55 protein-coding genes (1 of these 55 only partly in view) are annotated in these 57,671 nt (G+C 56.0%); 37 read left to right on the top strand and 18 right to left on the bottom strand.

Annotation, left to right across the window (positions count from 1 at the left end; genetic code table 11):
- Positions 1-345: 345 nt before the first annotated feature.
- From cysC to KP814_RS15880, 25 genes are all read left to right on the top strand, one after another.
- Positions 346-1,008, top strand: coding sequence for an adenylyl-sulfate kinase (gene cysC / locus KP814_RS16000; RefSeq protein ID WP_216737705.1), 663 nt, complete (start codon positions 346-348; stop codon positions 1,006-1,008).
- Positions 1,009-1,084: 76 nt separating this feature from the next.
- Positions 1,085-2,149: a GHMP kinase gene (locus KP814_RS15995; protein ID WP_216737704.1), complete on the top strand. Its 1,065-nt coding sequence runs from the start codon at positions 1,085-1,087 to the stop codon at positions 2,147-2,149.
- A gap of 60 nt (positions 2,150-2,209) precedes the next feature.
- Positions 2,210-3,019: a glycosyltransferase family 2 protein gene (locus KP814_RS15990; RefSeq protein ID WP_216737703.1), complete on the top strand. Its 810-nt coding sequence runs from the start codon at positions 2,210-2,212 to the stop codon at positions 3,017-3,019.
- A 17-nt stretch (positions 3,020-3,036) separates the two neighbouring features.
- Entirely contained in the window at positions 3,037-4,476 is a 1,440-nt protein-coding gene (locus KP814_RS15985) for a class I adenylate-forming enzyme family protein (protein WP_216737702.1), read from the top strand.
- 29 nt (positions 4,477-4,505) lie between these two features.
- Positions 4,506-5,087 carry a chorismate lyase gene (locus KP814_RS15980; RefSeq protein ID WP_216737701.1) on the top strand — a complete coding sequence of 194 codons (582 nt, stop codon included), beginning with the start codon at positions 4,506-4,508 and terminating at the stop codon, positions 5,085-5,087.
- Positions 5,088-5,161: 74 nt separating this feature from the next.
- A complete protein-coding gene (locus KP814_RS15975) occupies positions 5,162-5,413 on the top strand; it encodes an acyl carrier protein (protein WP_011399865.1) in 252 nt (83 codons plus the stop codon).
- Positions 5,414-5,435: 22 nt separating this feature from the next.
- A complete protein-coding gene (locus tag KP814_RS15970; protein WP_253938417.1) occupies positions 5,436-6,035 on the top strand; it encodes a serine O-acetyltransferase in 600 nt (199 codons plus the stop codon).
- Between the two features lie 9 nt (positions 6,036-6,044).
- Positions 6,045-6,626, top strand: a complete 582-nt coding sequence (locus KP814_RS15965) for a serine acetyltransferase (RefSeq protein ID WP_216737700.1) — start codon at positions 6,045-6,047, stop codon at positions 6,624-6,626.
- On the top strand, positions 6,619-7,464 hold the full coding sequence (locus KP814_RS15960) for a sulfotransferase (RefSeq protein ID WP_216737699.1): 846 nt from the start codon (positions 6,619-6,621) through the stop codon (positions 7,462-7,464). Before KP814_RS15965 ends, KP814_RS15960 begins: the two co-directional genes overlap by 8 nt.
- Before the next feature lie 407 nt (positions 7,465-7,871).
- A complete protein-coding gene (locus KP814_RS15955) occupies positions 7,872-8,801 on the top strand; it encodes a hypothetical protein (RefSeq protein WP_216737698.1) in 930 nt (309 codons plus the stop codon).
- Positions 8,801-9,490 (top strand): hypothetical protein, encoded by a 690-nt coding sequence (locus KP814_RS15950; RefSeq protein ID WP_216737697.1) that lies wholly within the window; start codon positions 8,801-8,803, stop codon positions 9,488-9,490. The genes KP814_RS15955 and KP814_RS15950 overlap by 1 nt, the downstream gene beginning before the upstream one ends.
- A complete protein-coding gene (locus KP814_RS15945) occupies positions 9,487-10,125 on the top strand; it encodes a type II secretion system protein M (RefSeq protein ID WP_216737696.1) in 639 nt (212 codons plus the stop codon). The genes KP814_RS15950 and KP814_RS15945 overlap by 4 nt, the downstream gene beginning before the upstream one ends.
- The gene (locus KP814_RS15940; protein WP_371824064.1) at positions 10,118-10,489 is read left to right on the top strand and encodes a general secretion pathway protein GspB; all 372 of its coding nucleotides are present in this window, start codon (positions 10,118-10,120) and stop codon (positions 10,487-10,489) included. The genes KP814_RS15945 and KP814_RS15940 overlap by 8 nt, the downstream gene beginning before the upstream one ends.
- Before the next feature lie 2 nt (positions 10,490-10,491).
- Entirely contained in the window at positions 10,492-12,177 is a 1,686-nt protein-coding gene (gene mshL, locus KP814_RS15935) for a pilus (MSHA type) biogenesis protein MshL (RefSeq protein ID WP_216737694.1), read from the top strand.
- A gap of 18 nt (positions 12,178-12,195) precedes the next feature.
- Positions 12,196-13,044 (top strand): ExeA family protein, encoded by an 849-nt coding sequence (locus KP814_RS15930; RefSeq protein WP_216737693.1) that lies wholly within the window; start codon positions 12,196-12,198, stop codon positions 13,042-13,044.
- Positions 13,041-14,360 carry a tetratricopeptide repeat protein gene (locus tag KP814_RS33425; protein ID WP_216737692.1) on the top strand — a complete coding sequence of 440 codons (1,320 nt, stop codon included), beginning with the start codon at positions 13,041-13,043 and terminating at the stop codon, positions 14,358-14,360. Before KP814_RS15930 ends, KP814_RS33425 begins: the two co-directional genes overlap by 4 nt.
- Positions 14,361-14,394: 34 nt before the next feature.
- A complete protein-coding gene (locus KP814_RS15920; RefSeq protein ID WP_216737691.1) occupies positions 14,395-16,131 on the top strand; it encodes a GspE/PulE family protein in 1,737 nt (578 codons plus the stop codon).
- A gap of 1 nt (position 16,132) precedes the next feature.
- The gene (locus KP814_RS15915) at positions 16,133-17,362 is read left to right on the top strand and encodes a type II secretion system F family protein (RefSeq protein ID WP_216737690.1); all 1,230 of its coding nucleotides are present in this window, start codon (positions 16,133-16,135) and stop codon (positions 17,360-17,362) included.
- Positions 17,363-17,364: 2 nt separating this feature from the next.
- Entirely contained in the window at positions 17,365-17,934 is a 570-nt protein-coding gene (locus KP814_RS15910; RefSeq protein ID WP_216737689.1) for a hypothetical protein, read from the top strand.
- 84 nt (positions 17,935-18,018) lie between these two features.
- Positions 18,019-18,477, top strand: a complete 459-nt coding sequence (locus KP814_RS33250) for a type II secretion system protein (protein WP_216737688.1) — start codon at positions 18,019-18,021, stop codon at positions 18,475-18,477.
- Positions 18,478-18,507: 30 nt separating this feature from the next.
- Positions 18,508-19,029 (top strand): prepilin-type N-terminal cleavage/methylation domain-containing protein, encoded by a 522-nt coding sequence (locus KP814_RS15900; protein ID WP_216737687.1) that lies wholly within the window; start codon positions 18,508-18,510, stop codon positions 19,027-19,029.
- Complete coding sequence (locus tag KP814_RS15895; protein ID WP_216737686.1) at positions 19,007-19,510, top strand: prepilin-type N-terminal cleavage/methylation domain-containing protein; 504 nt, start codon at positions 19,007-19,009, stop codon at positions 19,508-19,510. Before KP814_RS15900 ends, KP814_RS15895 begins: the two co-directional genes overlap by 23 nt.
- Positions 19,511-19,518: 8 nt before the next feature.
- A complete protein-coding gene (locus KP814_RS15890) occupies positions 19,519-20,301 on the top strand; it encodes a type II secretion system protein J (RefSeq protein ID WP_216737685.1) in 783 nt (260 codons plus the stop codon).
- Positions 20,291-20,716, top strand: a complete 426-nt coding sequence (locus tag KP814_RS15885; protein WP_216737684.1) for a hypothetical protein — start codon at positions 20,291-20,293, stop codon at positions 20,714-20,716. Before KP814_RS15890 ends, KP814_RS15885 begins: the two co-directional genes overlap by 11 nt.
- A 17-nt stretch (positions 20,717-20,733) precedes the next feature.
- A complete protein-coding gene (locus tag KP814_RS15880) occupies positions 20,734-25,755 on the top strand; it encodes a LamG domain-containing protein (protein WP_216737683.1) in 5,022 nt (1,673 codons plus the stop codon).
- A 697-nt stretch (positions 25,756-26,452) separates the two neighbouring features.
- Here the strand turns inward: KP814_RS15880 and KP814_RS15875 are convergent.
- Positions 26,453-27,940 carry an AAA family ATPase gene (locus KP814_RS15875; RefSeq protein WP_216737682.1) on the bottom strand — a complete coding sequence of 496 codons (1,488 nt, stop codon included), beginning with the start codon at positions 27,938-27,940 and terminating at the stop codon, positions 26,453-26,455.
- Between the two features lie 168 nt (positions 27,941-28,108).
- Between KP814_RS15875 and KP814_RS15870 the strand changes: the two genes are divergently transcribed.
- Positions 28,109-28,972: a phosphoribulokinase gene (locus tag KP814_RS15870; protein WP_216737681.1), complete on the top strand. Its 864-nt coding sequence runs from the start codon at positions 28,109-28,111 to the stop codon at positions 28,970-28,972.
- A 30-nt stretch (positions 28,973-29,002) separates the two neighbouring features.
- Here KP814_RS15870 and rrtA read toward each other — a convergent pair whose 3' ends face one another.
- From rrtA to KP814_RS15855, 3 genes are all read right to left on the bottom strand, one after another.
- Positions 29,003-29,593, bottom strand: a complete 591-nt coding sequence (gene rrtA, locus KP814_RS15865) for a rhombosortase (RefSeq protein WP_216737680.1) — start codon at positions 29,591-29,593, stop codon at positions 29,003-29,005.
- A gap of 45 nt (positions 29,594-29,638) precedes the next feature.
- Entirely contained in the window at positions 29,639-30,433 is a 795-nt protein-coding gene (gene speD, locus KP814_RS15860) for an adenosylmethionine decarboxylase (RefSeq protein ID WP_216737679.1), read from the bottom strand.
- Between the two features lie 358 nt (positions 30,434-30,791).
- Positions 30,792-31,223 carry an OsmC family protein gene (locus KP814_RS15855; protein WP_216737678.1) on the bottom strand — a complete coding sequence of 144 codons (432 nt, stop codon included), beginning with the start codon at positions 31,221-31,223 and terminating at the stop codon, positions 30,792-30,794.
- Positions 31,224-31,760: 537 nt separating this feature from the next.
- Between KP814_RS15855 and crp the strand changes: the two genes are divergently transcribed.
- On the top strand, positions 31,761-32,408 hold the full coding sequence (crp, locus tag KP814_RS15850; RefSeq protein WP_011399839.1) for a cAMP-activated global transcriptional regulator CRP: 648 nt from the start codon (positions 31,761-31,763) through the stop codon (positions 32,406-32,408).
- Positions 32,409-32,479: 71 nt separating this feature from the next.
- Here crp and KP814_RS15845 read toward each other — a convergent pair whose 3' ends face one another.
- Both KP814_RS15845 and KP814_RS15840 read right to left on the bottom strand, forming a co-directional pair.
- Positions 32,480-33,232 carry a hypothetical protein gene (locus KP814_RS15845; RefSeq protein WP_216737677.1) on the bottom strand — a complete coding sequence of 251 codons (753 nt, stop codon included), beginning with the start codon at positions 33,230-33,232 and terminating at the stop codon, positions 32,480-32,482.
- A 319-nt stretch (positions 33,233-33,551) separates the two neighbouring features.
- The gene (locus KP814_RS15840) at positions 33,552-33,761 is read right to left on the bottom strand and encodes a DUF1127 domain-containing protein (RefSeq protein WP_216737676.1); all 210 of its coding nucleotides are present in this window, start codon (positions 33,759-33,761) and stop codon (positions 33,552-33,554) included.
- 86 nt (positions 33,762-33,847) lie between these two features.
- Between KP814_RS15840 and KP814_RS15835 the strand changes: the two genes are divergently transcribed.
- On the top strand, positions 33,848-34,738 hold the full coding sequence (locus KP814_RS15835) for a LysR substrate-binding domain-containing protein (protein ID WP_253938415.1): 891 nt from the start codon (positions 33,848-33,850) through the stop codon (positions 34,736-34,738).
- A gap of 38 nt (positions 34,739-34,776) precedes the next feature.
- Here KP814_RS15835 and trpC read toward each other — a convergent pair whose 3' ends face one another.
- The 7 genes from trpC to KP814_RS15800 form a co-directional block, all read right to left on the bottom strand.
- Positions 34,777-35,574: an indole-3-glycerol phosphate synthase TrpC gene (gene trpC, locus KP814_RS15830; RefSeq protein WP_216737675.1), complete on the bottom strand. Its 798-nt coding sequence runs from the start codon at positions 35,572-35,574 to the stop codon at positions 34,777-34,779.
- Positions 35,575-35,584: 10 nt separating this feature from the next.
- The gene (gene trpD / locus KP814_RS15825; RefSeq protein WP_216737674.1) at positions 35,585-36,625 is read right to left on the bottom strand and encodes an anthranilate phosphoribosyltransferase; all 1,041 of its coding nucleotides are present in this window, start codon (positions 36,623-36,625) and stop codon (positions 35,585-35,587) included.
- An 89-nt stretch (positions 36,626-36,714) separates the two neighbouring features.
- Positions 36,715-37,305, bottom strand: coding sequence for an aminodeoxychorismate/anthranilate synthase component II (locus KP814_RS15820; RefSeq protein ID WP_216737673.1), 591 nt, complete (start codon positions 37,303-37,305; stop codon positions 36,715-36,717).
- Between the two features lie 52 nt (positions 37,306-37,357).
- Entirely contained in the window at positions 37,358-38,833 is a 1,476-nt protein-coding gene (gene trpE, locus KP814_RS15815; protein WP_216737672.1) for an anthranilate synthase component I, read from the bottom strand.
- A gap of 255 nt (positions 38,834-39,088) precedes the next feature.
- The gene (locus KP814_RS15810; protein WP_216737671.1) at positions 39,089-40,132 is read right to left on the bottom strand and encodes an ACP S-malonyltransferase; all 1,044 of its coding nucleotides are present in this window, start codon (positions 40,130-40,132) and stop codon (positions 39,089-39,091) included.
- Between the two features lie 54 nt (positions 40,133-40,186).
- Positions 40,187-42,424: a thiamine pyrophosphate-dependent enzyme gene (locus KP814_RS15805; RefSeq protein ID WP_216737670.1), complete on the bottom strand. Its 2,238-nt coding sequence runs from the start codon at positions 42,422-42,424 to the stop codon at positions 40,187-40,189.
- Between the two features lie 69 nt (positions 42,425-42,493).
- On the bottom strand, positions 42,494-43,681 hold the full coding sequence (locus KP814_RS15800) for an acyl-CoA dehydrogenase (RefSeq protein ID WP_216737669.1): 1,188 nt from the start codon (positions 43,679-43,681) through the stop codon (positions 42,494-42,496).
- 142 nt (positions 43,682-43,823) lie between these two features.
- On the opposite strand from KP814_RS15800, the gene KP814_RS15795 reads away from it, so the two are divergent.
- From KP814_RS15795 to KP814_RS15760, 8 genes are all read left to right on the top strand, one after another.
- The gene (locus KP814_RS15795; protein ID WP_216737668.1) at positions 43,824-44,693 is read left to right on the top strand and encodes a LysR family transcriptional regulator; all 870 of its coding nucleotides are present in this window, start codon (positions 43,824-43,826) and stop codon (positions 44,691-44,693) included.
- Positions 44,694-44,862: 169 nt separating this feature from the next.
- Complete coding sequence (locus tag KP814_RS15790) at positions 44,863-45,444, top strand: zinc ribbon domain-containing protein (protein ID WP_216737667.1); 582 nt, start codon at positions 44,863-44,865, stop codon at positions 45,442-45,444.
- A 108-nt stretch (positions 45,445-45,552) separates the two neighbouring features.
- Positions 45,553-48,927, top strand: coding sequence for a zinc ribbon domain-containing protein (locus KP814_RS15785; RefSeq protein WP_216737666.1), 3,375 nt, complete (start codon positions 45,553-45,555; stop codon positions 48,925-48,927).
- The gene (locus KP814_RS15780; protein ID WP_216737665.1) at positions 48,924-50,108 is read left to right on the top strand and encodes a DUF1266 domain-containing protein; all 1,185 of its coding nucleotides are present in this window, start codon (positions 48,924-48,926) and stop codon (positions 50,106-50,108) included. The genes KP814_RS15785 and KP814_RS15780 overlap by 4 nt, the downstream gene beginning before the upstream one ends.
- A gap of 212 nt (positions 50,109-50,320) precedes the next feature.
- Positions 50,321-50,521, top strand: a complete 201-nt coding sequence (locus tag KP814_RS15775) for a cysteine peptidase family C39 domain-containing protein (protein ID WP_253938414.1) — start codon at positions 50,321-50,323, stop codon at positions 50,519-50,521.
- The gene (locus tag KP814_RS15770) at positions 50,514-51,203 is read left to right on the top strand and encodes an HlyD family type I secretion periplasmic adaptor subunit (RefSeq protein WP_216737731.1); all 690 of its coding nucleotides are present in this window, start codon (positions 50,514-50,516) and stop codon (positions 51,201-51,203) included. The genes KP814_RS15775 and KP814_RS15770 overlap by 8 nt, the downstream gene beginning before the upstream one ends.
- A 198-nt stretch (positions 51,204-51,401) precedes the next feature.
- Positions 51,402-51,932: a hypothetical protein gene (locus tag KP814_RS15765; protein WP_216737663.1), complete on the top strand. Its 531-nt coding sequence runs from the start codon at positions 51,402-51,404 to the stop codon at positions 51,930-51,932.
- A gap of 145 nt (positions 51,933-52,077) precedes the next feature.
- Positions 52,078-52,605 carry a hypothetical protein gene (locus KP814_RS15760; protein WP_216737662.1) on the top strand — a complete coding sequence of 176 codons (528 nt, stop codon included), beginning with the start codon at positions 52,078-52,080 and terminating at the stop codon, positions 52,603-52,605.
- Positions 52,606-52,857: 252 nt separating this feature from the next.
- Here KP814_RS15760 and KP814_RS15755 read toward each other — a convergent pair whose 3' ends face one another.
- Positions 52,858-53,553 carry a phosphoglycolate phosphatase gene (locus tag KP814_RS15755; RefSeq protein ID WP_216737661.1) on the bottom strand — a complete coding sequence of 232 codons (696 nt, stop codon included), beginning with the start codon at positions 53,551-53,553 and terminating at the stop codon, positions 52,858-52,860.
- 29 nt (positions 53,554-53,582) lie between these two features.
- The gene (rpe, locus tag KP814_RS15750) at positions 53,583-54,260 is read right to left on the bottom strand and encodes a ribulose-phosphate 3-epimerase (protein ID WP_216737660.1); all 678 of its coding nucleotides are present in this window, start codon (positions 54,258-54,260) and stop codon (positions 53,583-53,585) included.
- Positions 54,261-54,417: 157 nt separating this feature from the next.
- Between rpe and KP814_RS15745 the strand changes: the two genes are divergently transcribed.
- Positions 54,418-55,527: a DUF3530 family protein gene (locus KP814_RS15745; protein WP_216737659.1), complete on the top strand. Its 1,110-nt coding sequence runs from the start codon at positions 54,418-54,420 to the stop codon at positions 55,525-55,527.
- Here KP814_RS15745 and djlA read toward each other — a convergent pair.
- From djlA to KP814_RS15730, 3 genes are all read right to left on the bottom strand, one after another.
- Positions 55,514-56,302, bottom strand: coding sequence for a co-chaperone DjlA (gene djlA / locus KP814_RS15740; RefSeq protein WP_216737658.1), 789 nt, complete (start codon positions 56,300-56,302; stop codon positions 55,514-55,516). The genes KP814_RS15745 and djlA overlap by 14 nt on opposite strands.
- Before the next feature lie 84 nt (positions 56,303-56,386).
- Positions 56,387-57,076: an N-acetylmuramate alpha-1-phosphate uridylyltransferase MurU gene (murU, locus tag KP814_RS15735; RefSeq protein WP_216737657.1), complete on the bottom strand. Its 690-nt coding sequence runs from the start codon at positions 57,074-57,076 to the stop codon at positions 56,387-56,389.
- Positions 57,064-57,671, bottom strand: the 3' portion of a protein-coding gene (locus KP814_RS15730; RefSeq protein ID WP_216737656.1) for an aminoglycoside phosphotransferase family protein. The gene runs 427 nt beyond the window's last position; the window shows 608 of its 1,035 coding nt (coding positions 428-1,035); its start codon lies beyond the right edge, outside the window; the stop codon is at positions 57,064-57,066. The genes murU and KP814_RS15730 overlap by 13 nt, the downstream gene beginning before the upstream one ends.

The raw sequence follows: 57,671 nt of genomic DNA, 5'->3' as shown, positions 1-57,671 counted from the left end.
AAAAAATTCATTTTTTTTCGGTGTTTTATACGGAGGCGGAGGCTCAAAGTCGTGATCTCCTATCTCGACTTCTTCCCGCGTAGACCATCGTTAAACCGGTCTTAAGTGGAAGATAAAACAGCTCTTTATTTGCTCAGGTCGTAACCGGCGCCCGTCGGCTTCGCGATTTCCTCTGACTGTCATATAAGCGTCATCTGCGTTTTTTCCCTGTTTTGCGCCTTGCTCGGGCATGCTTTTTGCCTCGCTGAGGACATTGGGCTGCTGCTTTACTCTGCTGAGATTGCTCCCACGGATAAGGAAATGAACGCGGATTTGCGTTTCGCACATGGCTTCAGGAGTACGACGGTGGCTAAGGAATATACAATAAAGTCTGGGAATGACGTCTGCGCCGACATTGTCTGGCATCAGCATAAAATCAGTAAATCCCAGCGTGCGTCCATCAAGACGCAAAAGCCTTGTCTACTGTGGTTCACCGGCCTTAGCGGAGCAGGCAAATCCACGATCGCCAATGCAGTGGAGGCGCAGTTGTTTGACTTGCAGCGCCACACCTATCTGTTGGACGGTGACAACGTCCGTTATGGGCTGAACAAAGACCTGGGTTTCTCCGACGAATCCCGGGTCGAGAACATCCGCCGAATAGGCGAAGTCGCCAAGCTGTTTGTCGACAGCGGCATGATCGTTCTGAGCGCTTTCATCTCCCCCTTCCGCGAAGATAGAAAAATGGTGCGTCAAATGCTGGAGCCCGGCGAATTTGTCGAGGTCCATGTTTCGACGCCTCTCAACGTTTGTGAACATCGCGACCCCAAAGGCTTGTACAAGAAAGCCCGCGCGGGTCGTCTCGAAAAGTTCACCGGCGTTGATTCTCCTTATGAACCGCCAGTCAATCCGGAATTGACTCTGAATACTGATGCAGTATCCCTGTCCGAATGCGTGGAGAGGGTTATCGGTTATCTCATTGCACAGCAATTTATTGTTGAAAGGGACGCAACACTGTATCGCGCTTCTTGAGCGCAAGGACTGCAGTTTGTTGTAACTGGACGTATTCAAGATGATTAGGTTACAAAACTAGGGAAAGGACTACTTTATGTTTTACCGATCAAAAGCTCCGCTAAGGATCAGCTTCGCCGGAGGCGGCACCGATATCGCCAGCTACTCCGACATATATGGCGGCAATGTTCTGAATGTCACCATAAACAAATACGCATACACCCATCTGGAGTTGCGGGAAGTTCCGCAAATAGAAATCTACTCGCAGGATTTCGAAAGCATCACTCGCATCAAAGCCAACAAGGACCTTCAATTCAATGGCGAGAGCGATCTGGCCAAAGGCGTGATCAAGCGCTTTTACGAAGGTTCCGCCGGTTTACGCATCGTCACCCACAATGACGCCCCGCCAGGGTCCGGTCTGGGCTCTTCGTCAGCCATGGTGGTGTCGTTGATCGGGGCTTTCCGGGAACTCAAAAACCTGGCGTTAAGCCCTTACGACATCGCCCGACGCGCCTGCGAAATCGAGCGCGGCGATCTGGGGATTCTGGGGGGCATGCAGGATCAGTACGCGAGTGCTTTCGGCGGCTTCAACTTCATGGAGTTCCAGAAAGACCATGTCATCGTCAACTCGCTGCGCATCGACCCCTGGGTTATTCATGAACTCGAATACAACCTGATTCTGGCGTACACCAGAAAGAACCGGTTGTCTTCGCGCATCATCGAGTCTCAGGTCAAGAACGTAGAGCGCAACGACCAGGCGAGCCTGAACGCCATGCACAACCTCAAGGCGCATGCAGTGGAAATGAAAAAAGCGCTGCTGACCGGTCGCCCGGATGAATTCGGCAAGCTGCTGGATTACGCATGGCAAGAGAAGAAGAAAATGGCGGCGACCATTTCCAACGGTCAACTCGACCAGATTTATGAAGACGCGATTAAAGCCGGCGCCCTGGGCGGTAAAGTCAGCGGCGCGGGCGGCGGCGGCTTCATGATGTTCTATTGTGAGTCCACCCGTAAACGTCGGGTGATGGAAGCGCTGGTGAAAGCCGGCGTGGAAGTGATGTCTTTCAACTTTGAACTATCTGGCGTGCAGTCCTGGCGCAGTTCCCGTGAGCTGCGAACGCCGCAAACGGTGTTCACTAAGGACAAATTTCTGGCTGCGTGATTTACGGGTGGTTAAGCAAACGCCGGAATGGAATAACCCAGCGAAACAAAGGACAGTTCAATGGAAGCGGACATCATATTACGTAAGGTGGATAAGGCGCCCACAGAGGATGCCCAGACGGAAGCTTCGGTTTCCGCGCAAAATAAAAAATTATCTAGCGTATCTGTCGTATTCCCCGCCTATAACGAAGAAACGAATATAGAAATGACGGTCCTGAAGGCGATAGGAGCGTTTAAAAGGCATTTTGAAACCGTAGAGATCATTGTCGTCAACGACGGCAGCTCCGACGGCACGCGGGATATCCTCGAACGCCTGCGTCAGGAGCATGAGGAAGTGCGCCCCATTCACCATGTGCAGAACAAGGGATATGGCGGCGCGGTCAGGACCGGTCTGAAGTCGGGGCGAGGGGATTTTATTTTCTTCTCGGATTCCGATGGCCAGTTCGACCTGGAGGAAGTCGACCTGCTGCTGCGGCACATCAACGATTACGACATCGTGGTGGGTTACCGGGCGCAGCGCGCCGATCCCTGGCATCGCAAGCTGAACGCTTACTGTTGGGGAACCCTGGTGCGCTATCTGTTCGGTATTCGGGTGCGGGATATTGATTGCGCCTTCAAGATTTTCCGGCGCGATTTTATCCAGAGCATTCGGATTGAGGCGGAAGGCGCCATGATCAACACGGAGATTCTGGCTCAGGCGGGCATGATGCACTGTACGATCAAGCAAGTGCCCGTGAGTCACTATCCCAGGTTGTCAGGCTCCGCCACCGGCGCCAATCCGTTAGTTATCTTCAAGGCGTTTGTGGAGCTGTTCAATCTCTACGGCAAATTGAAGGCCACCGGCTATAAAGAGCTGCAAACCAAAGCATAGAGTGAAGTCGTAAGCATATGTTATTTGCACGTTTTGTTGAGCAGGCGCAACGGTTTCCCGAAAAGGAAGCCGTTGTCTGGCGCGAGACTTCCTACAGTTATCGCGAAATGATCAGCGCCGCCGTCGGATACGCCCGCGAACTGCGGGCGGCCGGCGTCGGTCCCGGCGAGGCGGTGGCGGCGCTGGTTCCCAACTCGATTTACTTTGTGGCGACCTCGCTGGCGGTCTGGGCCAACGGCGGCGTACTGTTACCGTTAAACGTGGCTTACACGCAGGAGGAAACTGCGTTGTACCTCGACAACGCCCGAGTGCGCTTCGCCTTTGTCGTTCCTGACGCGGAAGCGAAGCTGCCCGCTGAGATGGCCCGTTGCGTGATTGGCTTGGATGACGGGTTGCCAGTGACGGATGAGGCCGCCCCGGAAGTCCGTTATCCAGGAGCGGCGGACGCCGTCATTATGTTCTCGTCCGGCTCCACCGGCGCGCCCAAGCAGGTAGTGCGCACGCAGGCGCAGGTGTTGGCGGAAGTGGAGGGCTCCGCCGTGACGCTGAGAATCACCCATGAAGACGTCATCGCCTGCAGCGTGCCGCTGTTTCACGCTCATGGCTTTGGCAACTGTTTCCTGGCGGCGTTGATGAATGGCGGAACCTTGTTGATTCATCACGGCGAGTTCAATGCGCGAAAAATGATGCGGCTGGTGTCGGAATATCAGGCGACCTTGCTGCCTTCCGTGCCGTTTATGTGCAAAATGATGGCGATGACGCCATTCAGGCAGGCGCCGGATTTGAGCCGATTGCGTTTGGCGTATACGGCTGGAGCGCCGCTGGAGGAAGACATATTCACCGGCTTCCGCGAGGCCTTCGGTATTCCTCTGGGGCAGTTATATGGCTCTACGGAAACTGGCGCCGCGGCGGTGAATGCGCATGTTTCGGCCGCTAACTTTCGCTCCGTCGGCAAGCCGGTGTCTGGCTCCGTTATCCGTTTGATTGACGATGAGGGAGCGCCTGTGGCCGCAGGCCAGGAAGGCGAAGTGGTGATCGACTCCCCAGCCATGACCTATGAGTACCGGGGGCTGCCGGAATTAAGTGCGGAAACCTTCCGCAAAGACGGTTACCATACGGGAGACCTGGGGCGGCTGGATGAGGAAGGCAATCTGGTCATCGTTGGACGCAAAAAACTGATGATCAATGTGGCCGGTCACAAAGTCGATCCCGCGGATGTCGAGGAAGTGATCCGGCGTATTCCCGGCGTGTTGGAAGTGGTGGCTTTGGGCAAACCCGACGGGATGTACGGCGAGATGGTCAAGGTGGCGGTGAAGGCCGGCGTCGGCGTCACCAGGGAGATGGTGGCGGCCTGCTGCGCGGAGCGTCTGGCGGCCTACAAAACACCGAAAATTATCGAATTCGTAGACGAAATTCCAAAGAGTCCTCTGGGCAAAGTGCTCAGGAAGTATCTTTAATCCGCAAAGTTAAGTACAAGGTGGAGAGCATGTTAGATTGTTTTAAAGCAAAGGGATATATTGCTGGCGGCATCATTACCAACAAGCGCGATGAGAGTCTCGACATCGCTGCGATGCCGCCGATTTTGCGGACGCTTCTGGTCACCGACGGCACTGTGACCAAAACACTGGAAGCCTATTATTGGGAGCCGTTGATGGTCGAGCAACTCGGCCAGAGCGAACAGGCGTTGGAAGACGATCTGGAGGAAATGTCCTGCTACAAGGGCGACACCGTATTGCGACGCAACGTCTGCATTCGCGGCGTGGACAGCGGCGACATATACGCCTACGCCACCTCAATCATCAAAACCCAAGACCTTCCCGAGCAAATCAGCGATCAATTACTTCAGGGTAAAATCGGTATTGGCGAGCTGCTGCGGGAAATGGGTCTGGAAACCTATCGTCAGGTCGCGGACATCTACCGCGAAATCAAACAGGAAGTGGTCCCGGGCAGCTCCAGCTACTACTGCGGAGAACTGATCTGCCGCACCTACTATATCTATGTAGGTCACAACCCGGTGATCCAGGTGACGGAGAAATTCCCCTACCGCCTGTATATCAAAAAGGGCTGACGCTTCACCGCGCAGTCCGCAGAAAGGGTTACGGAAACAAAGGCTTAAACGGAAGTGAACATGGAGAAAATAATATGAGCCAATCGGATACGCTAGAACGCTTGAAGTCAGTCGTAGGTGGCGTCACCCGCGTCGATTATGAAGGAGTGGGTCTCGACGAACCCCTGAATCTGGATTCCATTCAGCGCATTTCACTGATTGTGGCGTTGGAGGGAGAGTTCGATATCGAGATCGACAGCGAAAGTCTGGAGCCGGAAACGTTTGACACCTTCGGCGCCATGGCGACCTATGTGGCGGGATGCGTAGCGGAATCCGCCGGCGTCTGAGCAACGGACAGCAAAAGGACTTATGCATAAGATGGGACTTTTCAGCCTGATCAAGGCGGACGTCAAATTCAAGCAGCAATGGTTTCTCAGCCAGAAAAGCTGGTTTACCCGTAACGTGCGGGTCTTTCTGGAGCCGGGCACCATCGCCGTCATCGTCTATCGTTACGGGAGCTGGGCGCGCACCATCAAGCCCGCTCTGTTGCGCATTCCTCTGTATATTCCCTACGCCCTCGGCAAGGTTCTGGTGGTGCTGGGGTTCGGCATCTACGTTCCCTCCAAGGCCAAAATCGGCCCGGGCTTCGTCATTCACAACTTTTCCAACATCTTCATCAGCGAAGGCGAAATCGGCAGCAACTGCATCGTGTTCCAGGGCGTGACTACAGGTCACCTGCGTGAACAGCCGGAGCCGCCGAAGCTGGGGAACAATGTGTTTCTCGGCGCCGGCGCCAAGGTGTTGGGCAGTGTGAAGATCGGCGATAACGTCGTGGTCGGCGCCAACTCGGTGGTGATCTCCGACGTGCCGGACAACTGCACGGTGATGGGAAACCCCGCCCGCATTATCTCCCGGGAAACCAACTGGATGGCGGAGAAGCGGGAAGGCAAGAAGGTGGTTAATTACTGAAGACGGAACATGATAACGAACATTAAACAGGATGTGAGGCGCAAGGCGGAGCTGCTATACGGCGACGCCTCCACCGCCAATTGTCTGCGCGCATTGCCGCACAGAGGGACGCTCGCGGGGATGGTGTATCGCTTCGGAAGACAGGCGGGCGCCGTCAAATTCAAACCCTTGTCGTTGCTGCTGAAAGTAGCGTACTTCGTTTTGTTTTATCTGGTGCAAATGTTCACCGGCATCAGCATCCAGAGCTACGCGAGGATCGGTAAGGGCATGGTGGTGTGCAATTTTTCCGGCATCTTTGTATTGGCGGAGGAGATCGGCGAGAACTTCACCGTGTATGAAGGCGTGACCGTCGGCAATATTCGCGGCAAACCGCGTCTGGCGATCATTGGCGATAACGTCACTCTGGAACCCGGATGCAAAGTGCTGGGTGACGTCACTATCGGCGATAACGTGGTGGTGCGCGCGAACAGTCTGGTGATCACGGACGTGCCCGCCAACTCGATCGCCATTGGCAACCCCGCGCGCATCGTTCCCATGAAGACTGAGGAAAAAGTGGAAGAGCCCAAGGAGAGGATGGCGCAACATGGCTAAACCATTCAACGTCGACTTTATCGGCATCGGTTCAGGAAAATGCGGGTCCACCTGGTTTTTCGAAAATCTGGTGCAACACCCGGAAATATTCGACGGCAACCCGAAAGAAATTAACTATTTCAGTGACCTGTACGATCAGCATGAATTCGCCTGGTATGAGTCGCAGTTCAAAGGCAGCGATGACCACCTGTTGAAGGGAGAATTCTCGGTGACGTACATGTATCGGCCGGGAACGGCGGAGCGCATACGCCGCCATTTTCCAGAGGCCAAGATCATCGCGATTGTGCGCGATCCGGTGCAGCGCACGTTTTCCGACTACCTACATGCTATCCGCAAAGGCGATATCGCCGGCAGCACCTCATTCGCGGAGTTTATCCGCAATGAAGAGCACCTGAAGTTCGGCTGCTACACCCAGTACCTGGAGCCTTTTTTTGCGAGCTTCCCCAAGGAACAGATCAAAATCATCGTGCTGGAGGATTTCAACAAGGATTACGCCAGAGGCTTTCGCGAAGTCTACGAATTCCTCGGCTGCCAGGATGTGAACTTCCTGCCCGAAGGCGTGGAGCAGCGCAGAAATCAGGCGCGTTCCTACCGTTTTCTGTTTCTGGAAAACATTATGGTGCGCACCTATCGAATGCTGGCCAAATCCGGCTACACCCGTCTGACGGAAGTTATCAAGCGCACCGGCGTGCCTGAGCTGCTGAGGCGTTTGAATGTGAGTTCCAAACCGCTGCCGAAAATCGACCCGGACAGCCGGGAAGTGCTCAGCAGCTACTACTCCGGCGAGAAGAAATTCGTCGCCGAATTGACCGGCAGTAATCTGTCGGCCTGGCAGTAAGAACTCTTGTTTGCATCTTCGCCCGTAAGGGCTTTCAAGGGGCGCGGCGGCGCCCCTTTTTTGTTGCGGCTCCGGTGCGCAGGCCTTCGTGGCCGTCTGCATGCCGCCGGCGAAGCCTAACGTTCTGTGGATAGCGCGCGGTGAAACGGCCATCGCAAGGTGGGTTCAAAACGCGCATTCTTCACCTGGCTGAAAGCCCTTAAATGACGTCGCATTTCACGGTTCGTGACGCCCGGAAAGCGCCGTTTTTGTCAAATCCTTTTTTACACTTTTACATTTGCAACAATAAGTTAGTGGTCTAAGCTGAAGTTATGTAAAAACTAGGATCAGTGTGCCCGTTGTAAGGATACCGGCCGTTAAATATCACTCTGTGATGCGGCTGTTGGCGCTTAAAACGAGGTATTAGATTGCTTTCATGGCTTTCCTTTTCCAAAGGCAAAAAAGGGCTGGTCGGCATTGAAGTAAGGCCGGACGGAATGGCTATCGCCGTCTCGGAGCCGGCCGGCGGGCAATCACAAATCCGCGTCATCGACTATCTGGACGCCCGCGCAGCGCAGCGGGCGGCCGCGCTCAAGGCTTTCGTGAGCGAGCGCAAACTGGAAAAAATGGCCTGCAATCTGGTGTTGCCGCCGGAAATGTACGCCCTGCATCAAATCGAACGTCCCAGCGTTGAGGAAAGCGAACTGCGGGAAGCGGTGCGCTGGAAGGTGAAAGACCTGCTGGATTACGCCATCGACGACGCCATTATCGATGTTTTCGAATATCCCAGCGACGCCTTGCGCGGCAGACCCGCCCAAATCAACGTGGTGACCGCCCGTAAATCCCTGCTGAAAGAACTTATCCGCGTCATCAACGACAGCGGTCTGGTGTTGTCCTCCATCGATATCACGGAGCTGGCGCTGCGCAATCTGGCGCAGCCTTTCGAAGAAGACGGCAAATCCCTTGGTCTGATGATGATGCGGGAAAACACCGGCCTTATGCTGTTAATCAAAAACGGCTCTGTCTACCTGTCCCGTCGTCTCGATGCGGACATGGAAGCGCTGGCCGACCCTGAGCGTAAATCCTGGGTGGGTCAGCAACTGGCGTTGGAAGTGCAGCGCTCCTTTGACTATTTCGAAAGCCAGATGGGCCAGGCGCCCCCCCGCCGACTGATGGCGGGCTCCGTGGTGAATGAGGCGGAGCTTTTGTCGCAGTTGGATGAAGCGCTCGGACTGACCGTGCAGACCTTGCAGGAGGACAAAGTCGGACTGCCGGACGATCAACTCGCGTCGGCCATTCACTGGGTGGCCTGCGGCGGCGCCATGCGCAAAGCCGGCGGGGGAAGGAAAAGCGTCTGATGCAGCAGGTCAACTTATACGTAGATGAGTTTCGCCCGCGGCGAGATCCGCTCTCCATCCCTGTGATGATCGCCGCTGTAGTGGCGGTGATGGTGTTATGCGGCTGTTACACCGGCTATCTGGTATGGCGCAGCGCCGACGTGACCATGAGCCAGTTAACCGCCGAATCCCGCAAGCAGGCGTTGGGGGGGGAAATAGACAGCATGCGCAAGCAACTCGAAGCTCGCGCCAGAGATACCCGGCTGCAGTCGGACAATGACCGTCTGCGTCTGCAAATGCAGAACACGGAGGCGCTGCTGGCGGCGCTGGAGTCCGGCCTGAAAGCGGACGGCGGGGCCATGTCTTACAGTGAACTGATGATCGCTCTGGCGCGGCATCGCCAGGAACCTTTGTGGTTGCAGCGCATTCGGATTCAACAAGGAGGCGAACGTCTGATTTTCAGCGGGACCACCGTGCAACCGGACTTACTTCCCGCCTATCTGCAGGCGCTGGGAGATGAGCCGGCGTTACGCGGTCGCGCCTTCAATATGCTGACCTTGAAGCCGGAACAGGAAAGCGCCAGCGCCCGGTTATTCGAAGTGGACACCTATGTGGAGACGCCTGAGCCGGAAGCGCAGGCGTCCCGTCCTGCGGCGGGCGGCCGTGCGCTGAATCAACCCGTGGTCAGCGCGGGAGGCAAACAGCCATGATGAAGAAATGGATCTTCCGGGTGAACCGCTTCAGCTTGCGGGAAAGAGCCATCCTGCTGGCGACAGTCATTGTCGCGCTGATATTGCTGTACGCCCAGTTCGCCTGGGACCCGCTGTGGCGCAGCAATCGCTCGGCGGAGCAGGCGATAGCCGCCGCCAATCTGGAGCTGCTGGACCTTAGCGCTCAGGCGGACGTGCTGCGCAAGCAATTGGCGCAAGATCCGGACGCCGCGCTGCGTAAAGAGAACGAGCGTTTGCGCAACCAGCTCAATGCCCGCCAGGAACGATTAAAGCAAAGCCTTTCCCGTCTGGTGGCCCCGGAAGAAATGCCTGAGTTACTGATGGAGCTGTTGCGCAAGCACCCCGGTTTGCAAGTGGTCGCCGTCGCCAAGCTGCCGCCGCGGAAAATTCAGCATGGCGAAGGCGAGGCCGCCGCGGTGTTGTTCAGTCACCGGGTGAAAGTAGTGCTCACCGGCGGCTACTTCGACACCCTGCAATACATTCAAAAGATTGAGCGCAATGAATCCCGTCTACGCATTGTGGACATGGATTACAAGGTGGACGCCTATCCCAGGGCGGAAGTGACGCTGGAATTCGAGACTCTGGGGCTGGATGAGAGGTGGCTGGGTGTTTGACGTAAAAAAATGGTCGCTGGGTCTATTGCTGTTGGGCGTTGCGATGTTTGGCCGCGCAGAGAGCTTCCGGCTGCCGGATGGCGAAGTGCTGGCGGACCCCACCCGGCCCATGGGATGGCGCGCGGATGGCGTGATGGTCAGCGGGGCGCCCAGTCGTCCGGCGATCAGTGTGGATTCGATCCTGTATTCCTCCTCCCGCAAGGTGGCGACGATTAACGGCGTGGCCCTGGCGGAAGGACAACAAACCGGCTCCGTGCGCGTGGTGAAAATCGAAGCGCGCAGGGTGTTATTGGACTGGCGCGGTCAGCGCTGGTACGAAAGTGTGCAAGGCGCGTCCCAGGATGCGCTGACTATTCGGAGATAAGAATGAGAAGTCTTTGGCGGACCTTGTTGTCAGTTTGGGTCGGCTTCGGCCTGGCGGCGTGCGCCAGTCAGCCTGCTACGCCCAAGAAGGATGAACCCGAGCCGCCGCCGACCAGCGCGCAGGCGATCGGGCAGGCGATGCAGGAAGCCGAAGAGACCATGGCGCAGGCGCAGCAGCCCGCGCCGCCGCCGGACGTCATGCAGGCGCTGCTGCCGACCATGCCGGCGGCTGAGACGATGCAGGCGGCGGAGCGCTTTGACATCACCGTCAATAACGCGCCGGCCAGAGATTTCTTCATGGGACTGGTGAAAGGCACCGGCTACAACATGGTGGTGCATCCCGCAGTGGAAGGGGCGATATCCCTGGACCTGAAAAACGTCACCCTGGATGAAGTGATGGAAATCGTCCAGCAGCTCTATGGCTTTGAATACCAGCGCAAGGGCAATCTGTTCAAAGTTCTGCCCGGCGGCGTGCAAACCCGCATTTTTCAGATCAATTACCTGAACGTCAAACGCAAGGGCGCGTCGGACATCATGGTCAGCTCCGGGCAGCTGTCCAACTCTTCGGGCTCTTCTTCCAGCAGCTCCAGCAACAGTAGTAGTAACAACAACAGCAATAATTCTGGCGGCTCCGCCAATGCCGTATTGTCGCGCATCACTACTCAAACCGATTCGGATTTCTGGACCGCCTTGCAGGAGACTTTGATTACGATCGTCGGTAATGAAGAGGGCCGTAAAGTCGTGACGAACGGCGGCGCGGGCATTGTGGTGGTGCGGGCGACGCCGAGCGAACTGACGGCGGTGGAGGAGTATCTAGATAAAGCTCAGCTGATTATGCAGCGGCAGGTGGTTCTGGAAGTAAAAATTCTGGAAGTGGTGCTGAACAAAGGCTTTGAGCAAGGCGTGAACTGGTCCTATTTCGATGAATTCACTTCCAAAGTGGACGCTTCCGGCAATCCCACCAAAAGCCTGACTTTGGGGCAGACTTCCCGAAGCGTCACTAACCCGGGATTTGAGGGCGTCTTCAGCGCAGCGCTGCGCATTAACGACTTCACGACGCTGCTGCAGTTGCTGGGCGAGCAGGGCACAGTGCAGGTGCTGTCCAGCCCGCGCATTTCCACTATCAACAACCAGAAAGCCGTAATCAAGGTAGGGGATGACGAGTTCTTCGTCACGGGTATCGAGACTAACGACGCCACCACCACCAGCGGAACCAGCAACCTTATTTCGGAAGTGGAGATCACGCCGTTTTTCTCTGGCATCGCCCTGGACGTTACGCCACAGATTGGCGAGAACGGCGACGTAACGCTGCATGTGCATCCGACGGTGAGCGACGTAGAGGATCAGACCAAGACTATCTCTCTGGGCTCTAATGATCTGGTGCTGCCGCTGGCGTTCAGTTCCGTGCGGGAGACCGACAGTGTGATCAAGGCCCGCAATGGGCAAGTGGTGGTGATTGGCGGCCTGATTCGCAACATGACGGAAAAAACGCAGGCGAAAGTGCCGCTGTTGGGGGATATCCCGCTGCTGGGGCAGGCGTTCAGACAGAAACGCGATACCGAACTCAAGAGCGAACTGGTGATCCTGATCCGGCCGATTATCGCCGACAGCGAAAGCTACCGTCAGGATCTGCGCGGCAGTCGCCAGCGCATGGAAAAACTGCAACACCGGGCGAGCGAGCAATTCTGACCGGCGAAAGGAGGGCGTATGTACGAAACACATTTCGGATTGCGCGAGGCGCCGTTTTCCCTCACGCCCAATACGCATTTTTATCTGGACGCGTCCACTCACCGTAACGCCTTTGAAACGGTGCGCGCTGCGCTGGAGAGCATGGAAGGCTTTATCAAAGTCGTCGGCGAGGTGGGCACGGGGAAAACCCTGCTGTGCCGCCGCTTGTTGAATTTTCTCGATGGCGATTATGTCTCCGCCTACATCCCCAATCCGCGCCTGTCGCCACAGGACCTTTATCTGGCCCTGGCGGACGAACTGCAGGTGGATCTGGGCGAGCTGAACGGCGGTCGCCATCAATTGCTGAAGCTCATCAACGAACAGCTGATCGCCCATTGCGCGGAAGGTCGGCGCGTTGTGCTGGTGATTGACGAAGCGCAGGCGATGCCCGAGCAGACAATCGAGGCATTGCGTTTACTGACCAATCTGGAAACCGAATCGCGAAAGTTGCTGCAAGTCGTGTTGTTCGGGCAGCCGGAACTGGACGTCATGCTGTCGCAGCCGCAATTGCGGCAGCTGAAGCAACGCATCACGTTTCAGGAATATATCCGTCCGCTGGATAAATATTCGGTGGAGCAATATCTACGGCATCGCCTGATGGCCGCCGGCTACAACGGCGACAGCCTGTTTCGCGCCGACGCCGCCAAGCTCATATTTCGCGGTAGCGGAGGCGTTCCCAGGTTGGTGAACGTACTGGCGCATAAGGCCATGCTCGCCGCCTACGGCGATGGCGATAAAACTGTAGCGCCCGGCCATGTGCGGCGTGCGGTGAAAGATACGGAAAGCGCCCGTCCGCTCCGGTTCGCCTGGTTGGGAGGTTGGGCGTGAGCTTACTCAACGATGTGCTTAGAGATCTGGATAAACGGGAGTCGGCGCCGCGGACGTCAGTGCCTCACAGCCTACAGAAGACGCCCCCCAGCGCGACCCGGCATTGGCCAGGCGTGCTTGCGTTGGCCCTGGTGACGGCGGGACTGGCTGGTGGTTACTGGTGGATGAAAGCGTCATCGGAACCGCCGACGCCAGTGGTGTCTCAGGTGGCGATGGTGAATACGTTGTCGGCGCAGGACGAGAAGCCAACTCCGCCTGATCACAGGATAGAGACTCCAGCTCCACCGGAAGTGACGGAATTGGATACGCCTGTCGTCGCAGAGGTTGCGCCGCCGATCAGAGAAACGCTGCCGGAACCTGCTTCCCAGCCTGTCGTTGCGACGCCGCAATACGCTCAGGAACCGGCGCGACAAACGCAACCCATTGTGATCGTCGAAAAAGATCCGCTACCGCCCATGGTGAAGCCGAAAAGGCCTCCCACCGTCAAGCAGGAAAGCCCGGTAATTGGTGAAGCGACGACGAATAACGCCATGGCTGATACCGAACCCAAGGCGCAAGCCGGCACGGTGAGGACTTCTCGCAATACACTGGAGACGCCTGCGCCGCTGGCGGTGAGACCGGAACTGGCGCCGGAAAAGCCGGCTACGCCAACTCGCCACATAGATATTGCCGCTGCCTCGGCTGAAGAGGTCGCGCCTTCGGCAGCCGCCATGAATATCGCGCCCTCGCAAACCCCGGAAGCAATCGCCGCCCGCGCGCTGCAGCAGGCGCGGGAGTCTTATCGCCAGGGAGAGGTTGAGGCGGCTGAACAACGTTTGCGGGAGTTGCTGACGTCGATGCCTGAACATGAAGCCAGCCGTTTTCAGCTGGCGACCTGGTTGATCGGCGGCGGCGATTACGCTCAGGCGCTGCAAGTAATGCAGAGCGTTGACGCCTACAGCAGCGTGGACTTTAAGTTGATGAAAGCGCGCACTCTGGCGGCGACGGGGATGGCGGCGCAGGCCATCGCGCTGCTGGAAAGCGAGGCCCCAAAAGTGGAGGCGGCGCCGGATTACCACAGCCTGTTGGCTGGCCTTTACCAACAGGCGCGTCGTTATGAAGACGCTATTGCTTCCTACGCCGCTCTGATCGAAGCCCATCCCCACAAAGGCGACTGGTGGGCGGGGCTGGGCATCGCCCTGGATCAGACCGGGCGCAGCCAATCCGCATTGCAAGCCTACCGTCAGGCGGTGGGCGATCCGGAATTACAGACGACTCTGGCGCAGTACGCCAGCCGCCGCATCCAGCAGTTGGAGCCGGGCGGCGGGGGCGGCTGACACCGCAAGCGCAGCGGAGAGATAGAGAGTAATTATGGTCGAACCGAAAAAGAAAATACGTTTGGGCGATTTGCTGGTGCAAAACGGCGTCATCACGGAAGAGCAATTGATGACGGCGCTGAGCGAGCAAAAAAAGGCTGGCCGCAAGCTCGGCCGTACCCTGATTGACCTGGGATATATGGACGAGGATAGCCTGCTGCGTTTCTTGTCGCAGCAAATGGGTATTCCTTTCGTGCAACTGCGCCATTACCAGTTTAATCAGGAACTGATCAAACGCCTGCCGGAAACCGCGGCGCGCCGTTTCCGCGCCATTGTGCTGTCGGAAGAGAAAGGAGAATTATTGGTAGGCATGTCCGATCCTATGGATATCTTCGGCTACGACGAACTGGTGCGGGTGCTGAAACAACCCATGCGCCAGGCGGTTGTGCGCGAAAGCGAGCTGCTGGACACGCTGGATCTGGTGTATCGGCGCACGGAGGAAATCGCCAGTATCGCCGGCGAGCTGGAAGACGAGCTGGGCGAAGACGCCTTTGACCTGGCGGAACTGGCGGCGGGAGGCGATGACACCGAGGCGCCGGTGGTGCGCCTGCTGCAATCCATATTTGAAGACGCCGTGGTGGCGCGCGCTTCGGATATTCACATCGAGCCGGACGAAAATGTGGTGCGTTTACGTCAGCGTATCGACGGCGTTCTGCACGAACAGGTGATGAAGGAAAGGCGCGTCAACGCAGCGCTGGTGTTGCGCCTGAAACTGATGTCCGGCCTCAATATTTCCGAAAAACGTCTGCCCCAGGACGGCCGTTTTAACGTGCGGGTGAAAGGCCGCTCCATTGACGTGCGTCTGTCCACCATGCCGGTGCAGTATGGCGAGTCGGTGGTAATGCGTTTGCTGGATCAGACCGAAGGCATGTTGAACCTGGAAGCCACAGGAATGCCGAAAAAGCTGCTGGACAGACTGCGCATTCTGATCAAACGGCCCCATGGCATTCTGCTGGTGACCGGGCCTACCGGTAGCGGTAAAACCACCACGCTGTACGGCGCCTTGACGGAACTGAATCGGCCGGAAGTGAAGGTCATCACGGCGGAAGATCCGGTGGAATACCGCCTGCCTAGGGTGACCCAGGTGCAGGTGAATCCAAAAATCGGACTCGACTTCGCGTCAGTGCTGCGCGCGGCGTTGCGGCAAGACCCGGATGTAGTGCTGGTGGGGGAAATGCGGGATCAGGAAACCGCTGAAATCGGTTTACGCGCCGCCATGACCGGCCACTTCGTGCTTTCCACATTGCACACTAATGACTCCATCTCCAGCGCCATGCGCCTGATCGATATGGGCGCTGAACCCTATCTGGTGGCCAGCGCGTTGACGGCGGTGGTGGCGCAGCGTCTGGTGAAACGCATTTGCGATAACTGCAAGCAGCCTTATCAGGCCAGTGAACAGGAGAAAATCTGGCTGCACGCCATGACGCAGGAGTCCTTGCCGGCGCATTTCTTCAAAGGCGCAGGCTGTTATCAATGCGGCAACTCCGGTTATCGCGGTCGTATCGGGGTCTACGAATTACTGGAAATGAGCGACGCGCTATTGGACGCGTTGCGCAAAAATGACCAAAGCGCTTTTACTCACGCCGCCAGACGCTCGCTGCATTATCGCCCGTTGGCGCTGAGTGCGTTGGACTATGCGCGGGAAGGCGTCACCACATTGGATGAAGTGTTCCGCATTTCGGCGTCGCTGGGCGATCTGCCGCACTCACCGAGCCATCTGGAGTTCAGCTGACGTGGCGAATTTTGCATTCAAAGGGCGGGACAGCAAGGGCGCGCTGATCGAAGGCGTGCAGGAAGCCGTTAACCGGGAAGCGCTGGCCAATGAACTGCTGCGCAAAGGCGTGACGCCCACCAGCATTCAGGAGCAGGAAGCGCAAACCGATGTACTGCTATGGCTGAAAAAACTGCCCATCTTCCGTAAAAAAGTGACGCTGGATGAGCTGGTGATTCTCTGTCGTCAGATGCATGCGCTCAGTCGCGCCGGTATTCCTATTATTCGCGCTATACGCGGGTTGGCGGAGTCCACGCGCTCTGAGACATTGGCGGAAGTGCTGGACGATGTGGCGCGGCGTCTGGAGGGCGGGGTGAATCTGGCCACCGCCATGCGCGCTCATCCCCGCACCTTCAACGAGTTGTTCGTTTCCATGATTCTGGTGGGAGAAAACACCGGGCAACTGGAAGAGTCATTTCGTCAGCTGGGGGAAAATATCGAGCTGGAGCGAGATACCCGTAAGCGGGTCGCGCAGGCGGTGCGATATCCCATCATGGTGGTGGTGGCGATCACCATCGCACTGCTGGTGGTTAACTTTTTCGTGATTCCCGCCTTCGCTGGCGTGTTCGCCAAGTTCGGCGCCGACCTGCCGCTGCCCACCAAGATTTTGGTGGCGACATCCAACTTTCTGATCAATTACGGCTGGTTTGTGGCGGCGGGGKTGGCGGCGACGATTTACGGATTCATCCGCTGGAAAAAAACGCCTCAGGGCGCCTATCGCTGGGACCGCTTCAAGCTGCGCATTCCTATCGTCGGTCCTTTGTTTGAATTGGTGGCGTTATCCCGGTTCTCCCGCAATTTCTCCATGATGCTCGCGGCGGGGCTGCCGGTCACTTCTGCGCTGACGCTGGTGGCTGAAGCGGTGGACAACAAATATGTGGGCTCCGCTATTGCCGACATGCGCAATGGTATTGAGCGCGGCGATACGCTGGTGCGTACGGCGCGGGCCACCAACATGTTCTCGCCATTGGTCATGCAGATGCTGGCGGTGGGAGAAGAAACCGGCTCAGTAGACAGTCTGCTGGTGGAAGTGGCGAATTTCTATGACGAGGAAATCGAATACTCCCTTAAACGACTTGCGGAATCCATTGAGCCCATTCTGTTAGTGGTGATGGGCGTGATGGTGCTGATTCTGGCGCTGGGCGTGTTTCTGCCCATGTGGAGTCTGGGTCAGGCGGCGCTGGGTAAATAAACATGGCGGGACGTTGGCTGAGCCAGTTTCTGCGAGTGGAGATATGGTTGATTGGGGCGCTGATCGCAGTGCTGATAGCGGTTTTTCTGCGCTCCATGGACAACCTGGTGGATAACGCTGGCGAGGTGCGCGCGCAACAATTGAAGACAGCGTTTCTCACCAGCCTGCGGCTGGCTCATACCGCCTGGCTGGCGAATGGAGGGCGCTCAGATTCAGTTGAATTAGGGACGTTGGCGGTGGGGTCTGACTTCAGTCCCGAAGATTTCCAGGAGCAGGGCGGCGGCGTATTGAGAATGAACGCGCAGGGTTGGCCGGTAGACGTTGGCGATAGCTATCCCATAGCGGCGGCGATGACGGACGAAAGCTGTCGGCGTTTGTACTCCACGCTGCTGTTGCGCCGCAGCGGCGCAACAGAGGCGGCGTTGCAGGAGAAGGTGGAGGCATTGGCGGTAGGCACGGTTTGCGCCTATCAGGTCGGCGTACAGGGGAAGGATTTTTTTTCATTGCTGTATAACGCCGAAAGCGGCGAAGTGAGGCTGTCCATACAACGTAAAAGCGCTGATAACGATTGAAATATTTAACTATTTTACAAACAGAAGAATAACTTGGCGTCTATACTTGATTAAAAGCTTATATGTTCTCGTGGAGGGACAACTATGCAAAAGCGGATAAAGACACAGCAGTCGGGCTTTACGCTGATAGAGCTGGTCATGGTTATCGTTATTCTGGGAATACTGGCGGCGTTTGCGCTGCCGAAATTTGCGAACCTGTCTTCACAGGCTGAGGCGGCGACCCGCTCAGGCATTGAGGGCTCAGTGAGGTCGGCATCGGCGATTATTCATGCCGCCTGTTTGGCTACTACTACTTGCGACGACCAGGCTGCAACCAGCACGGTGACTGTAGACGGAACCGCGATTGATGTCGTGTTTGGATATCCGGCTGGCACTGCGACGGGAATAGAAGCCGCATCGCAGGTTGATGGCGGAAATGTCTCTGTCGCCCACTCGGGCGGAACCACTACCGTGACTGTCGCGACCAACTGTACTGTCACTTACGCGCAATCCGCGGCGGCAAATACCGCTCCTGTTATTGGCGGTACAACCACTTGCCCTTGATCGTTACCTTAAGCTGAGTCAGGTCCGTGTGTGAAGGTATTCCGACAGCGATGGGGAGGCAAAACTCTCAATAGCGGTTTCACCATGATCGAAATGATCATGGTGATGATTCTGCTCGGAATCCTTTCGGTTACGGCCATCAGTCTTTTCGCCACACGGGACGCTTATTCGGCCCGTGTGGTCGCTGACCAAATTCTCTCTCAGGCGCGTCTGGCGGAGCAAATCGCCCTTGGACGCCGCGCCGCCTCTACTACCACTCTGACTCTTTCGCTGTCCGGCTCCGACTTTTCCGGCGTGGTGGCCCAGGGCGGCTATGTTTCTCAACGCGATGTCGATGCTTCCGGCGTCAGCATCAACTGGAGCCAGAGTGCGACTACCTCCTGTGCAGGAAGCGCTTTGCCGGCGACCATCACTTTTAATCAGGATGGCGATGTGATCAATCCAGCCACCAGCGGAACCACCAACACGCTTATCTGCGTCAGCGGCGATACGGTTTACCCGATTTGCGTCACCACTTTGGGATACGCCTATGAAGGCTTTTGCGAATCCTGACCGGCAGCATGGCGTCACATTGGTGGAGCTGGTGATCACCATTATCGTGATCGGCATCGCTCTGGTGGCGATCGTCACCGCCATGAGCGGCAGTATCGGCCGCAGCAGCGATGTACTGTTGCGCAATCGCACCATTCAGTTGGCGCAGGCGTATCTGGATGAAATTCTGGGTAAACGTTATGACGAGGCGACTCCCTCCGGCGGCGTTCCGCCAGTGACCAGTTGCAATATCGTCTCCGAGGAGGGCAGTCGCGACGAGTACGATGATGTGGACGACTACGATGGCATCGTCAATGAAGCGCCGCGCTCGCAGACCGATGCGGATTTTAATAACTATCCCGGCTATCTGGTGAGCGTGTCGGTGACCTGCGCGGGCGCGGACATTGGCTTGTCGGCGTCGAACGCCAAGCTGGTGAGGGTGACGATAACGCCGCCTTCCGGTCCGGCGATGACCTTTTCCGCCTATCGGGCCAATTTTTGAGGCGTAGTATGAAGACAGGACGCTCCCACGGGTTTACATTGATTGAATTGGTGATGGTCATTGTCATCGTCAGCGTGCTGGCGGTAGGCGTGACCCGTTTTATCACCGCGACCGTGGGAGGTTATGTGGACACGGCGGAACGTCAGCAAATGGCGACGGCGGGGTTGATCGCAGCGGAAAAAATGTCGCGCGCGATCCGTTCTGCGCTGCCCAACTCAGTGCGGGTCGCCAGTGGTTGTATCGAGTTTATTCCCGTGCTCGCCGGCACGGACTATGTCAGCGCTCCCATCTCCAGTCCCGCCGCCAGTATCGATGCGGTGGGCGCTCGTCTGGACAATGCAGTCATTGGACGGGCGGCTATTTATCCCATTGATCAAGCTGAGCTTTACGATCCGCAGAGCCCAGGTCCGAATTCTTTGTCCGAGGCGCTGGCGCAGCTCCCCACGGGCTCCGATGACGTCACCGTCACTTTATCGGCGAATCACCAGTTTCCCACGGATTCTCCCGCGCGCAGATTATATGTGGTGGGAACGCCGATGGCGTTCTGCCAGTCCGGTACGGCGATCTATCGCTATGTGAATTACGGTTTCAACGCCACACCGGACCTGCCGCCTTCGAGCGGCGCGGTGCAGGAAATGCTGATCAATCTGGTGGCTGCGGGCACGGCGGACTTCAATTACACCCCGGCGTCGCTGGTGCGCAATGCAGTGGTGCAGATGAGCTTCCGGGTCTCCAATGGAGGCGAAAGCTTCGACATTCAGCAGGAGGTGAACATCCGCAATGTGCCCTGATCGTCGCCTCATGCATCCGATACGTCGCCAGCGACAGGCGGGCCTGGGTTTGCCTGCGGCGTTGTTCGTCATCGTGATTCTGGGGTTATTGGTGGTGGCGATCACTGAGTTGGAGCGCTCCACGGCGGAAGGCGTTTCGATGGATATTCTCTCCACGCGCGCTTTCTATGCGGCGGAAACCGGGGCGCAGGCGGCGTTGGGGCGATTGTTTCCCGCCGGTGGCGCAGATAACAATTGTTCCGTGGGATTTCCAGATTTAAATTTCACCGCAGACGGCCTGACGGGATGTTCCGCGTCGGTGGTGTGCCTGACGGACTCTGCTGGCGGTGATGACTACTTCACCCTGCGCAGCACGGGAAGCTGTGGCGGTGGCGATGAAACGGCGTCGCGCACCATCGAAGTGAGGGCGCACTGATGTTCCGGCTACGTCGGATGCTGCTAACGCTCACGGCGTTGTTCTGGTTATGCGTCGCCAGCGCGAATACGTTTGCCGCCTATGTCGTGGAAACCGTATCCGGCACGGCCTTTGATTCCACCTCGTCGACCGTCACCTGGAATCGGGACAGCTCATTGACTGGTTATCCCCGTGACGACGATTTCCAACTGGTGAATATCGGCTTCACGTTTTACCTGGGGCAGACCGGCTACACCCAGGTGCGTATTCTCTCCAACGGCGCACTGCACTTCGGCGCCGATCAGGGGTTTTACAAAGACTACACCAATGAAGCGCTGCCAATTGAAGGCGCTTGCACAGGCACTTGTCCGGGTTATGAAGAGCCCGCCGACAGGGCCATATTGGGCTACTGGGATGACCTGGAGCCGTCATTGGGAGGCAGCGTCACATACAGTACCTTAGGCAGCTCACCCAACCGGCGCTTTGTCGCATCCTGGAATGGAGTGCCTCGCTACAATGGGGCGGGCACCAGTTACTCCCTGCAAATCGTTCTGTATGAAAACGGCAATGTGCTGTTCCGTTATGGCAATGACAACGCCAATGGCGCCAGCGCCACCATCGGCATCGAGGTGGATAACTCCGACTACACTCAATACTCCTTTGACACGGTTTCCGTCAACGACGCCACAGATTTGCTGTGGCGGCGGGAGTTTCCCGCCTTGTCCGCCGCGGCGGCCAGCTGTGCGACGCCCAACCAGGTCACGGTGGATTTCGCCGCTCCGGTGTCGCCGGCGCGGGCGGTCGACGTCTCCAATTACAGCCTGGACAACGGCGCGTCGGTCTTGAGCGCGTCCCTGGTGGACTCAGATACGGTGCTGCTCACCACCAGTTCGTTGAGTCTGGGGGTTACCTATACGCTGCAGACCACTTATCCCACTCAGAGCCTGTCCTTTAGTCTGGACGATCCTACTAACGCAGATTTTAGCGACGATTTCAGCTCCGGCGGTTACAGCGGAGGCTCTGGAGCCTGGAGCGGCAGCTGGCAGGAAGTGGATGACAACAGCAGCGCCAGTTCTGGCTTTGTTCGGGTTAGCGGAGGCGCAGCCCGCTTTAATGGTTACTTCAGCTTCGGATATCCCGGGTTATACCGGGAAGTGGATCTTTCGTCCTATTCGTCAGCGACGCTGACCTACAGTTACAGCACCACCAACAATCTGGAAGGTTCGGATAGCTTTGGCGTGGAGGTGTCCGCCAACGGCGGCTCCAGTTATACGGTGGTGGCGTCGTATTCTAATGACGTCAGTGGAACCGCGACGATTGATTTAACGCCCTATCTTTCCGCCAATACCCGCATTCGCTTCCGCATCAGCAGTAATTACAACAACTACGATGAGTTCATGTACATCGATAATGTGACCATCGCCGCCCGTGGGGCGCCCAGTGCGTGCGGATTTTCCGCCATCGCCATCTGGCGCATGGAAGATGAGGTCTGGAACGGCTCCGCCGGCGAAGTCAGTGACGCCAGCGGCAACAACTTGAGCGGCCGCGCCTATAACGGCGCGCAGACACTGGATACGGCCCCGGCGATCGCCGGCGATCCCGGCACCTGCGCCTATGCTGAGTTTAACGGTAGCTCGCAGTATATCGAGATCGCTGATAACAACCTGCTGGACATTACCAATAACCTGACTGTTAGCGCCTGGGTATACCCCACGCAGATCCCCACTTCGGAACTGAAAACCATTCTTTCCAAAGATGAAAACTACGAGTTCCATATCGATAGTTCCGGTGAGATCTACTGGTGGTGGAACGACAGCAGCGGAACGTCGCGTTCGATCACCACCAGAGGCGCCAATATGGTCGCCAACGCCTGGCGTCATGTGGTCATCACTTATGAAAGCGGGGCGCAAAGAGTCTATGTGGATGGCGTAGTGCGCGGCTCCTCTTCCTATACCGGGACGTTGTTGACCAACTCCGACCCGCTGCAAATCGGACAGGACCAAGGCTACTCCGTGCGCTACTTCAGCGGGCGTATCGACGAAGTGCAGGTATACAACAAGACGTTGTCCGCAACAGACGTTGGTGATCTTTATGTCGAAACACACCCCTGTGAGGGCAGCGGCGCCTGTCTCGGAACATTCCCGGACGCCATCTCCAGTCATTCCAGTGGGACCATCAGTTTTGGCTATAACTCCCAGGTTATCGATAGTCCCGATAATATCCTGGAGGCGGGAACCGTGACGGTGACCGGCAGCTCCTCGGTGTTGAGTTGCACCTCCACTACCTGCGTGGCTTCCGGCGGCGCCGTGGATACGCTGAATCCGGGAACCTTTCCCGACACCAGCGTCTATGTGACGGATTTGAGTGTGAGCAGGGCAGGCACGCTGGGCGGCTCAACCAATCAATATCGCACGGTCTCCGTCAGCGACGCTTCGGTCATGAATGTGTCGAGCGCCTATTCCGAGTACTTTATCAATCAATTGAGCATTGGCTATCAGGGCAAGGTTAACCTGCAGCCGGGCGACTACTGGATTAACCAGCTTACGTTAGGCAGTGAAGTGGAAATCAATGTGACGGGATCGGGTACGGCGCGTCTTTTCGTTAATCAGCCCTTATCGATTGGTTACCAGGACTCTCTGAACGCCCCCGGCGGCTCATCTTCCAACGCCAGCCGATTGTTGCTGTACGCTTATGGCAATGTGACATTCAGCTCCGCAGTGACATTCTCCGGCGTGCTCTATAGCGCTGGCGATGTGAGTCTGGGTTATCAGAACAAGATCTACGGCGCGATCACGGCGGAGGATGTGAGCAGCGCCAGTGACGTAGATGTGACCTACAATTCCGGCAGCGTGTCCGCGTTGGATTATGGCGCGCTGTGCAGCGTTGGCGCCTTGAACCGCTTTATCATCACCACCGGCTCCACCGCCAGCACCTGCCTGCCGCATACGGTGCGCATCGAAGCCCAGGATTCCAGCGGCGCCACCTTATCGACCTACGCCGGCACGGTGGCGCTGAGCACCTCTCGTTCTCGTGGGGTATGGGCGGTGCAGACCGGCGCAGGAACCTTATCGCCGGACCCCGACAGCAGCGACGATGGCTCCGCCGCCTACACATTCTCCGTGGCGGACGCCGGTGTGGCGCAGTTGACGCTGAGCAACAATCTGGCGGAGTCGTTGACCCTGACAGCGACGGATGCGGACGCTTCCATCAGCGGCGCAGGCGGCCCGATTCAGTTCCTCGACAATATTCTGTATATCGAGGAGAACGACAGTCTCGATTACGACCTTATCGCGGGACGCCGCCATAATTTCAAAGTCTCCCTGATCGCCAAGGACCCCGGTGGAGCGGGGAGTTGTGGACCGGTGGAGGAATACGATGGCGGCGTCAACCTGAAGGCCTGGCTGACGCGCAGTAGCGCTGACCCGGCGGGCGTAGCGCCGCAGATTGTGGGCAATACCACCGCGACGCTTCCTGACAGTCAGCCTGCCAGCGCTAATCTCAACCTCAGCTTCACTAACGGCGAAGCGACCTTTGCATGGGATACGTCCGATGTGGGCGCCTATGTGTTGAATCTGCGGGATGACAGCAGCGGGCTGATTCTGGACGAGTCGGATAATCCTCTGACTATCGCCAGCGACAATGCCTCTGCGCCCTGGATTGTCAGGCCATTCGCGATTTGGATTGACGCTGTGGGTAATCCCGCTGCGGCTGGACCAAGCGGCGGGGCTTATCGCAAAGCCGGGGCGGATTTTACGCTGAATGTGGGCGGCGTCTTGTATCAGGCGGCGGATGACCTGGATGGCGATGGACAGGCGGACGCTGGAGCGGATCTGTCCGGCAATGGGCTGGCTCCTGCGTTTGGCAATGAAGGGGAAACGGTGCAGCTGTCCGTATCGAGCATTGCGCCAGCGACCAATGGCGCATTGTCTGGAGATTTGAGTCTGCCGGGAGGCTCAACCTTATTCAGCGGCGGCCAGGCCAGCGGCGCCTACCAGTTCAGTGAGGTGGGCGTCATTAATCTGAGCGCAGTCATTGATGACAGTAACTACCTGGGCGCCGGTTCCGCCAGAACCGCGAAAATCAGCGGCGCCAGCGGCGATATCGGACGCTTTTACCCCGCCTATCTGGCGGTGTCCGCTAACACGCCCACATTCACGCCGCCCTGGGCTTGCGCGTTCACCTATCAGGATCAGAGTTTCCCTTATGACGTGAGTCCGGTGCTGACCCTGGTTGGTAAAAACGTTGCGGGGGCCACGACATTGAACTATGACGCGGCCTACTTTAAATTCAGCAACATGCTGCAAAGCAACCGAAGCTACAGCGACGCCAGCGGGCGCAGCTCAACACTCAGCTTTGATAGCAGCGGCGCCTCATTGTCATTAAGCACTGGCGCGGCCTATGACGGCTCTGGAACTCTGTCCCTGTCCGGCGACGCGTTTACCTACCAGAAAACCAACTCACCGCCCCTGGCGGACGACGATCCCTTCGCCGCCAATGTAAACCTGACCTTCGCTGCAGCGGACCTGCAGGACAGCGATGGCGCCTGTTACAAAACCAGCGATGCGGACGCCTGTCTGGATTTCTCCATCACTGGTATCGCTGGAACGGAAATCCGTTATGGTCGTCTTCGCATGGAAAACGCTTATGGGCCGGAAACGTCCAGCCTGGAACTGCCCATGTACATTGAACACTGGAATGGCGCCCGCTTCATCGAGAACGCCTCAGATAGCTGCACCAGCTACAGCAGCAGCCCCGCAACCCTGGCGATGAGCAGTTACAGCGGCAATCTCAACTCCGGCGAAACCCGGGCGGAAGTCGCCGGCAACCCCGGCGCCGGCGGCGCCTTCGCTTCAGCGGTATACCCTGATGGACAGGAGGTCTACCTGACCAGTCCTGGCATCGGCAACGAAGGGACGGTGGGTCTGCGTTACAACACCGATCTATGGCTACGCTTCGACTGGGACGGCGACAACGCCCTCGACAACCCCTCCGCCACCGCCACTTTCGGACAATACCGGGGCCACGACCGCATCATTTACTGGCGTGAAGTAACCCAGTAAAGAAAAAACCGTCCCAACCCGTTCTTATTCTCCACCGTTCGTCCTGAGCTTGTCGAAGGACTTCCCAGAGCGCCAGATCCTACTTCAGTAAACTTTAGACTGGGGTAACCATTGATACGTCTGCATTGCCTAGCGCCCTTCGACAGGCTCAGGGCGAACGGAGTGGGTGTATGCAAAACTCATTGGCGGCTTTCGGTTGATATCATGGGGCGTGTTATCAACGCTATCCGTTGGCATTCTGATTGGTTTTAGTCGGGAGGTTTTTGTGAATATGAGCGCTGGAGAGCTGGAGGAAAATGACTCAGTAAAGGCAAAATCGGCGCACACAACACTCCTTCAATCTACCACCGTTCGTCCTGAGCCTGTCGAAGGACCTCTCAGAGCGCCAGATCCTATTTCTGAAACCTGAATTGGCGAGACGTGAGACCCGAAACGGACCGCAGCCCCTAAACTCCACCCGTTCGTCCTGAGCTTGTCGAAGGACCTCCCAGAACGCCAGACCTACTTCAGTGGGGTAACCATTGATACGTCTGTATTGCATAACGCCCTTCGACAAGCTCAGGGCGAACGGAGTGGGTGGCGGTGCTCTCTGGCGTTCTTGGTTGGTTTTAAGCGAGCAGGTTAAAGTGTTGGGGGGAATTCGAAGAAAAGGCGGCGGGCCTTGGTTGGCCGCCGCATGTCTGGATCGAGAGAGGGCTCAGTCTGCTGGGACGCAGCGGGCGGCGGCCCAGGCGCGTAGGGCCAGCATGTCTTCCGCCATTACGACAGAGAGAGGTTGGGTGTTGCTGATTTCTTCCAGCACCAACTCTGTCGTCAACGGCTGTCCCAGGGCGGCGGCGGAGTAGAGGGCGGAGACAACCGCTTGCTCGATTTCGGCCCCGGTAAAGCCGTCGGTGGACTCCGCCAGTAACTTTGCGTCGAAGTTGGCGGGGGAGAGGCCGCGTTTTTGTAAATGGATGTCGAAAATAATCTGGCGCACGTCCAGAGTAGGCAGGTCCACGAAGAAGATTTCGTCGATACGGCCTTTGCGCATCAGCTCCGGCGGCAGCGATTTGATATTGTTGGCGGTGGCGACCAGGAAGACCGGGTGTTTGTTCTCCGACATCCAGGTAAGCAGCGTGCCCAGCACCCGCTTGGAGACGCCCTGGTCATTGCCGTCCTGTCCCAGGCCTTTTTCGATTTCATCAATCCACAGTACGCAGGGAGACATCAACTCCGCCAGTTGCAGCGCTTCGCGCATGTTTCTCTCGGTCTCACCGAAGAACTTGTTGTATAGCGCGCCCATGTCCATGCGCAGCAGCGGCAAGCCCCACATTCCTGCGACGGCTTTGGCGGCGAGGCTCTTGCCGCCGCCTTGTACGCCCAGCAGCATAATGCCCTTGGGCGGATCGAGCTGCGCTTCCGACTTGCCTTCGACGAAGGTGACCCGCCGCTGCTGCAGCCACTTCTTCAGGGACTCCAGCCCACCTACGTCGGTAAACTTGGCGGTGTCGTATTCAAAACTCAGCACGCCTTCCATTTCCATCAGTTCGAACTTGGCGCGGTTCACTTCAGGTATATCCGATTGCGTGATGGCTCCGTCATCGAATATCGCGCCCCGCGCCAGTCGGCGAGCCTCTTCGAAGGTGACCCCGGACATGTTGCGGACCAATTGCTGCAGCGTCTTGTTGTCGGTTTTCACCTTTTCGCCATAGTGCTGCTGCGACCAGCGCGCGGCTTCTTCTCGTACAATGTTGATCAACTGATCTGCGTTGGGCAGACGCATCTTGAAGTTGGCGCTCAGGTGTTTGAGCTCTCCAGGGATGTTCATTGTATGGCTCAGGAGAATGACGGTATGCCCGTTATTGCGGTGAGTCAGGGCGATGTCTTTGAGCAGGCGGATGTGCTTGGGCTCGTCATCCAGGTAAGGGTGGTAATCGCAAAGAACAAAGATACTGGCGGTATGGCTGCGTTTGATGTGCTCCAGAATCTTTTCCGGATCTTTCAGCTTATCCTCCTGCTCCAGATCAAAACCGAAACCCATTCGCTTCAGGCCGTCTGTGACGGTCCAGGCGAACAGCGGCAGGCTTTTCTTGATCGCCAGGCGGGTAACGGTGTCCAGCACTCGGGTTTCTTCATGGCTTTGAATCACTATCAGGGGGATTCGGGAATCAATCATCAGTCCCAGGTCATGTACTTCGGGCATAGGCGCCTCTGCTCTCTGCGGTGTCGTCAAGGTTGTGTTTGTCCTGAAAGCAAGATTACCATAGCCCCAGCCCCGGCATGAACCGCCGCGCGCAGCCAGTTCAGTAAACGCACGGAAACAGTCACGTATAAGGCTCTCCGATTGGAAGCCGTAGAAGGATACGCATTCATGTCCGCCCGCCACCCCATTATCGCTCTGACCGGATCTTCCGGCGCCGGCACCACTACCGCCAGCCGCACTATGCAAAAGATCTTCGTGGAAGAGGGCGTGAACGTCGCGATTGTGGAAGGCGACAGCTTTCATCGCTATACCCGCGAGCAGATGGCGGAGCTGGCCCAGCAGGGGCGCTATGGTCAGTGGAATCACTTCTCTCTGGCCGCCAACCATATCGATAAACTGGAAGAGCTGTTCTGCGATTACGGTCAGAACGGCCAGGGTCGCTTTCGTCATTATATTCATGACGACGATATGGACCTGATCCGGGGCGGCGGCGCTCCGGGCACGTTTACGCCCTGGCAATCGCTGCCCAATCAGACGGACTGTCTGTTTTATGAAGGACTGCATGGGGGCGTCAGCACTGACGATTACGATATCGCCAGCCATGTGGACTTACTGATCGGCGTGACGCCGATTGTGAATCTGGAGTGGATTCAGAAGATTCACCGCGACACTCATGACCGCGGTTATAGCCAGGAAGCAGTGGTGGCGACGATTCTCAATCGGATGGAGGACTATGTGCGTTGCATCGTGCCGCAGTTTTCCCAGACCCATATCAACTTCCAGCGGGTGCCGACGGTGGATACATCCAACCCCTTCATCATGCGGGAGATTCCCAGTCATGACGAAAGTTTTGTGGTGATCCGTTTCCGCAACCCCCGGGAAGTGGACTTTCCTTATCTGATCAACATGATCGCCAACGCCTTCGCGTCCCGTCATGATACCCTGGTGGTGCCCGGCAACAAGCTGGCGCTGGCCATCGACCTGATTATCCGGCCTATGGTGCTGGAGATGATCGAGCGCAGTCGGACCTAGCCCTGAAAGCGCTCCAGAGGTGACTGCCTCTCAGCGAAACTTCCCGAGAAAGCGTACGACCACGGCGATGATCACGCCGCTGAAATAACCGAGCAAGTGGGCCTGCTCCGCGACAGGACCGCCAATCAGATGCGCAATCTGGCCTTCATCATAATAAGGCGTCTGCTCCCAGATAATCTTGCCGGTGACGCCGACAAACAGCACGATTAACACCCAGCGAGGAAAGCGTCCTCCCCCCAACACGCCAAGCACAAGCAGTCCGTGTAATACGCCGGATAGGCCGACATAGGTGCGGGTGGTCTTGTAAAACAGCAATAATCCGATGGATATCAAAAGACTCAGGAGCCCCAGATAGAGAGGAAAACGCCAGTTTTTGAAATTGTGGTCGAAAGAGTCGTAAATCAGGTAGGCCGCAACAGCGTTCAGGGCCAGATGAACCCAACTCAGGTGCACGAAATGGCCGCTGATCAAACGCCAATAATCGCCGCTCATGATTTCCGGGCGATTGAAATTGAGCAGATAGCCGTACCAGTGAGAGATGACTTGCATTAAAACAAGAAGGGCTGCGAAAAGCAGCCCAATCTTGTTCAACGTCAGGGATAAAGAAACGCGATTAGTCATTTATGCCTGTTCCGTCGAATGTATACGCCTGTCTTGAAGACTTGATCAATAAGGCATATTGCGAGAATAGAAGATCTCCAGCATTTCCTTTTGCAGACGTTCCCTGATATTGGAGGCTTCGTTGGCGGTCAGCTCGCTGATACCGGTTCCAAACAGATAATTATCCAGGTTGAATTCCTTCAGAATCATCTTGGTGTGGAACAGGTTCTCCTGATACACGTTCACGTCGATCATCTGATAGGCTTCCTGAGTGTCTTCACTGAGGAAGTTCTGAATCGAGTTGATGTCGTGATCGATGTACAGCTTGGCGCCGTCGATGTCACGGGTGAAACCGCGTACGCGGTAGTCGATGGTGACAATGTCGGAATCGAAGCTGTGAATCAGGTAGTTCAACGCCTTCAACGGAGAAATCAGACCGCAGGTGGACACATCGATGTCCGCGCGGAATGTGCTGATGCCGTTGTCGGGATGACTTTCCGGATAGGTGTGCACGGTCACATGGCTTTTATCCAGGTGAGCGACCACCGCATCGGGCAGCGGTCCGGGCGACTCTTCGCTGGAGTCGGCCGGCGGGGGCACTTCGTGTTCGGCGATCAGCATGGTGACGCTGGCGCCGTGTGGATCATAATCCTGCCTGGATACGTTAAGAATGTGGGCTCCGATAATTTCCACAACGTCGGTCAGAATTTGTGTGAGGCGCTCGGCGTTATATTGCTCATCGATATAAGCAATATATTCCTGTCGGTGTTTCTCCGATTGCGCGTAGCAAATGTCGTAAATATTGAAACTTAGCGATTTCGTCAGATTGTTGAAACCGTGGAGTTTGAGCTTTTCAGACATCTCAGACCCTCAGTAGATTTGCTGTTCAACACATCGCCGGAAGATCCGGCGCCTACATTCACACAGTGTTCAGACCTGCTCTTCAGACAATCCGGCGAAACCGGAGAATGCGCCGGACGACTGCCCGGAAAAGAGGTCCCGGACGGCATATGTCCCGGCTGCGGAAAAGCCGCATATTATGCAGGCTAAGATAGCCGTTGGATAGTGCAATTTAATGTCGCGTTTATGAGTTTTTCTTATTAAAACCGGGCGAGCGATTATCAACTTCATTAAACGGGCGGCTTATTGCGCCCGTTTAAAGAGTAATCGATGCTGACAGTGTAAATATTTGAGGGCGGTGGAGTTTTTTGAAAGCCGCTTACTGGGCGTCCTCAGGGGCGCGAATTTCAAAGTCGTGGGTGATTTCCACGCCGCCTTTTTCCAGCATGATGGAGGCGGAGCAGTATTTCTCGGCGGACAGGTCCACGGCGCGTTTCACCACAGGGTCGCGCAGATCTCTGCCGGTGACGACGAAGTGGATATGAATCTTGGTGAATACGGCGGGAACTGCGTCGGCGCGCTCCGCGGTGATTTCCGCCACACAGTCGGTGACGTCGGCGCGGGCTTTCGTCAGGATGCTCATGACGTCAAAAGAGGTGCAGCCGCCAAGTCCCAGCAACAGCATTTCCATCGGGCGCGGGCCTTGATTCTGACCGCCGTGATCGGGAGGGCCGTCCATCACCACGTCATGGCCGGAGCCGGTCTTTCCGATGAACTTGGCGTCGCCGCCCCAGGTAATGGTCGCTTTCATCTCATACTCCCACTGGATTTTCAGACTCGCAATAGCCGCAACTGCGCGGGGCGGTCAGAGTAGCATAACTCCTTGTCGTGGAAAATATTTCACAAAAGATGGTCTATACTGTGGGTAGTAACCCGCAGTAAAACGCCTGCAGGCGGATATTTACGTCTGATCGCCGCATCACGGTGAAACGAAACAGCTGGCGTCTGGACAACTGAAACACTGAAATAAAGAGGACAGGCCGGCGAGATAGTCACACTTATGTGATGCAGGCCGCATTGACGCCCCATGACCTCCATCAGGCGCAGGGGGAAGGGCGGGGCGTCTCTTGCCTAAAGTGATTATTCGTGCTTAATTTAAGGAACATCTTGATAATTAAGCGGTTGCGGCCAAGCGCCGATCGGCTTCGGAGCGACTCCAAAGCGCCGGATACCCGAGTCGAAACGCCTGTGATGGTTATTAAACAATTAGAAAAACGTTATACCGAACTCAGCGAAACATCCAAGGCGGATAAGTTTCTGCGCCAAAGGTAATGAATGGGACATTAACATGGTCACGATTGCTAAACCGGTCGAGCATAAAACCAAACATCTGGATTACTTCCTGTCGCAGTGCCATCGTCGCCGCTATCCCAGCAAAAGCACCATTATTTATGCTGGCGATAAGAGCGATTCACTGTTTTACATCGTCAAAGGGTCTGTGACGGTCATCATCGAAGACGACGACGGTCGTGAAATGATCATGGCGTATCTGAACGCCGGAGACTTTTTTGGCGAGATGGGATTGTTCGATCAGGATCAAATGGGCTCCCGCAGCGCATGGGTCAAAGCCAAGACCGAGTGCGAAGTGGCGGAGATCAGCTACACGAAATTTCGTGAAATCGCTCAGGAAGACCCCCGCGTACTGTATTTCATCGGCGAGCAAATGGCCTCGCGCTTACGCCAGACCACCCGGAAAGTGGGCGACCTCGCGTTTCTCGACGTGACGGGCCGGGTCGCGCGCACCCTGCTTGATCTGTGTAAGGAGCCGGACGCGATGACGCACCCGGACGGGATGCAGATCAAAATCACCCGTCAGGAAATTGGGCGCATCGTGGGGTGTTCCCGGGAAATGGTCGGCCGCGTGCTGAAGGCGCTGGAAGATCAGGGGCTGGTGCAGGTCAAAGGGAAAACCATGGTGGTATACGGCACCCGGTAATTCTATTCAGTCAGTTGGAACTACAAAAAACGGCGCAATGCGCCGTTTTTTTTCGCTTAGCCTTTTCTCTATCACGTCTTTGTACGACGGGCGGAGAAGCGTAAACCCAGGAGTCCCAGCAATAGAAGAACCAGTGCGGGGGGCTCGGGAACATTGCGAGGATCGTCCGGGCCGGGGACGTCAAAGATAATGTCGTCGAAGCCAATGCCCGCCGGATCAGTGTTATAGATAGAAATCCCGGCGATATCCTGAAGCCCGCCTTCACGGGCGAAGCCAAAATAGTCCGTGCCGAGACTGGTGGGCATGATGGTGTCCAGGAGCGAACCATCGCGGGCCCAGAATTCAAACACGGCTGATCCGAGGTTGCCGCCCACCGACTGGAATCCGAATTCGGACTGATCGTTGTCGAACAGGATGGCGACAGCGCCTTCGCCGATAGCGTCAAAGTTGGGCCATCCCAGACGTCCGAGACCGGTGAGAACATTGCCGTCGGCGCCGTAAGTAAATACGTTGAGATTACGGCCGGCGGCTCCGACCGATAAGGTCAACGCCCCGCCGGTCGGCGTGCCGCTGAGAATATCCGAATTGCCGCTGGTGGAAAGTATTTGGCCGTCAAACTTTTCGGCGAACGAGGCGCCCACCAAGTCAATAACTCCGTCGTAGTTCGTTCCTGGCGCGCCGCCGCCAGCGACGGATTCAAAATCAATGAGGACATTGCCGGAAAGGCTGAAATAATCCACCTGATTGATCATCGCCGCGTGCGTCACGGTCGCCGACAGGAACAGCGCGGAGGTCGCCACATAGGCTTTGAGGTTGGTTTTCATTGTCACTGCACTCCCTAATAAAACAGACGCCTTCAAAGGCTTTTATTAATAGCGCGGTGTAAAGCGTTGACGCGGAAGGGCCAACAAGAGTCGTTATAGTTATTGATGCAAACAAGCACGGCGCGCTTGCCTGACAAATAGTAAGTATAGGCGCTCTGCAGTGAATAGGTTAAAAAATGCGCTAAATTTTGCTGGGGAGACGGTAGTCGCCTGTCTGCAATAGAGTTATTTTTGAGCCTGTCAGTGACAGGCGGCTTCCATTGACGCAGCGTCAATGAGTCCGGCGTTCCCTCGCCGGTGAGTGGGAAATCGACAAGACTCAATTTCTCCAGAAGGGCTTGCTGGTTTCCTGACGGCGATCCTCTTCGGTAATTCCCAGATCCCTGAGCAGGTGGTCATTCAAATTGGCCAACTCGCGCCGGGTTCGCGCCTGCTTTATCCATCGCTGTGTTAAATTTTTCAGTCTGGTTAGGAAATCTAATGACTCTGCTTGCTGTGCGTTCTGTGCTAATCTGATTGCGGTTTTCATATCTGGCCTCCTGTGTTGTAGAGATAGTACGGCGGCTAGACTTGGCGTTAAAACGATATGTCCTAATTCATGGATTAGTAAAACTTATGAGTAGATTGGTTCATCAGTTGAAGTCCCTGTGGGTGTTGGATGTGGTGTTGCGCACAGGCTCATTCACCGCGGCGGCGGAAAGACTGAATGTGACTCAGTCGGCGGTCAGTCAGCATGTTAAAGCGTTGGAGGCGGAGTTCGGTCCTTTGTTTGAGCGTGGCGCGAGGAGTCTGACGCCAACGCAAACGGCGCTACGTTTGGGCCCGCACCTGCGCAAGGGATTCGATCACCTGGAGGAGGGCGTAGAGGCGATTCGCCGCTGCTGCAACCAGATTACCGTCAGCGTATTGCCGTCCTTCGCCAGCGCCTGGCTGATTCCCCGATTGCATAAGTTCAACGCAGAGTTTCCCGACATTGACATCCGCATTACCATGTCCAACGACGTGGTGGACTTTCGTGACGCCGATGTGGACGCAGGCATACGTTTCAGCTCCCGCACCTTTCCCGAACTGATCGTGAAAGACCTGGCGGGAGAGGAAATCTTTCTCGCAGCGAGCCCGGAGCTGGCCAAAGGTATTGGTAACGACCTTCGCGTGTTGAAAGATCATGTGCTGGTGGATTCAGATGCGCCGGACAGCTTCAACTGGAGCGCTTGGAAGAAAGCCGCGGGACATTCTGATCTGGAGCCGCGCCGCCGTATCATCATCTCTGACTCCAGTCAGGTGATTCGTCTTGCCTTGGCGGGACAGGCGGTCGCTTTGGTGCGCAGGATACTGGTGCAGGAAGAGCTGAGCGCGGGACGCCTGGTAAAGCTGTTCGATTTTAGTTTGCAGATAGATCAGCGCTATTTACTGGTCATGCCTACACGTTCGCGGGGTAATGCGGCGTTAAGGCATTTCACACAATGGTTGCAACAGGAGATTGAGGCAGCGTCAGCGCCGCAGTAAGGCGGCGCGTAACAGATAAGAAACGAGCGTGGCTGGGCTTAGAGAAACAGCTCGCGCAATTTCGCCCCGGGGTCGTCCGCCCGCATGAAGGACTCGCCCACCAGGAACGTATTGACCCGGTGGTGCTGCATCAAGGCCACATCTTCTGGCGTATGGATGCCGCTCTCCGTGACGACGATACGATCTTCCGGGATACGGTCCAGCAGATTGATCGTTGTATCAAGGGAAACGTCAAAGGTGTGCAGGTCGCGATTGTTGATGCCTAGTAATGGCGTATTCAACTCCAGGGCGTATTCCAGCTCCTGAGCGTTATGCACTTCCACCAGCACGTCCAGGTCGATTTCTCTGGCTTTGGCGCAGTAGCTCTTCATCTGTTGGGGCGTTAACGCCGCCGCGATTAACAGAATACAGTCCGCATTGAGCAGGCGACTTTCATACACCTGATACTCATCCACGATGAAATCTTTGCGCAGCACCGGCAGAGACGTGGCGTTGCGAGCCTGAATCAGGTACTGATCGGCGCCCTGAAAGAAATCAATATCGGTGAGGACGGAAAGACAGGCTGCGCCGCCTTGTTCATAGCTCTTGGCGATGGCTTCGGGATCGAAGTTTTCCCGAATTACTCCTTTGCTGGGAGAGGCCTTCTTGATCTCTGCAATCACCGCTGGGGCATTGTGCTGAAACCGCTTTTCAATGGCGCGGGCGAAACCGCGCACGGGGCCGGCCCGGTGCAAGCTGTCTTTCAGAACGGACAAAGGCTGGCGCATCTTGCGCGCTTCCACTTCCTGTTTTTTACGGTCAATGATCTTTCTCAGAATCGTAGGCGTGTCGTTCATAGGTTGACCTTTATTCCTCTTCCTTAAAGCAGGCCGAAAAACTGGCCAGCTCTTTTAGTTTAGCAAAGGCCAGCCCGGAACCAATCGCATCCTGGGCCATTTCCACGCCTTCTTGGAAGGAGCGGGCCAGGTCTGCGGCGTAAATCGCCGCCCCAGCGTTAAGGGCGACAATGTCCCGAGCTTTTTGTGACGTTTGATCCGTCGCTTTGGTCAGCGCTGCTTCAATCAGTTTCAGGCTTTCCTCTGCGCTGGTCACGGTCAGGCCGTCCAGAGAGCGGCGCATGATTCCTGCGTCTTCTGGAGTAAGCGTGTATTCGGAGATTTTACCGTCTTTCAGCTCCGCCACGTGGGTTTCACAGGCGAGGCTGATTTCGTCCAGGCCATCCGCAGCGGAGACGACCAGGACATGAGTGCTGCCCAGTCGTTGCAGTACTTCCGCCAGCGGCAGGCACAGCAATGGATTGAACACGCCGATGACCTGCTTGGTCACGCCGGCGGGATTGGTCAGAGGCCCCAGCATGTTGAAAATGGTGCGGATGCCCATTTCCCGGCGCGGCCCGATTGCGTGCTTCATGGCGCTGTGATGGGCGGGTGCGAACAGAAAGCCGACACCGATTTCTTTGACTGCGCGGGCGACCTGCTCGGAGCTCATGTCCAGATTGATCCCGGCGGCTTCCAGCACATCGGCGCTGCCGGAGCGGCTGCTGACGCTGCGGTTGCCGTGCTTGGCGACTTTGCCGCCCGCGGCGGCCACGACAAAGGCGGCGGCGGTGCTGACGTTAAACAGATTGGAGCCATCGCCTCCGGTGCCGCAGGTGTCTACCAGATGCGGATCGTCGATATCGACTTTGCTGGCCAGCTGGCGCATGACCTGGGCTGCGCCGGTGATTTCACCGACGCTTTCGCTTTTGAATCTCAGCGCCACCAAGAACCCGCCAATCTGTGCGGGAGTGGCCTGTCCGGTCATGATCTGCTGCATGACCTCAATCATTTCTTCGGTGGTGAGGTCTTTTCTATCGACAACTTTGGCGATAGCGGCTTTGATATCCATGGCGCAACTCCTCGTAGTTTTTAGACTATGTTGTTTTCTTATCCGGCGCGCAATTAAACCTAAGCTTACGCCGTTGGCTGATATCCGACTTAGCGGCTGACCGATTGCTGCAGGAAGTTACGCAGTAAGTCGTGGCCTTGTTCCGTGAGAATGGACTCCGGGTGGAATTGCACGCCTTCTATCGCCAGTTCCTTGTGACGCACGCCCATGATTTCTTCCAGACCGCCGTCTTCATTCTGGGTCCAGGCGGTGACTTCCAGGCAATTCGGGAGACTGTCCGCGCGGATGACCAGTGAGTGGTAGCGGGTCGCTTCAAACGGATTGTTGAGACCTTTGAATACGCCGATGTCGTTGTGATACACCTTGGAGGTCTTGCCATGCATGACTTTGCCGGCGCGAATCACTTCACCGCCGAACGCCTGGCCGATGCTTTGATGACCCAGGCATACGCCCAGGATAGGAAGTTTACCGGCGAAATGTTTGATCGCCGCGACGGATATCCCCGCTTCATTGGGCGTGCAGGGCCCAGGGGAGATCACCAGGTGCTGCGGTTGCAGCGCCTCAATTTCTTCTATCGTGATTTCATCGTTGCGATAGACGCGCACGTCGGCGCCCAGCTCGCCCAGATACTGCACGACGTTGTAGGTAAAAGAGTCGTAATTATCAATCATCACCAACATGTTCAAACCCTCAAAATTCTGTCTGTGTATTCGCCGTCATGTGATCGCAGGCTCATAGCCCTTTTTGCGCCATAGCCACGGCGCGGAACACGGCGCGGCCTTTGTTGAGGGTTTCCTTCCATTCCAGGCGCGGCACGGAATCGGCGACTACGCCGGCCCCGGCCTGAATATAAAGCGTCTTGTCCTTGATAACCGCTGTGCGAATGGCGATGGCGGTATCCATGTTGCCGTTCCAGGACAGATATCCGATGGCGCCGCCGTAGACGCCGCGCTTAACCGGCTCCAATTCGTCGATGATCTCCATGGCGCGGATTTTTGGGGCGCCGCTCAGCGTGCCGGCGGGCAGGGTGGCGCGCAGTACGTCAATAGCGCTCAAGCCCTGACGCAGTTTCCCGGTGACATTGGAGACGATATGCATCACGTGCGAGTAACGTTCGATCACCATCTTGTCGGTCAGTTCGACGCTGCCGATATCGCTGACGCGGCCGACATCGTTGCGGCCCAGATCGATCAGCATCAAATGCTCGGCGAGTTCTTTGGGGTCAGCCAGCAGCTCTTCTTCCAACGCATTGTCTTCCGCCTCGGTGGCGCCCCGCTTACGAGTGCCGGCGATAGGCCGCACGGTGGCGACGCCGTCTTCCAGGTGGGCGAGAATTTCCGGGGAGGAGCCGACTACATGAAAATCCCCGAGATCCAGGTGGTACATATAAGGAGAGGGGTTGAGGCAGCGGAGAGAACGATACAGGTTGATGGGCTCGGCGGTGAAGGGGACGGACATGCGTTGGGAGATCACCGTTTGCATGACGTCTCCCGCCAGCACGTATTCCTTGATCTTCTCCACGGCGGCTTCGAAGTTCGGCTGCGTGAAACCGGAAGTGAAATCCTCTTCGGCAATCTGCAGGTCTTGCTGGACATGCAGGTTGTGCTCGGGAATGGGGCGTCGCAATAGCGTTTCCAGTTCATCCAGACGGGCCTGGGCGCGTTCGCTGGCTTCCGCTGCGCCGGGATCGACATGATGAATCAGCATCAGGCGGCCGCTCAGGTTATCGAACACCACCAGCTCATCCGACACCATCAACAGAATATCCGGCGTGCCCAGCGGGTCCGGCGGCGTGCTTTTAGCCAGCTTCGGTTCAATGTAGCGAATGGTGTCGTAGCCGAAGTAGCCCACCAGTCCGCCGTTGAAACGGGGCAGGCCGTCTACATCCGGCACTTTGAAACGTTGCTGGAAGGTTTCGATATAGGCCAGCGGGTCTGTGCATTCGGTGGACTCGACGAGCGCATTGTCTTCATAGAAATTGATTTGATGCCCATGAACTTTCAGCACGCTGCGACAGGGCAGACCAATGATGGAGTAGCGCCCCCATTTATCGCCGCCCTGAACGGATTCCAGTAAGTAGGTATAGGGCGCGTTGGCCAGTTTCAGATAGGTGGACAGCGGGGTGTCCAGGTCCGCCATTACTTCGCGGACGACCGGTACGCGGTTATATCCCGCCTGATGATAGGCGGCCAATTGTTCGGGTGTCATGATGAATCTCGCCTCCGAGCTCGAATAAGCTAAGCACTAAAATACAAAGATTTGAAATATAGGCATGCCGATGAAACGGCAAAAAAAGATGTGCGGCGCCTAGCGCCATCGAGTCCAGACGGAGGAGGGAAGAAAGATGTTCAGGACGTTTTTTATATTCACTGAAACCCGGGTCTCTGGTGCATGAACAGTATCGTAACCGCCCAGTAGCTTACAAAAGCTCTGGCGGTGAATCAACAGGCAAAATCCCCGGCGTTATTTTTTACGCAGGGGAGCCGCTTGTTCATCACGTCCCATGGCCAGCAGAACCGGATCGGCGCTTTGTCTAGCGGAGAAGCTGTGTTTATCCTCGACGCCGCGCCAGTGAATGCGCGCCATGGTTTGCGCCACTGAACCGCCCAGGGTGTCGCCGGGACCGAGTACGACAACGCGATCCGGGGAGAATTCTTTCAGCGTGACTTCCACGGCTTTGGTGAAATCATAGGTTTCAACGACCTGATGGCCCAGCGTGTAATCCCACAATGCCTGCGTGTCTGTACTCCAGGGCGTCCAGATGACGCCGCGTCCGTCTACTAACGGTGTCTGGGGCGCGCGAAATGGCGCGGAGGCGAGGTCCCGGCGAGCCTGCTGCATAACGGGGTTTTGCAAAGGCGTATGGAACGCGGCGTGGTTGTGCAGTTTCATCGGGAAGCGCTCCTGCTCCGGGGGCAGTTGCGCCATCATCATTTTGCAGGCGCGATCGCTGCCGGCCAGCACCAGCATGCCGCCCAGCTCAATGGAGACAAAGGCTTCTTCTGCGCCGAGCTCGTCATTGATGTCATTAAGCAGCGCCAGAACCTGTTCGCGCCGACCGGGTAGCGGATTCCATTGTGGGTCAAGCAGGGTGTAAACCAGCTGACCGCCGATAAGCGCGTTGTGCATCGCCACGCCCATATGATTGATCAGATGCAGCGCATCCATGGGCGCCAGCGCGCCGGCGCAGGCCAGGGCGATGTACCAGCCCATACTGTTGCCGGTGACGGCGACGATATCGTAGCGATCACGATCGATACTGAGGAAGTCTGCATAGGCGCAGGCATAGATTAGCGCGGACGCATTGTCTCCGGACGAGTGTTCTTTCAGGGAGTATTTGTCGCGACCATCCAAGTCGCTAAGCGTCGGCTGCCCCTGCTGCGCGCGGTAGGCGTCGAATTCGCTGAGCAGGGCGAATCGGTCGCCATGATGGCGTTTCAGGTAACCCAGTTCATTTTGGTTGTAGGTGCCGCGACCCGGGCAGACTATGGCGATTCTTTCTTTCATCTTATGTTCCGCACGCTGTTAATCGTCTCTGCGAGTTATTCTGCTTTCGTCCGGTTATTCCGCTTTGGCTAACAGGATATGGCCGAGCAGGGCCCTGGCCGCCTCGACGATGCCGTCTCTGTCGGGCAATGTACAGGTGGCGGCGCGACCCAGGGGAATGAAGGAGTCTTCCGCGCATAGGCGGCTGACTTGCGTACGATCCCAGCCGGATTCCATGAGAAGGGTCATGATTTCCTCGCTGACAGATCCGGTGCGTCTGCATTCATCCACCACCAAAATTCGCTCACAGCCCGCAATGGCTTCTAATAACGCCTCTTCCGGCAGTGGCAGCAGCCAGCGCAGGTCGATGATGCGCAGGCGAACGCCATCCTGCTCCAGCGCTTTCGCCGCCTGACGGCTCAGGTAGTACCCATTGCCGTAGGTGATGATCGCCAGATCTTTACCTTTGCCCCATTGAGCAACTTGCCCGAAGCTAATGTGCTGGTTTTCCTGTGGCGGTAAGTAGAGGTCAGTCCACTGACCATCGCCTTCTTCATGTAAATCGCGGGTCATGTACAGGGCGATGGGTTCGAGGAATATGACCACGCGTTGTTCTTCGCGGGCCAGACGGACGGATTCGCGCAGCATGGACACCGCGTCCCAGCCGTTGGACGGACAGGCCACAATCAGGCCGGGGATATCGCGAAACACGTTAAAGGAGTTGTCGTTATGAAAGTGACCGCCAAACCCTTTCTGATAGGCCAGGCCGGCAATGCGCACCACCATGGGATTGGTGAACTGTCCTTGCGAGAAAAAGCTCAAGGTGGCGGCTTCCCCGCGCAGCTGATCTTCGGCGTTGTGCACATATGCGAGAAACTGGATTTCCACGATAGGCAGCAAACGGTTGTGGGCGACGCCAATGCCCAGGCCGAGAATGCTTTGCTCGTCCAGCAGCGTATCGATGACGCGGTGGGAGCCGAACTTCTCCTGCAGCTTCTGGGTGACGCCGTATACGCCGCCTTTGCGGCCGACATCTTCACCAGCGAGGATGATGTCGGTGTGGCTTAGCATCAAGTCACTGAGGGCCCAGTTAATCAGGCGGGCGGTATGTTGCGGCGACTCCATCTGCACACGCTCGCGGGCGAATATGCGCTCGCGCGCTTCCAGGTAAGCGTCGTCGTATTCCGTTTGCGGCGCTGCGACGCGACGTGGCGGCGTCAGACTGGCCATCACGGATTTGCTGGTCAGTAATTTGGGGCGCTTGATGGCTTCCTCCGCCACCTTCACCACGCGCTCCGTTGTGCTCTGATACATCTCGATCATGTCGTGAGCGCTCAATATCCCATGTTCAATGAGAATGCGCGCTGAGTGCAGTAAGGGGTCTTGCGCTTCATGAGCTTCGATTTCTTTCATGCTCAGATAAGCTTGCTGGGCGTCGGAGCCTGCATGTCCCATCAGGCGTACGCAGGACATATGCAAAAATGCAGGTTCGCGGCGTTTTCTGACAATGCTCTCAGCGCGGTGGGCCGTGGCGTAGACATCTGCAAAATTCAGTCCGTCGCAACGCAGATAGTGCAAACCGGGGCGGCGGCTCATATTCGCTTCCACCCAGCCCTGGGGAGTGCGTACGGAAATGCCGATGCCGTTATCTTCGCAGACCCACAACAAGGGCAGCGGTACGCGCTGGTAAGCAGTCCAGCATGAGGTGTTAATGGCTCCCTGCGCGGTTGAGTGGTTCAGCGACGCGTCGCCAAAACTGCACAGAACCACCGCGTCGTCAGGCATTTCGCCATTGAGCTTGAGGCGGCGGTTGAGGCCGATGCTGTATGCCGCGCCCACCGCTTTTGGCAGGTGCGAGGCGATGGTGCTGGTTTGCGGCGGAATAAACAGCGATTTCGAGCCCAGTACTTTATGTCGTCCGCCGGCGATAGGATCTTCCGCGGACGCGGCGAAACTGAGCAAGAAGTCCCAGGCGATAGTCTGCCCTGGAACCTGTTTGCTGCGCTGAATCATAAAGGCGGCGTCCCGGTAATGCAGAAAGGCCATGTCGTTGTGCCGGAACGCCGCAGCAATGGCGGCATTGCCCTCATGGCCGGAGCTGCCAATGGTGTAGAAACTTTCTCCCCGCGCCTGCAACTTGCGCGAGTGCAGATCCAGAATGCGCGAGAGCGCCTGGGATTCGAATATCGCCGCCGCCTGCGCCGGACTTAAGCCAGCCTGTTGCGGCGAGGTCTCGGACAGCGGGGCGGGTAGATCCCCTGCGTTGACGCGACGAAGAAAGTTTTGTTCCACCACTTCAGCCCGGTTTTGCATGAAGAGCTACCTCAGCCTGATTCAGTTCTTGGAAAAGCTGTTTATATCTTGATGGCGGGGCGCCGGCGCCTACGCGCCGGTGAACGCCTGGATGCCGGTTTGCGCACGTCCCAAAATCAGGGCGTGGATATCATGCGTGCCCTCGTAAGTGTTCACTGCTTCAAGGTTGCACACATGGCGTATGACATGGAATTCGTCGGCGATGCCGTTGCCCCCGTGCATATCGCGGGCGACGCGGGCGATATCCAGGGCTTTGCCGCAAGAGTTGCGTTTGATCAGAGAAATCAGTTCCGGCGCACAGCGGCCTTCGTCCATCAGACGGCCGGCTTGTAAACAGCCTTGCAGGCTAATACTGATTTCCGTCTGCATGTTGGCCAGTTTCAGCTGAATGATCTGATTCGCCGCCAACGGACGACCGAACTGTTTGCGGTCAAGACAATACTGACGCGCCTGGGTCCAGCAAAATTCGGCCGCGCCCAAAGCGCCCCAGGCAATGCCGTAGCGAGCTTTGTTAAGACAGCCGAAGGGGCCTTTCAAACCGGAAGCGTTGGGTAGCATGTTGGCTTCAGGAACGAAAACATCGTCCATCACGATCTCGCCGGTAATCGACGCGCGCAGGGAGAACTTGCCTTCGATTTTTGGCGCGGTCAGGCCTTTCATGCCTTTTTCCAAAATGAAGCCGCGTATTTCCCCATCCAGCTTCGCCCATACCACCATCACATCGGCGATAGGGGAGTTGGTGATCCACATTTTGGTTCCTTTCAGCAGGTAGCCGTCGGCGACGCGTTCAGCGCGAGTGCGCATGCTGGCGGGGTCGGAGCCTGAGTCAGGCTCAGTGAGGCCGAAGCAGCCCACCCACTCGCCGGAAGCCAGCTTGGGCAGGTATTTCTTGCGTTGATCTTCGCTGCCGTAGGCGTAAATAGGATGCATCACCAGTGAAGATTGCACGCTCATGGCGGAGCGATAGCCGCTATCCACCCGCTCTACTTCGCGCGCCACCAGTCCGTAACTGACATAGTTGGCGCCGGCGCAGCCGTATTCTTCGGGCAAAGTGCAGCCCAACAGACCCAATTCACCCAGCTCGCTCATGATCTCCCGGTGGAAGATCTCCTTACGGTTGGCTTCAAGGATGCGAGACATCAGTTTTTCCTGCGCATAGTTGCGCGCCGTGTCCCGAATCATGCGCTCGTCGTCGGTCAGCTGGGTCTCCAGCAGAAACGGATCGCTCCAGTCGAATTGGGGTTTGCTTGCGCTCATTGGATCACCTTTTCCTGAATTGGGTTCGCGCCATACGCGCGCCATTTTAGGTCTAGCATACGAGCGCTGTTGGTAAAGTAGAAATATTATTTATATGCATGTGATATAGTTAATTCCTATACCAAAAGCCGGGGCGCCCACTATGGATTTACGAGAACTGCGGTACTTCATTGCGGTGTATGAGCTGGGCTCCATCTCAGCCGCTGCAAGGCGTTGTTATGTGGCGCAACCTTCTATCTCCGCCGCTATTCAGCATTTGGAGGCGCATCTGGATACGCTGCTGTTTTCTCGTCACAGCAAAGGCGTTTATCCCAGTGACTCGGCGCAGCGTTTGTATCCCCTGGCGAAAAAGCTCACCGGCGAGGCGCAGGCGATATCCCAACTCTTTCGCAACAAGCCTCAACCCATGCCTTTTTCCCTTGGCCTGATGCGGTCTTTGGGGGCGGAGCGCATGAGTTTTTTGCTGAAAGAGCTGATTCAGTCGGTGGAGTCGCTAGAGCTGAGCCTGGTGAACCCCGAGGAGCCCTGCGACGCCCGCATTATCACGCCGGCCTACTTGCGTGAAGACGAACGCTTTCAACCTATCTGGCTCGACCGTTATCTGTTGGCGCTGCCAGCGGGGCATTCGCTCAGTCTGCAGGAACAGGTGACATTGGAGGAGCTGGATAATCTGCCCTTTATTCATCGCAGCCCATGTGACGCCCTGGAAAGCCTGCAGCAGGAGTTGCGACATCGCAAAATCAGCTTCCTGACACGGGCGAATATCCGCACGATTGAGTATGCATTGGGTCTGGTTAGCGCTGGCGTAGGCGCTGCGCTGGCGCCGGACTGGCCGGAAACCCGTGAGCGTAAGGACATCGTATTGCGCCCTCTGGTCGATGTTAAGTTAGAGCTGGAAATTGGCTTGGCGTATCCGAAAAAGCGCGCCATGGAAGGGCCTTTGGACTGTCTGCAAGGATTGTGTCTAAGGCGCTGGGAAGAGGCGGGGGCCCCGGAACGCGCTGGCGGATGACGGGTTATGAGTAAAAACGCCGCTTGGTTTGGCTGTGCTATCGCCTAAAAATGCGTAGGGCGTATCGACATGCAAAACAGAGCCTATGTTTGACGATAGGGCTCTGCTAAGTTTAGACATGCTCTTTCTAAACATTCCCTCCTTTACCTTGACCAACGGATGAGAAGTTATGGCGTTTTCCAAACTTGAACAGAACATATTGAAAGCGAAAGGCCTCAGCGAAGACAACATTCAGGCGTTAGTGGACGCAGGGATAGAAAGCAAACAGGACTTCCAAACCGTTGGCGACGCCGGCACGCTGGCCGCACTGTCTGGCCTTGAACACAGTGTCGCCGCCGAAGTCATGGCCTGGGCGGTTGGCCCTCAAGCGGCCTCTACGTCCTCCTCTTCCTCAACCTCTTCCGCATCTGTATTAAACCCTTCCGTTGTTGTTGAAAGCGCGGACATCGTGAAGTGCGCTCATTGCCAGCATCGCCAGCCTAAAGACTACAAAAGCGGCGACCTTTGCGTGTCCTGCGGACGTCAGGTTGAGCGCTTCGCCACCTGTCACTGGTGCGCGGCGTCCGGCCCCGGCAACTTCTGCCGCTCCTGCGGCGCAGAGTTCGTGCCGGTGGCTGATTTTGAAATCGCGGTATTGCTCAAGCGAGAAGGCGTCGCCAAAGATCAGATTGCACAGCGAGTCCGAGACATGTCCGCAGATGAAAAAGATACCCTGTGGGGACGGATTCGCAGTCTGCGCGGTCACTCTTAAACGCTAGTCATCCCGCTTGCAACGCAGCGTCAATGCGCGCTGCGTGTTTATTTGCATCTTCGATTGACGTGAAGCGGGCTGCGTCATGATTCAGTACAGGTGTTTCCAATGGATGTAATGTATTGCGAGCAATGTCATGCGAAGCAACCCAATGACTGGCGCGCCGGCGACAGTTGCGTGGAATGCGGCGGCGTTGTGCGCTCCGATGTGCGCTGTGGCTGGTGCGCGAAACTGACCGCGCCGGGCAAGTTCTGTCGGCAATGCGGCTTTGAAATGACCGACGCGGAACACTACGGCGTCGCTCGTATGCTGAAGCAGGCCGGGGTGGATCAACTGCAGTTAAGGGAGCGTTTGCTGAGCCTGCCGCAGGATCGTATCGACCATTACAACAGCCTGTACAATCAGCATCTCACTCTGGCTCTGAATCGCATCGACGAGCTGCGTCTATGTCAGCGTTATCTGACGTTCAAAGAGCATGTTTTTAATCTGGAAAATGAGCTGATCGGCCATTTGCCATGGAATGACCAACAGACCGCCCTGATGAAATCGGGGCCGCAAGGTCCATTCGAAAATCAGATTGAACGACTTTCCGAGATCGCGGCTGCAAGTCCCTTGTCCTCTACCCGAATCCTCGCTTTCATCGCGTGGGTGCGCTGCCCGACAATTGAAATCAATGAAGAGTTGGAAAGCCATTGGTTTGAGGCCGTATTGGCGGCTATGCAGGTCGGCGGCGTCATTGCCGCGGAGGCGTTTAGTGTCCTCGGTCACTGGCGGGCGCAGGGACATCTGGCCGAGTCTGGGCCGCTAAAGCAGCCTGAGCGCGCGCAGGAATGTCTGCAGGCTATGTTCAGATTATGGAAGACGCAGCCAGGCACTGGAAACCCCTGGCTGGCCTGCGCACTTTTGCACTTTTCCAGACTCTGCGAGTTGAATCTGCCGCAAGCTGAGCAGGAAGAGGTTATTTCCCAGGTCAACGAGGCCTTGACGTCTGCGGAGGCGGATCTTCGTTGTTCGGCCGCTTTGTTGCTGGAGGATGCAGCAGTGCTTGCCGAATGCCTCAATTCGCCGCTGTCCTCCCTTGTATGCAAAGCAATTGTCGTATTGGCGCGCCAAGGCTCAGCCTCGCTGGCTTCTTATGTGTCCCGTCGCGGCGCTCACTGTGAGTTTCTGTTGTGGCGTTTGATTGAGGAAAGACTTCCGGCTTTGCCGGCGGCGCTAACACTGTCCCTTTGGGGGCTGCTGGAAGACGACACCGTAGGGGAACACTCGCGTCGATACGCCATTCAGATACTCTTGGCGCTACCACAGGAAAAGCGGGATGACTCGCGTATAGCTGCGATTTGTCAGCGTAGCCAGCTATTGGATGGGTTGTACACGATGCTGGCTATTGGCGACGCAGGCGCTCAGCGCTGCGCCTTGGAGGCGATGGGAGAGTATCCGATACAGCCGCAGTATCTGGAGGCCATCGCTTACGCCGCATCCCGCACGCCTATGCCGCTGAATATGATTGAAGCCTGGCGGATATTTACACTGGAAGCGATTGGCGCCGGAACGTTGGACCAATACAGCAAAGCCCTGGGACAGATTCTGTGTGGTCAGATTAATCTGGACGGTCATGAAGGCTTTCTGTGTTTGCGCTTTATATTACAGCAGAGCTTTAACGCCAAAGCCCCTCTGTATGCAAACGCCTGCTTCCAGTTGTTGCGCGATTCAGCGGGAACGCGCATGACCTATCGCTCGCCCGAAGACGGCTCTATGACGGAGTTGGAGATGGGGCCTGAGTTTGCGCGTCACTTCTTTGGTTCTGCGGACCTGTTCGCCACCATGTTCTGCGAGCTCATCGCCAGGGCTGGAGACATGCTTGTGTGGAATTGGGCGCTGGAACAGTTGGATCGTTCTAAGTTCGATGGCGTCCAGGATAGTATCTGGATGCACATTACGCCCTCCAAACATATGCTGCTTGAGCAACTCGCCAGGCAACTGGTGGGCCGAGCTGGTCATGGAGATTATGATCGCAGAAAGATCGCCAGATTTATGTTTCAGGCGCCAAACGGCGTTATCTCGCCACTGGTCACAGCATTGGAGAAATTGAGCGTCGACGCCAACAATCTGGAAGCAATTATGGACGGCGAAGATTGTGGGGAGTATTCCGCCAGAATGGTGGAAAAAATCTTTGAATTTGCCTTAACCCAGGAAAATGAAGAGACGGATCGCGCGCTAGCCAAGTTTGCTGAATATCAGGCTTATCGGCGTGGAGTGGGATCTTATCACGTCCTGCGCACGTTGCTGACGATGGCGCTGACCTATGAGTCCTCAACCTTGACACGTCGCGCAGCGAGATGGGCGCGTAACCTTTCGTTGTCCTTGCACCGCTACCGAATTTCCCCTGATGGCGAAGAACGCCCTTGCAGGCTCAGCGCGCAGTGGATCGCGGATATGTTTCATGATGAAGGCCACTTCCTGCAAAGCCTGATCAATCTGTTTTATGCGCCGCAACCGTCTATCTCCGCCGCCTGGTTTGTGGAGAAAGTAGTGCGAGAAGACGAGGACAACTATCTGGCGACATTGCTGGCGGAGCGTCCCAACGCTGCTATCTACTTTATGTGCGCCGCGCTGAATCTGCTGCGCTTCAAAGATCTGGATGAAGACAACTTACATTGGCGCAATTACCTCAGTCGCGCCACGCAAAAAGCCTTTGATGAAAGTTATGTCTCGGAAGAACTCATCTGGCGGTTGTCGACGTTGCCGGATATCACTTCAGACATGCATTACTACATGGAGAATATGCTGGCCCGCTCGCTGCGCAGGCTTGCGGAGCAAGATCCGCAGACTTGCGGCAACATGACTCAGGCCTTAATGGAGCATCCAGCGGTTAACTCAAGTCTGTTGTATGTGCTCAAAGACTTTTGGGCGGAGTGGGGAGAGGCATGGATGGCGTCTCAGCCGCAGGCGGTGAAAGCAACGCCGGTTGAAGGGCCCGTTGAAGATTCGAATGAAGAGACGGCCTGCGAGGAAGAAACACAGGAAGACGCTCCTGCTTCTTTAATTGAACTCGCCGCTTGTTGCGATGCGTCTGAAACCTGGCTGACGGAAGTCGTAGAACGCTTGTTCGCGCCGGAGGATGAAGCCTTGCCTGTGTTGCTCGGCAGCATGCACGGGCAGGTTGACGAGTTGAAGCAGACGGTAACCCATTCTCCTGGCGTAGCGAATACGCTGTTCGCTCAATTAACTCGGTTGGTGGCCCATGCCGGTGATTTGCCGGAAGACGAGGGCATGACGATTTTTTATCAGGCGTTAACCTTGTTTCAGCAATTGGCGGAGGGCAGTCCTTTTCGTTATCCCTACATGTTGCAATTGGCGGAGTTCCATCAGGCCCGAGAGCGTGGGCAAGTGTATGAGTTTAACCTGAACCAGATGTTTGAGGCCCTGTCCGACGATACTTGGCGGGCGATGTCGCAACAGTACAAGGGAACGCTGCAATGATAAACCACAACCAAATCAGCGAAACGGTTATTGAGCGAGTTGTGGATGATCCGCTACTGCAGGCCTATTGGCTGGTGTGTCCGGCCGAAAATATTCCCTATCAGCGAGTGGCGCAGATGTCGCTAGGTCTGCATACAATCCGCTGGCAATACAACCTGGAAAAAGGGCAGCACTATCTGCTGCCTTTACGGATGGATGGCGCTTTATTTCAGGAATGCTTGAGCAGTGACGCGACCATGGGCTGCATTTTATGGACGCATTGCGATCTGGAAACCGTGGCGGAGCATCTTCGCTTTCGTCGCGACGCAGGTGAAGAAGAATGGCTGGCGACGGATATGCGGCATTGGGCCTGGACGATGGACGGACTCACGCCACAAGGCCTCGGTCGATTTCTCGGGCCGATAGAGGCGCTTTGGTCGCATCACCCTGATGGAGACTGGCGCGTTTTCACCAACGCAGCCCCGGATGGCGGCAATGAGTCCCCGCGCAGAACACCCTCTGAAAATCCCTTGTCTGACGTTCAACTCTGGGGATTGGCGGTTTCCGCCATTCTGACGGAGTTCAATCGGGCCAGGCATGACTTGCTTGGCAGCGAAGTAGCGACGCCGGAAAGCGTGCAGGCCTGGAAGGAGGGGCTGCAGGAATGGTGGTCGGTGACGGACAGAGACAGCCTGTTGGAGACATTGGACTTTTTACTGGAAGGCGGCCATCGGGCGGGCTTCGATAAGCTGCGCGAGCAGGTCATGCCGCTGACGGCGGAGCAATACAAAGCCGCTTGGGAAGCGAATGAAGATGAAGCGCTTCGCGCTAATATGAAAATTATCCGCCGTTTTTCCAACGCATTGGGCGAAGCTGGCATCGCCTCCTGGGATATCGCGCGCTACATATCCCTGTGCCGCTGGGGGTATTTGGTAGGCATGATGTCCGAAGAGGAGGCCTGGGAGCGCATCCTTCACGCCTCGCGCGCCGTGCAGAGCATGTATCATAGCTGGCGGCAAATGGGCCTGGGATACGTCGTCGGGCGAATGTACTGGCAATCCGACGCCAGTGATGAGCATATGACAAAGTTTTTCAATCTGCTGCGACGTCAGACGGTCAATCCTGACAGCTATTGGGTGAAGCTGCCCTGGGACCTTGACCTAGGCGGAGAAGAAGAGGAAAACCATGGCGCGGTGCACTAGCCGCGCCTGTTTCCTGCAGGCTTCATTGCTTTAATCCTGTCACACAATCGTCAACTCCTGTCGTTTTGCTTTGGCATAATTGCGTCTCTTCATAGCAATGGAACTGGCGGCGGGAACGCCGTTGCAGTTTGTCATTTTTATGGTTGATAGAGGCGGGTGATCAAAATATACTCCGCCCCGCTCACCCATCGTTAGTTGTCATGGTAGTCAGGATGTCTGAAACAAATTCCACAGGGAGGTTGGATACCGGCCTCGCTGCGTTGGTGATGTTGGCCCGGTTTCACCAGGTCGCCGCCGATCCCGCCCAGATTCAACACCACTTCGGTACTCACGAAAACGCCTTTACTGAACAGGCGCAACGCTATAAAGCCATGGCTGCAGCAGGAGCGGAAAGACGTGCCTGTCATGCTTGAAGATGAAACGCTGCCAGCCATTCTGCAGCAGCAACATTGCAACTTGCTGCAACAGGAAGCGGCCGAGTTTATTGCCCGTTTGAACGCCCTGGAGCGCGAGGCGGCCCGGCTGAATGCGGAGCATGACATGACCGTGGCCGAGATCACCAAGCAAAGCCGGGAAGCGGATACCCGCGCCGCCTTGCTGCAGGAAGAACGCATCAAGGCGGAACAGCGTAGTCGTCAAACCCGCCTGACCGCACCCATTGATGGAACCGTCCAGCAATTAGCGGTGCATACGGTTGGCGGCGTTGTGACTCCGGCTCAGGAATTAATGCTAGTCGTACCTGAACACAGCGAAATGGAAGTCGAGGCGTTAGTGCTTAACAAAGACATTGGCTTCGTTCAGGAAGGGCAATCCGCAGAAGTAAAAGTAGATACCTTCAATTTCACCAAGTATGGAATTATCGACGCGGAACTCGTCGACCTGTCCGACGACGCCATTCAGGACGAAAACCTCGGCTTGGTTTACAAAGCCAGACTCAAACTCAAACAGGATGGACTGACGGTGGAAAACCAATACGTTCGCCTAAGCCCCGGCATGTCCGTCACCAGTGAAATTAAAACCGGTCAAAGACGATTAATCGAATACTTCCTGTCTCCGCTGTTGCGGTATAAGCAGGAGAGTTTGGGGGAGAGGTGAGCCCCCATAAACTTTGTATGAGCCTATTGCTATTAGAGAATTGAGCCTAAGTTTAGATCGTCTCGAAAATATCGATGAAGATGATTGTCCAAAGCTCCCAATAGTTATATGTGTATGAAGGAAACAAAACGGAGGGGGTTGTTTTGAGGGGCATATTTATTGAGTTTGTAGAATGAATATTTAATTTGGAATGTGTATATGAATGGTGATAATTGGGAAGGGAGCTTCTATTCAAGGATGTTTGGTTGGCTGTTTTTATCCCCCTTTGTTTTTGGCTACTTTCTGTTGAAATGTGGAGTTGACGTTTCTAGCTATTCTGCTTTTAAAGTTATTAATTCTTTTTTTTATGGCCTGATGCCAATACTTGAGTCATTCGAATCTAATAAGAGTTTTGATGGTTCAGTAAGTGGATTTTTCTCGTTTTTATATGTATGGATGCCAATGACGATGCTATTTATTTTTATGGGAAACCTGTCGCGAAAAGAAAAGATTATAAACTTGGCTGGTTCTAGAGAGGGGCGAAAACTTATTTTTCTAACCCTTATCATGACTATTTTACTTATGCTGGCAACCCAATTTTCAGGTGTTGATCCAGGTAGTTGTAGAAAATACTGTGCAAATGCATCCGTTTTTGGATTTTTGGCGATTCTAGGCGGATTGTGGGTGACTCTAACATTGTTTTTAAGTTTTTTTGTTGTGCTGATATATGCAGTTTTAAGAAAGGGGTGATTGTTTTTTAGGGAGGATTATTGATTCTTGATAGACTCTAAAGTGTCCGTAACTAGTGAAAATAAACTTAGCTGATGACGATTGAATGAGAGCTTCCCATCGCCATTGCTGCGATGTGATTTAAATGGTTTAGAAGAGAGATGGTATGAGAAACTTGGTATTAATCCTTATCTTGACGGGTGTTGCGCATTTCGCTTGGAATAAAGTAACTGAGGAAAAACCAGATTGGTTTCTGGATTTTGTCGCTGACTCAATACTATTTGATTCAACCGTTAATATAAATCTTAGTGCGGATCCAGGATGGACGGAGAACCAATTAGTTCAGCAATTTGACCACCTTTATCTTGTTTGTCAGAAGGAATCTTCAGACTTGGGTGATCGGGTATGCTGGACGCGTATATCTTCTCTCAATGGCGTTCCTGCCAAGGAAATTGCTTTTTTCTTTCGAGATGACAGGTATCGCTTCCTTAGAGTAACGTTCGATGTGGAAAAGCACAGAGACCTTAAGTCTTATTTGGATGATAACTTTCGTTATGTCGGGATTTCACCGGGATCCAAAGAGAAAGTCGGTCAAGAGTTAGGGGTATGGAAAACGCTAAAAAGTACATTGGCGACTTATGTGGAAGCGCCTAGGGGAGAAGATGAAGTTATGTTGACTTGGTCTGTGTACTGAATCATTTATTCATCTTCTTGACTGGTTTTTTAGCGGTAAATGGATGAAATATTTCTAACTGCTATATAGACGAAAGGCCTGAAAAGCACAGACATGCTGTTAGGGGGGAAGGGCAGTCCTCCTGATCCGTCTCGTTTGAAACAGGCGCTTTAGCGCCTGTTTCTCTCGGCTAACTGCAAATAAAAAAGGCCGTCCTCTGCTAATGCAGCAGGGACGGCCTTTTGCTTTTCTGATCGTGAATCTTAGCCTGAGTTACTTCAACTCAATGAGTGAATCCATGACCCAGTCTGGATTAGCGTTGCGAATGTCTTCGCCATGGTTGTAGCCATAGGTGACGCAGGCGATTTTCATTCCCGCGCGGCGGGCGGCCTGGACGTCATTGATGGAGTCGCCGATCATCAGCGTGGTCTGCGGTTGAGCCTGTAGGGCTTCGCATGCATGCAAGAGTGGCGTTGGGTCTGGCTTTTTGACGGGCAGGGAGTCGCCGGACAAACTGATAGCGAAGTACTGCTCCAGGTTGAGGGCCTGCAATATCGGCTGGGTGAAGCGGGCGGGCTTATTGGTGACCACCCCCATCGTTACCTCCTGATCGCGCCAATGCTGCAACAACTCTTCCGCGCCGGCATAAATGCGAGTGCGCACGCAGCAGTATTCGTCATAGCGATCATAGAAGATCGTCGCTGCGGCCTGAAACTGTGAATCCGCGACATTTTGTGGATCTTTCAGCTCCAGTGCGTGCGCCAGTGCGCGTTTGATCAGCATCGGCGCGCCATTACCGACCCATTCCCGTACTAACGCTTCTCCCGCCGCCCTGAAACCAGATTGCTCCAGCATGTAATCCACTGCATCCGCCAAATCAGGCGCGGAATCGATCAACGTGCCGTCCAGGTCGAACAACGCCAGTTGCGGCAGACCGTTCTCGTAGCTGGGGATCAAAAGGTCTGGCATGCTTCGGTAATGTCCTTGCTGTTTTAGGGTTAAACGGACCGCGCCAAGGCGATCTGGTCGCGCATTTTGGCGATAGTCGCTGCGTAGTCGTCGGTATTGAAGATGGCGGAGCCGGCGACGAAGGTGTCTGCCCCTGCTGCTGCGATCTCGCGAATGTTGTCCACTTTTACGCCTCCGTCGATTTCCAGGCGAATCGGTAATCCACTGGCGTCGATCTTGGCGCGGGCTGCGCGCAGTTTGTCCAGGGTGGCGGGGATGAAAGCCTGTCCGCCGAAGCCCGGGTTGACGGACATTAACAGCACCATGTCCACTTTATCCATCACGTAATCCAGATAGTGCAAAGGAGTGGCGGGGTTGAACACCAGTCCGGCTTTGCAGCCGCCGTCGCGAATCAATTGCAGGGAGCGATCAATGTGCTCGGAAGCTTCCGGGTGGAAGGTGATATAAGTGGCGCCGGCTTCAATGAATGACGCGATCATGGCGTCAACCGGCTTGACCATCAAGTGCACGTCGATGGGGGCCGTCACGCCGTGTTTCCTTAGGGCTGAACACACCATCGGGCCGATAGTGAGATTCGGAACGTAGTGATTGTCCATGACATCGAAGTGCACGATGTCTGCTCCCGACTCCAGCACGTTGACAACTTCTTCGCCCAATCTGGCGAAGTCTGCGGACAGAATCGAAGGAGCGATCAATGGATCAGCCATGGGGAAAGTCTCCGGTATGATTGAGGCGCCGTCGCCGCATTGGCGTCCGGTCGCGGTCGCTTGAAATGCGGGGTATTGTATCGTGCTATGCTTTTAAAACCCAGGTCGGCGCGGAGTTCCGACTGAAATGTGCTAATAGGCGTATGAGCGCTGTTTTATGGCGAGAATCACTACTGGAATTATTGTGGGGTGCCTGCTTTTGGGCGCAGTTCCCGCGCAGGCGGAGGAAAAAGCCGCCGCTGAGAGCGGCGGGCAGACTGCGTCTGAACCTGCGCCACAGAGGAAACCGGCGTTAAACCCGCAGGTCAGTATGCTGCTTTCCCTGGCGAAAGACCTTCCTGGCAGTCAGGTGTTATGGCTCAACGGCAAACAGGGCGACGCCAGCGCCATGCTGGCTTTATATAAGCCAGCAAATGTGGCGGAGCAACAAGGTGCGGTCATGTTGCTGCATGATCGCGGACAGCATCCAGACTGGCCGCAGTTTATCCATTCGTTGCGAAATGAATTGCCGGATGAAGGCTGGCACACGCTGTCTATTGCACTGACTCCCCCGGCTGAAGCTAAAACGCCCAAGCGTGTTTTGTTATCCGCGAGTGATAAAGAATTCCCTTATGCGCCGAAGAAACCGGCGGCCGGAGACGCCCCAGCGAAAACCGGTTCAAGTCAATTGGAAACGTTAACGCCAGAGCAGTTGGCGGAGACCAATGAGGCAACTGAGCAGCTGGAACAGCAGCAGGCGTCTGAAGGCGTGGATATTGATGTCAGCGGGGAAGGGAATACGAATGCTGACGCCGCCGAGAAAGCTGCGGAAGCGACGGTTGGAAATACCGAAAGGATCGAGCTGGGCATGCAACAGCTCAGCGCGTTTGGGCAGGAAAACAAAGTGTTATTGGGGGTCGGCAGCGGCGTTGACGCTATGCTGCGCTATGTATTGGCGAATCCGCAGAGCATGGCGTCAGGGTTGTCCATGGTATGGATCAATGCTGAGGTCAGTGAGGGGCTGTTGGAAGAAATTAAAGAAAAGGCGCCGGACTTTTTCTCACTGCAAGTGCTTGATCTGTATGACTCCACTTTGGACCTGCAAAGCCGAAACGCTATGCAGCGGCGGGACTTCGCGCGTCGCAACAGCATGCAAGGCTATCGCGTGGAGGGGATGAGCGGCTTGAGCCTGATTCCATCGTCGGAGGACGGTCAGGTCACCCGTAAAGTAGAGAGTTGGCTGACCTTCCATGCGCCGGGGACGAAGAAGCAGGCTAAACGGCTTTGAGCGTACTTTTTACTTGCGCGTAGGCCTGCTGTATTTGTTGTGCGACCTCTTTAGCGCGCTCTACTTCCTTCATCGATGCTCCGCGCGCCATTAATTTATCGGGATGAAACTGGTTCATCAGGCGGCGGTAGGCTTGCTTGATCTGTTGCGCGTCTGCGTTTTCACTGACGCCAAGGGTGCGATACGCATCGCTTAGAGGGGTTCTATGTGAATAGCCTTGTTGGCGGCGCGCCTTGAGAATTTCCTGAAAGATATACTCAAACTCGCTGCGACTGACTCCCAGGCCCTGGCGAAGTATTTCCAGGGCGTTGCGCGTGGCGGGCCCCGGTTCGCCCTCTGCAATCGATATCTGGATGGCCAGATTCAGTAATAGAGCGATGTTGTACGGTCTGAAACGGTTCGCCTGACGAAACTCGCGCACTTCCCCAATTAAGTTGAAGTCTTGAGAGGCGCCTTTGAAAAAGGCCTCGCGGCAGCGTTTCTGGCGAACTTCATCCAGATCGAGAAAATGAGCGAGACTCACCACGCGGGCTTCCAGTAAGGGCGGCAGATCGTCTTTATGCGCTTCCGTCGACGCGCTGATGTTTCCCCATATGCGGAACAGACCGTTCAGCACTCTGGCGCTGTCGTGATCATTAAAATTGATTCGCCATCCGGGGGCGAAAGGTTGCAGGGTCTGGTCGAACTTATCGCCCAGCCAGATACCGAAGGCGGCGCCGAACGGGCCGCCAGACATAAATCCCATTACACTGCCGAAAAACTTACCCCACCACATCGTCCGCTCCTGTGCGTGATTGCGGTTATGGCGTTTACAGCTGCGCCTGAATGAATCCTCTAAAAGTGTTTGTGCAGAATGCGGTTAAAGAGCGGCTTTCGTCAACTGTTCATCCAGCCATTGCAGGCGGTCTGGCGTGCCGATATCAAACCATAATCCATTGAAACGCTCGCCACTGACTTTGCCTTTGGCGATCGCCGCGCGCAGAACGGGAGCCAATGGATAAACGCCATTGGGTACGCTGGCGAACAGGCTGGGGCGGTATACGCCTATGCCTGAGAAGGTTAGTTTGCTTGGTCCGCGGGGAAGAACTCGCTCGCCGTCGCCCAGTTGGAAATCGCCGGTTTGGTTGTGGGGAGGGTTCTCCACCAGCACCAGATGAGCAAGGTCTTCGCTCGAAAACTCGCGGTTAACCAGGCCGGAAAAATTGTAGTTGCTCCAAATGTCGCCGTTCACCACCACGAATGGGCTGTCCGCGCCGTCGTCCAATAGCGGTAAGGCTTTCTTGATGCCTCCGGCGGTCTCTAAAGGCGAACCCTCTGGGGAGTAGTGAATGCTTACGCCAAAGCCGGCCCCGTCTCCCAGAAACTGCTCCAGTTTATCTCCGTGCCAGGCGTGATTGATAACCAGCTCGGTGACGCCGGCGCGCTTCAACGCATCGATAATGTGCTCGATCAGAGTTTTATCTCCCGCCTGTAACAGCGGTTTGGGTAGATTTTCGGTCAATGGCCGCATGCGCGTTCCGAGACCTGCGGCTAGAATCATTGCGCGCATAGAACAACCTCCGGGTTGCTTTCCAGTAGTCTGACAGCGGGAACCAGACGCTCCTGGATCCATTCGTTGATTTCGGTAAACTCGTCGTATTTGCTCGCCACCTCAATTATATAGTTGAGCGTGCGCGGGATATCGGCCAGATAGCCATGTTTGCCGTCTCGAAGTGAGAGGCGGGCGAAAAGACCGGCGGCCTTCAGGTGGCGTTGCACGCCAATCCAGTCAAACCAGCGGGTGAAGGTGGCGAAATCCGCACCATTTAATAAAGCGGGATCGACTTGGTCGTAATAATAGCGGCTCCAAGCCTCCACTTTTTCACTGGGCCATTTGACGTAGCAATCTCTCAGCAGTGAGGCCAAGTCATAAGCCAGGGGGCCTTTGACTGCGCCTTGAAAATCGATGATCCCTAGATCGCCTTGCTCGGATACAAGCAGGTTGCGGGAGTGGTAGTCGCGGTGAGTGACCACCACTGGCTGCTCCAGGGCGCTTTCCACCAGACGGTTCATGCAGTGGTCGAGGTATTCCGTTTCGGTGGGATCGAGGTTGAAGCCCAGTTTTTTCTCCAGCAGCCACTCGCGGAATATGCTCATTTCAAAGC

Origin of the sequence: Hahella sp. HN01, from assembly GCF_018986435.1 — a bacterium.
GTDB lineage: Bacteria > Pseudomonadota > Gammaproteobacteria > Pseudomonadales > Oleiphilaceae > Hahella.
Note: the sequence above shows the minus strand (reverse complement) of the source record. Positions and strands in the feature narration are given on the sequence as shown.

Excerpts from the sequence above, each read along its gene's own strand:
- KP814_RS15995 (WP_216737704.1), top strand. The coding sequence starts at position 1,085 with ATGTTTTACCGATCAAAAGCTCCGCTAAGGATCAGCTTCGCCGGAGGC.
- KP814_RS15990 (WP_216737703.1), top strand. The coding sequence starts at position 2,210 with ATGGAAGCGGACATCATATTACGTAAGGTGGATAAGGCGCCCACAGAG.
- KP814_RS15985 (WP_216737702.1), top strand. The coding sequence starts at position 3,037 with ATGTTATTTGCACGTTTTGTTGAGCAGGCGCAACGGTTTCCCGAAAAG.
- KP814_RS15980 (WP_216737701.1), top strand. The coding sequence starts at position 4,506 with ATGTTAGATTGTTTTAAAGCAAAGGGATATATTGCTGGCGGCATCATT.
- KP814_RS15975 (WP_011399865.1), top strand. The coding sequence starts at position 5,162 with ATGAGCCAATCGGATACGCTAGAACGCTTGAAGTCAGTCGTAGGTGGC.
- KP814_RS15970 (WP_253938417.1), top strand. The coding sequence starts at position 5,436 with ATGCATAAGATGGGACTTTTCAGCCTGATCAAGGCGGACGTCAAATTC.
- KP814_RS15965 (WP_216737700.1), top strand. The coding sequence starts at position 6,045 with ATGATAACGAACATTAAACAGGATGTGAGGCGCAAGGCGGAGCTGCTA.
- KP814_RS15960 (WP_216737699.1), top strand. The coding sequence starts at position 6,619 with ATGGCTAAACCATTCAACGTCGACTTTATCGGCATCGGTTCAGGAAAA.
- KP814_RS15950 (WP_216737697.1), top strand. The coding sequence starts at position 8,801 with ATGCAGCAGGTCAACTTATACGTAGATGAGTTTCGCCCGCGGCGAGAT.
- KP814_RS15945 (WP_216737696.1), top strand. The coding sequence starts at position 9,487 with ATGATGAAGAAATGGATCTTCCGGGTGAACCGCTTCAGCTTGCGGGAA.
- mshL (WP_216737694.1), top strand. The coding sequence starts at position 10,492 with ATGAGAAGTCTTTGGCGGACCTTGTTGTCAGTTTGGGTCGGCTTCGGC.
- KP814_RS15930 (WP_216737693.1), top strand. The coding sequence starts at position 12,196 with ATGTACGAAACACATTTCGGATTGCGCGAGGCGCCGTTTTCCCTCACG.
- KP814_RS15920 (WP_216737691.1), top strand. The coding sequence starts at position 14,395 with ATGGTCGAACCGAAAAAGAAAATACGTTTGGGCGATTTGCTGGTGCAA.
- KP814_RS15910 (WP_216737689.1), top strand. The coding sequence starts at position 17,365 with ATGGCGGGACGTTGGCTGAGCCAGTTTCTGCGAGTGGAGATATGGTTG.
- KP814_RS33250 (WP_216737688.1), top strand. The coding sequence starts at position 18,019 with ATGCAAAAGCGGATAAAGACACAGCAGTCGGGCTTTACGCTGATAGAG.
- KP814_RS15895 (WP_216737686.1), top strand. The coding sequence starts at position 19,007 with ATGAAGGCTTTTGCGAATCCTGACCGGCAGCATGGCGTCACATTGGTG.
- KP814_RS15890 (WP_216737685.1), top strand. The coding sequence starts at position 19,519 with ATGAAGACAGGACGCTCCCACGGGTTTACATTGATTGAATTGGTGATG.
- KP814_RS15885 (WP_216737684.1), top strand. The coding sequence starts at position 20,291 with ATGTGCCCTGATCGTCGCCTCATGCATCCGATACGTCGCCAGCGACAG.
- KP814_RS15880 (WP_216737683.1), top strand. The coding sequence starts at position 20,734 with ATGCTGCTAACGCTCACGGCGTTGTTCTGGTTATGCGTCGCCAGCGCG.
- KP814_RS15875 (WP_216737682.1), bottom strand. The coding sequence starts at position 27,940 with ATGCCCGAAGTACATGACCTGGGACTGATGATTGATTCCCGAATCCCC.
- KP814_RS15870 (WP_216737681.1), top strand. The coding sequence starts at position 28,109 with ATGTCCGCCCGCCACCCCATTATCGCTCTGACCGGATCTTCCGGCGCC.
- rrtA (WP_216737680.1), bottom strand. The coding sequence starts at position 29,593 with ATGACTAATCGCGTTTCTTTATCCCTGACGTTGAACAAGATTGGGCTG.
- speD (WP_216737679.1), bottom strand. The coding sequence starts at position 30,433 with ATGTCTGAAAAGCTCAAACTCCACGGTTTCAACAATCTGACGAAATCG.
- KP814_RS15855 (WP_216737678.1), bottom strand. The coding sequence starts at position 31,223 with ATGAAAGCGACCATTACCTGGGGCGGCGACGCCAAGTTCATCGGAAAG.
- crp (WP_011399839.1), top strand. The coding sequence starts at position 31,761 with ATGGTCACGATTGCTAAACCGGTCGAGCATAAAACCAAACATCTGGAT.
- KP814_RS15845 (WP_216737677.1), bottom strand. The coding sequence starts at position 33,232 with ATGAAAACCAACCTCAAAGCCTATGTGGCGACCTCCGCGCTGTTCCTG.
- KP814_RS15840 (WP_216737676.1), bottom strand. The coding sequence starts at position 33,761 with ATGAAAACCGCAATCAGATTAGCACAGAACGCACAGCAAGCAGAGTCA.
- KP814_RS15835 (WP_253938415.1), top strand. The coding sequence starts at position 33,848 with ATGAGTAGATTGGTTCATCAGTTGAAGTCCCTGTGGGTGTTGGATGTG.
- trpC (WP_216737675.1), bottom strand. The coding sequence starts at position 35,574 with ATGAACGACACGCCTACGATTCTGAGAAAGATCATTGACCGTAAAAAA.
- trpD (WP_216737674.1), bottom strand. The coding sequence starts at position 36,625 with ATGGATATCAAAGCCGCTATCGCCAAAGTTGTCGATAGAAAAGACCTC.
- KP814_RS15820 (WP_216737673.1), bottom strand. The coding sequence starts at position 37,305 with ATGTTGGTGATGATTGATAATTACGACTCTTTTACCTACAACGTCGTG.
- trpE (WP_216737672.1), bottom strand. The coding sequence starts at position 38,833 with ATGACACCCGAACAATTGGCCGCCTATCATCAGGCGGGATATAACCGC.
- KP814_RS15810 (WP_216737671.1), bottom strand. The coding sequence starts at position 40,132 with ATGAAAGAAAGAATCGCCATAGTCTGCCCGGGTCGCGGCACCTACAAC.
- KP814_RS15805 (WP_216737670.1), bottom strand. The coding sequence starts at position 42,424 with ATGCAAAACCGGGCTGAAGTGGTGGAACAAAACTTTCTTCGTCGCGTC.
- KP814_RS15800 (WP_216737669.1), bottom strand. The coding sequence starts at position 43,681 with ATGAGCGCAAGCAAACCCCAATTCGACTGGAGCGATCCGTTTCTGCTG.
- KP814_RS15795 (WP_216737668.1), top strand. The coding sequence starts at position 43,824 with ATGGATTTACGAGAACTGCGGTACTTCATTGCGGTGTATGAGCTGGGC.
- KP814_RS15790 (WP_216737667.1), top strand. The coding sequence starts at position 44,863 with ATGGCGTTTTCCAAACTTGAACAGAACATATTGAAAGCGAAAGGCCTC.
- KP814_RS15785 (WP_216737666.1), top strand. The coding sequence starts at position 45,553 with ATGGATGTAATGTATTGCGAGCAATGTCATGCGAAGCAACCCAATGAC.
- KP814_RS15780 (WP_216737665.1), top strand. The coding sequence starts at position 48,924 with ATGATAAACCACAACCAAATCAGCGAAACGGTTATTGAGCGAGTTGTG.
- KP814_RS15775 (WP_253938414.1), top strand. The coding sequence starts at position 50,321 with ATGTCTGAAACAAATTCCACAGGGAGGTTGGATACCGGCCTCGCTGCG.
- KP814_RS15770 (WP_216737731.1), top strand. The coding sequence starts at position 50,514 with ATGCTTGAAGATGAAACGCTGCCAGCCATTCTGCAGCAGCAACATTGC.
- KP814_RS15765 (WP_216737663.1), top strand. The coding sequence starts at position 51,402 with ATGAATGGTGATAATTGGGAAGGGAGCTTCTATTCAAGGATGTTTGGT.
- KP814_RS15760 (WP_216737662.1), top strand. The coding sequence starts at position 52,078 with ATGAGAAACTTGGTATTAATCCTTATCTTGACGGGTGTTGCGCATTTC.
- KP814_RS15755 (WP_216737661.1), bottom strand. The coding sequence starts at position 53,553 with ATGCCAGACCTTTTGATCCCCAGCTACGAGAACGGTCTGCCGCAACTG.
- rpe (WP_216737660.1), bottom strand. The coding sequence starts at position 54,260 with ATGGCTGATCCATTGATCGCTCCTTCGATTCTGTCCGCAGACTTCGCC.
- KP814_RS15745 (WP_216737659.1), top strand. The coding sequence starts at position 54,418 with ATGGCGAGAATCACTACTGGAATTATTGTGGGGTGCCTGCTTTTGGGC.
- djlA (WP_216737658.1), bottom strand. The coding sequence starts at position 56,302 with ATGTGGTGGGGTAAGTTTTTCGGCAGTGTAATGGGATTTATGTCTGGC.
- murU (WP_216737657.1), bottom strand. The coding sequence starts at position 57,076 with ATGCGCGCAATGATTCTAGCCGCAGGTCTCGGAACGCGCATGCGGCCA.